Annotated in this window: 43 protein-coding genes (1 of these 43 running past the window's edge); 24 read left to right on the top strand and 19 right to left on the bottom strand. The window is 66.8% G+C overall.

The annotated features are described in order from the left end of the window. From DFR29_RS09975 to DFR29_RS09960, 4 genes are all read left to right on the top strand, one after another. Positions 1–221 carry the 3' portion of a hypothetical protein gene (locus tag DFR29_RS09975; RefSeq protein ID WP_133818445.1) on the top strand. Its footprint begins 166 nt before the window's first position, so the window shows 221 of its 387 coding nt (coding positions 167–387); its start codon lies off the left edge, out of view; the stop codon is at positions 219–221. A gap of 255 nt (positions 222–476) precedes the next feature. Then, entirely contained in the window at positions 477–1,745 is a 1,269-nt protein-coding gene (locus DFR29_RS09970) for a TolC family protein (RefSeq protein ID WP_208113557.1), read from the top strand. Further along, positions 1,742–2,725, top strand: coding sequence for an efflux RND transporter periplasmic adaptor subunit (locus tag DFR29_RS09965; RefSeq protein WP_208113556.1), 984 nt, complete (start codon positions 1,742–1,744; stop codon positions 2,723–2,725). Before DFR29_RS09970 ends, DFR29_RS09965 begins: the two co-directional genes overlap by 4 nt. 39 nt (positions 2,726–2,764) lie before the next feature. After that, a complete protein-coding gene (locus tag DFR29_RS09960) occupies positions 2,765–5,890 on the top strand; it encodes an efflux RND transporter permease subunit (protein ID WP_133818444.1) in 3,126 nt (1,041 codons plus the stop codon). Positions 5,891–6,035: 145 nt separating this feature from the next. On the opposite strand, the gene DFR29_RS09955 is transcribed toward DFR29_RS09960, so the two are convergent. The 7 genes from DFR29_RS09955 to DFR29_RS09930 form a co-directional block, all read right to left on the bottom strand. Next, positions 6,036–7,655: a hypothetical protein gene (locus DFR29_RS09955; protein WP_133818443.1), complete on the bottom strand. Its 1,620-nt coding sequence runs from the start codon at positions 7,653–7,655 to the stop codon at positions 6,036–6,038. A 76-nt stretch (positions 7,656–7,731) separates the two neighbouring features. After that, positions 7,732–8,034, bottom strand: coding sequence for a hypothetical protein (locus DFR29_RS09950; protein ID WP_133818442.1), 303 nt, complete (start codon positions 8,032–8,034; stop codon positions 7,732–7,734). A 579-nt stretch (positions 8,035–8,613) separates the two neighbouring features. Further along, a complete protein-coding gene (locus tag DFR29_RS09945; protein ID WP_133818441.1) occupies positions 8,614–8,919 on the bottom strand; it encodes a hypothetical protein in 306 nt (101 codons plus the stop codon). A 183-nt stretch (positions 8,920–9,102) separates the two neighbouring features. Beyond that, positions 9,103–10,674: a hypothetical protein gene (locus tag DFR29_RS09940; RefSeq protein ID WP_133818440.1), complete on the bottom strand. Its 1,572-nt coding sequence runs from the start codon at positions 10,672–10,674 to the stop codon at positions 9,103–9,105. Positions 10,675–10,817: 143 nt separating this feature from the next. Beyond that, positions 10,818–12,650, bottom strand: coding sequence for a sensor histidine kinase (locus tag DFR29_RS09935; protein ID WP_166653992.1), 1,833 nt, complete (start codon positions 12,648–12,650; stop codon positions 10,818–10,820). A 41-nt stretch (positions 12,651–12,691) separates the two neighbouring features. Continuing rightward, positions 12,692–14,470, bottom strand: coding sequence for a sensor histidine kinase (locus tag DFR29_RS29100; RefSeq protein WP_166653991.1), 1,779 nt, complete (start codon positions 14,468–14,470; stop codon positions 12,692–12,694). 41 nt (positions 14,471–14,511) lie between these two features. Then, positions 14,512–15,159, bottom strand: coding sequence for a response regulator transcription factor (locus DFR29_RS09930; protein ID WP_166653990.1), 648 nt, complete (start codon positions 15,157–15,159; stop codon positions 14,512–14,514). Between the two features lie 738 nt (positions 15,160–15,897). Here DFR29_RS09930 and DFR29_RS09925 point away from each other — a divergent pair. Further along, entirely contained in the window at positions 15,898–16,326 is a 429-nt protein-coding gene (locus DFR29_RS09925) for a hypothetical protein (protein ID WP_133818437.1), read from the top strand. 210 nt (positions 16,327–16,536) lie between these two features. Here the strand turns inward: DFR29_RS09925 and DFR29_RS09920 are convergent, their stop codons facing one another. Beyond that, positions 16,537–16,944 carry a GFA family protein gene (locus DFR29_RS09920; protein WP_133818436.1) on the bottom strand — a complete coding sequence of 136 codons (408 nt, stop codon included), beginning with the start codon at positions 16,942–16,944 and terminating at the stop codon, positions 16,537–16,539. 225 nt (positions 16,945–17,169) lie between these two features. On the opposite strand from DFR29_RS09920, the gene DFR29_RS09915 reads away from it, so the two are divergent. The 3 genes from DFR29_RS09915 (at position 17,170) to DFR29_RS09905 (ending at position 19,393) form a co-directional block, all read left to right on the top strand. Then, entirely contained in the window at positions 17,170–17,751 is a 582-nt protein-coding gene (locus DFR29_RS09915; RefSeq protein WP_133818435.1) for a hypothetical protein, read from the top strand. A gap of 54 nt (positions 17,752–17,805) precedes the next feature. Further along, positions 17,806–18,741 carry a M23 family metallopeptidase gene (locus tag DFR29_RS09910; protein WP_133818434.1) on the top strand — a complete coding sequence of 312 codons (936 nt, stop codon included), beginning with the start codon at positions 17,806–17,808 and terminating at the stop codon, positions 18,739–18,741. A 421-nt stretch (positions 18,742–19,162) separates the two neighbouring features. Beyond that, positions 19,163–19,393, top strand: a complete 231-nt coding sequence (locus tag DFR29_RS09905; RefSeq protein ID WP_133818433.1) for a hypothetical protein — start codon at positions 19,163–19,165, stop codon at positions 19,391–19,393. Positions 19,394–19,490: 97 nt separating this feature from the next. Here the strand turns inward: DFR29_RS09905 and DFR29_RS09900 are convergent, their stop codons facing one another. Together DFR29_RS09900 and DFR29_RS09895 are read right to left on the bottom strand one after the other, a co-directional pair. After that, on the bottom strand, positions 19,491–19,856 hold the full coding sequence (locus DFR29_RS09900) for a helix-turn-helix domain-containing protein (RefSeq protein WP_133818432.1): 366 nt from the start codon (positions 19,854–19,856) through the stop codon (positions 19,491–19,493). 352 nt (positions 19,857–20,208) lie between these two features. After that, the gene (locus tag DFR29_RS09895) at positions 20,209–21,720 is read right to left on the bottom strand and encodes a hypothetical protein (RefSeq protein ID WP_133818431.1); all 1,512 of its coding nucleotides are present in this window, start codon (positions 21,718–21,720) and stop codon (positions 20,209–20,211) included. Between the two features lie 394 nt (positions 21,721–22,114). On the opposite strand from DFR29_RS09895, the gene DFR29_RS09890 reads away from it, so the two are divergent. From DFR29_RS09890 to pgaD, 5 genes are all read left to right on the top strand, one after another. After that, a complete protein-coding gene (locus DFR29_RS09890) occupies positions 22,115–24,829 on the top strand; it encodes a protein kinase domain-containing protein (RefSeq protein ID WP_133818430.1) in 2,715 nt (904 codons plus the stop codon). Positions 24,830–25,884: 1,055 nt separating this feature from the next. Then, on the top strand, positions 25,885–28,281 hold the full coding sequence (gene pgaA, locus DFR29_RS09885; RefSeq protein ID WP_133818429.1) for a poly-beta-1,6 N-acetyl-D-glucosamine export porin PgaA: 2,397 nt from the start codon (positions 25,885–25,887) through the stop codon (positions 28,279–28,281). After that, positions 28,281–30,137 carry a poly-beta-1,6-N-acetyl-D-glucosamine N-deacetylase PgaB gene (gene pgaB, locus DFR29_RS09880; protein WP_133818598.1) on the top strand — a complete coding sequence of 619 codons (1,857 nt, stop codon included), beginning with the start codon at positions 28,281–28,283 and terminating at the stop codon, positions 30,135–30,137. The genes pgaA and pgaB overlap by 1 nt, the downstream gene beginning before the upstream one ends. Before the next feature lie 4 nt (positions 30,138–30,141). Further along, the gene (pgaC, locus tag DFR29_RS09875; protein ID WP_133818428.1) at positions 30,142–31,395 is read left to right on the top strand and encodes a poly-beta-1,6-N-acetyl-D-glucosamine synthase; all 1,254 of its coding nucleotides are present in this window, start codon (positions 30,142–30,144) and stop codon (positions 31,393–31,395) included. Continuing rightward, positions 31,392–31,946, top strand: coding sequence for a poly-beta-1,6-N-acetyl-D-glucosamine biosynthesis protein PgaD (gene pgaD / locus DFR29_RS09870; protein WP_133818427.1), 555 nt, complete (start codon positions 31,392–31,394; stop codon positions 31,944–31,946). The genes pgaC and pgaD overlap by 4 nt, the downstream gene beginning before the upstream one ends. A gap of 73 nt (positions 31,947–32,019) precedes the next feature. Here the strand turns inward: pgaD and DFR29_RS09865 are convergent, their stop codons facing one another. The 4 genes from DFR29_RS09865 to DFR29_RS09850 form a co-directional block, all read right to left on the bottom strand. Then, complete coding sequence (locus DFR29_RS09865) at positions 32,020–33,339, bottom strand: hypothetical protein (RefSeq protein WP_133818426.1); 1,320 nt, start codon at positions 33,337–33,339, stop codon at positions 32,020–32,022. A 27-nt stretch (positions 33,340–33,366) separates the two neighbouring features. After that, the gene (locus DFR29_RS09860; RefSeq protein WP_133818425.1) at positions 33,367–34,497 is read right to left on the bottom strand and encodes a caspase family protein; all 1,131 of its coding nucleotides are present in this window, start codon (positions 34,495–34,497) and stop codon (positions 33,367–33,369) included. A 3-nt stretch (positions 34,498–34,500) separates the two neighbouring features. Beyond that, positions 34,501–36,507: a S8 family serine peptidase gene (locus DFR29_RS09855; protein WP_133818424.1), complete on the bottom strand. Its 2,007-nt coding sequence runs from the start codon at positions 36,505–36,507 to the stop codon at positions 34,501–34,503. A gap of 345 nt (positions 36,508–36,852) precedes the next feature. Further along, the gene (locus DFR29_RS09850) at positions 36,853–38,652 is read right to left on the bottom strand and encodes an acyl-CoA dehydrogenase (protein ID WP_133818423.1); all 1,800 of its coding nucleotides are present in this window, start codon (positions 38,650–38,652) and stop codon (positions 36,853–36,855) included. A gap of 85 nt (positions 38,653–38,737) precedes the next feature. On the opposite strand from DFR29_RS09850, the gene DFR29_RS09845 reads away from it, so the two are divergent. The 4 genes from DFR29_RS09845 (at position 38,738) to DFR29_RS09830 (ending at position 44,602) form a co-directional block, all read left to right on the top strand. Next, positions 38,738–39,427, top strand: a complete 690-nt coding sequence (locus tag DFR29_RS09845; RefSeq protein WP_166653988.1) for a QsdR family transcriptional regulator — start codon at positions 38,738–38,740, stop codon at positions 39,425–39,427. Positions 39,428–39,541: 114 nt separating this feature from the next. Beyond that, positions 39,542–40,666: a trypsin-like serine peptidase gene (locus tag DFR29_RS09840; protein ID WP_133818422.1), complete on the top strand. Its 1,125-nt coding sequence runs from the start codon at positions 39,542–39,544 to the stop codon at positions 40,664–40,666. Between the two features lie 11 nt (positions 40,667–40,677). Continuing rightward, positions 40,678–42,009, top strand: a complete 1,332-nt coding sequence (locus DFR29_RS09835; protein ID WP_133818421.1) for a hypothetical protein — start codon at positions 40,678–40,680, stop codon at positions 42,007–42,009. Then, the gene (locus tag DFR29_RS09830) at positions 42,002–44,602 is read left to right on the top strand and encodes a DNA/RNA non-specific endonuclease (RefSeq protein WP_133818420.1); all 2,601 of its coding nucleotides are present in this window, start codon (positions 42,002–42,004) and stop codon (positions 44,600–44,602) included. The genes DFR29_RS09835 and DFR29_RS09830 overlap by 8 nt, the downstream gene beginning before the upstream one ends. A gap of 18 nt (positions 44,603–44,620) precedes the next feature. On the opposite strand, the gene DFR29_RS09825 is transcribed toward DFR29_RS09830, so the two are convergent. Next, a complete protein-coding gene (locus tag DFR29_RS09825; protein WP_133818419.1) occupies positions 44,621–45,313 on the bottom strand; it encodes a pilus assembly protein PilP in 693 nt (230 codons plus the stop codon). 190 nt (positions 45,314–45,503) lie between these two features. On the opposite strand from DFR29_RS09825, the gene DFR29_RS09820 reads away from it, so the two are divergent. Next, on the top strand, positions 45,504–46,982 hold the full coding sequence (locus DFR29_RS09820) for a hypothetical protein (protein WP_133818418.1): 1,479 nt from the start codon (positions 45,504–45,506) through the stop codon (positions 46,980–46,982). 42 nt (positions 46,983–47,024) lie between these two features. Here DFR29_RS09820 and DFR29_RS09815 read toward each other — a convergent pair whose 3' ends face one another. Continuing rightward, positions 47,025–48,149 (bottom strand): sulfotransferase, encoded by a 1,125-nt coding sequence (locus DFR29_RS09815; RefSeq protein WP_133818417.1) that lies wholly within the window; start codon positions 48,147–48,149, stop codon positions 47,025–47,027. A gap of 109 nt (positions 48,150–48,258) precedes the next feature. Between DFR29_RS09815 and DFR29_RS09810 the strand changes: the two genes are divergently transcribed. The 4 genes from DFR29_RS09810 to DFR29_RS09795 are packed head-to-tail and all read left to right on the top strand — an operon-like array spanning position 48,259 to position 53,277. Next, positions 48,259–48,489 (top strand): hypothetical protein, encoded by a 231-nt coding sequence (locus DFR29_RS09810; RefSeq protein WP_133818416.1) that lies wholly within the window; start codon positions 48,259–48,261, stop codon positions 48,487–48,489. Continuing rightward, a complete protein-coding gene (locus DFR29_RS09805; protein ID WP_133818415.1) occupies positions 48,486–50,405 on the top strand; it encodes an alkaline phosphatase family protein in 1,920 nt (639 codons plus the stop codon). The genes DFR29_RS09810 and DFR29_RS09805 overlap by 4 nt, the downstream gene beginning before the upstream one ends. Continuing rightward, positions 50,402–51,175, top strand: a complete 774-nt coding sequence (locus tag DFR29_RS09800) for a hypothetical protein (RefSeq protein WP_133818414.1) — start codon at positions 50,402–50,404, stop codon at positions 51,173–51,175. The genes DFR29_RS09805 and DFR29_RS09800 overlap by 4 nt, the downstream gene beginning before the upstream one ends. Beyond that, entirely contained in the window at positions 51,172–53,277 is a 2,106-nt protein-coding gene (locus tag DFR29_RS09795) for a sulfatase-like hydrolase/transferase (protein ID WP_133818413.1), read from the top strand. The genes DFR29_RS09800 and DFR29_RS09795 overlap by 4 nt, the downstream gene beginning before the upstream one ends. A 395-nt stretch (positions 53,278–53,672) precedes the next feature. Here DFR29_RS09795 and DFR29_RS09790 read toward each other — a convergent pair whose 3' ends face one another. Further along, positions 53,673–54,392 (bottom strand): tetratricopeptide repeat protein, encoded by a 720-nt coding sequence (locus tag DFR29_RS09790; protein WP_133818412.1) that lies wholly within the window; start codon positions 54,390–54,392, stop codon positions 53,673–53,675. A 488-nt stretch (positions 54,393–54,880) separates the two neighbouring features. On the opposite strand from DFR29_RS09790, the gene DFR29_RS09785 reads away from it, so the two are divergent. After that, a complete protein-coding gene (locus DFR29_RS09785) occupies positions 54,881–55,558 on the top strand; it encodes a hypothetical protein (RefSeq protein ID WP_133818411.1) in 678 nt (225 codons plus the stop codon). A gap of 196 nt (positions 55,559–55,754) precedes the next feature. Here the strand turns inward: DFR29_RS09785 and DFR29_RS09780 are convergent, their stop codons facing one another. Then, positions 55,755–56,246, bottom strand: a complete 492-nt coding sequence (locus tag DFR29_RS09780; RefSeq protein ID WP_133818410.1) for a hypothetical protein — start codon at positions 56,244–56,246, stop codon at positions 55,755–55,757. Between the two features lie 239 nt (positions 56,247–56,485). Between DFR29_RS09780 and DFR29_RS09775 the strand changes: the two genes are divergently transcribed. Further along, positions 56,486–57,163, top strand: a complete 678-nt coding sequence (locus tag DFR29_RS09775; RefSeq protein WP_133818409.1) for a hypothetical protein — start codon at positions 56,486–56,488, stop codon at positions 57,161–57,163. 196 nt (positions 57,164–57,359) lie between these two features. On the opposite strand, the gene DFR29_RS29095 is transcribed toward DFR29_RS09775, so the two are convergent. Beyond that, on the bottom strand, positions 57,360–57,671 hold a 312-nt coding region (locus DFR29_RS29095; RefSeq protein WP_166653987.1), incomplete at its 5' end, for a hypothetical protein.

The raw sequence follows: 57,671 nt of genomic DNA, 5'->3' as shown, positions 1-57,671 counted from the left end.
ACAATGCCGCCGATGCCGTGAACGCCACTGCCTCTGCCACCGACGATTGCTGGCATAGCGCTGCCGGTGGCTGCCATTGTTCCTGTGTCCATGTCACGCCGCTGCTGTGCCGCAGCCCTGGCGTGAACGCGCCGGCCGCCGTGCCGGTGCAGTTTGCCGCCGCAGCCTATGTTGTCTGCCTGGCACCGCGCGACGACGCGCTGCGTCCTCCCATTGCCTGATTGACGCCTTGCCGGGCTCGTGCCCGGCGTAGGCAGCTGCGCGTGCCCAAGGCAAGGCTCGGCTTGTACCGCTGCCGGTTTGCAGCGGCACGCATGTCTGCCATCGGTTCTCCTGCATCTGCGGCCGGCCCGGACGATTCGTCTGCATCCGCCATGGCCTGCGCTGCGCCCGTATCTGCCGCAATGGCAGGCCGCGCGGTGCAAGACCGCCGCTGCTGATCATTCTGTAAAAAAATACTTTGTAACGGAGTAGCCATGTTGATGGGTTCCATAGGGTGCCGGCTTGCCGCCGCCGTGCTGCTGTCGCTGGGGGCAGGATCCGTTGCGGCGCAGCCGTCCGGCCTGAGCCTGCGCGATGCACTGCAGCGTACCTTGCAGTCCAATCCCGACCTTGCTGCCTACCAGTACGTGCTGAATGCCCAGGACGGCCGTGTAGTGCAGGCTGGGCTGAAGCCGAATCCGACGCTGTCAGGGGCGCTGGAGAATGTGCTCGGCAGCGGCGAAGTGCGCGGTTTCAAAGGCGCCGAGCTGAGCCTGTCGCTGGGCCAGCTGATCGAACTCGGCGGCCTGCGCGACCGGCGCGTCGCCGCGGCGCGTGGCGAACGCGAACTGCTGGAAGCCGACGGCCATGTGCGCCGTCTCGACGTGGTGGCAGAAACGGCGCGCCGTTTCGTCACGCTGGCCAGCCAGCAGGAATTGCACAAGCTCACCCATCAGGCGGTGGAGCTGGCGGAGAAAACCGCCACCGCCGTGGACCGGCGCGTCAAGGCGGCCAAGTCGCCGGTGGCCGAACAGGACCGTGCCCTGGTTGCACTGGAGCGGGCGCGCAACGACGACGCGCATGCCGAGCACGAGATCAGGACAGCGCGCTACAAGCTGGCTGCTTCCTGGGGCGCGAGCGAACCGGATTTCGACAGCGTGGCGGCAGAGCTGTACGTATTGCCGCCGATTGCCGACTACACCACGCTGCTGAGCGAGCTGGAAAGCACGCCGGATCTGGCGCGCTATTTGAGCGAAGCGCGCTGGCGCGATGCGGAAATCGGCCTGGCCATCGCCAATCGCCGGCCGGGTATCGAAGTCGGCCTGGGATTGCGCCGCCTGCAGGCATCCGGCGATACGGCGCTGATGTTCTCCGTCGGCCTGCCGCTGCCGGTCTACAACCGCAACCAGGGCGCGATTGCCGAAGCGCAGGCACGCCGCGCCGGAGCGGAGGCGGAGCGTGCCGCCGCCCTGGTCAAGGCGCGTACCGGTCTGTTCGGCTACTACCAGGAACTGCTCGACAGCCGTCGCGAAGTGGAAGCCGTGACGGCACGTGCGCTGCCCAGCGCCGAATCGGCGCTGCGCAATACCGAATATGCCTACGAGCGTGGCCGCTACGGCTATCTCGAATTTGTCGACGCTCAGCGCGAACTGCTGGCGGTGAAGCGCGACCTGATCGCCGCGGCCAGCCAGTACCACCTCACCCTGATCGAAATCGAACGCCTGACCGGCAGCGCGCTGAGCAGCGCAAGGAGCCGCCCATGACACCGCTGAAACAAATACTGCTGCTGTCCGCGGCATTGGTGCTGGCTGCCTGCGGCAATGCCGCCGCGCCGCCACCGGCGCAGAAGGAGCACGCGCACGGCGCTGCCGGCGCCCACGGCAAGGACGAGGCCACGGCTGAAAACGCAGGCGACGGCGATCACGCGGAAGCGATCGTGCTCAGCGCCGAGGCGCGCCAGGCCGCCGGCCTCGTGATCGCCGCCGCCGGCCCGGCCACGCTGGTCGAAAGCCTGCCGCTGTATGGCGTGGTCAAGCCGAACGCGGAGCGCATGCGCAGCGTCGGCGCGCGCTTTCCCGGCGTGGTGCGCAGCGTCGCGGTCAAGGTCGGCGATGCGGTGCGTCAGGGCCAGGCCCTGGCCAGTGTGGAAAGCAACGAAAGCCTGCAGGTGTATACAACGACGAGTCCGCTCGCCGGCGTGGTGACCGAACGCCTGACCAATCCCGGAGAACAAGCGGAAAATGCGCCATTGTTCACGATTGCCGACCTGTCCACGGTGTGGATAGAACTGTCGCTGTTCCCGCGCGACCGCGGCCGCGTGCAGCTGGGCCAGGACGTGCGTGTCAGCGCGACCGAAGGCGAGCTGTCGGGGCAGGGCAAGCTCGTGTTCGTCTCGCCGCTGGGCAGCGGCGCCACCCAGACCGTGACGGCGCGCGTGCTGCTGGACAATGCCCAGGGACAATGGGCGCCCGGCCTGTACGTACGCGCTGAAGTCGTGGTCGGTCGCAGCGAAGTAGCCCTGGCTGTGCCGGTCGCCGCGCTGCAGGAACTCGACGAAGGCGGCCTGTCGGTATTTGTCGACAGCAGCAGCGGGCTGCAGCCGAGGCCGGTCAAAACCGGCCGCAACGACGGCCGTTTCGTCGAGATTCTCGGCGGCATTGCCGCGGGCGAAAACGTGGTCGGCGAGGGCAGCTTCGTGCTCAAGGCCGAGCAGGGCAAGGGGGGCGCCGAACATGATCACTAAGCTGCCGCCGCGCCCTTCGCACCCGCTGCAGGCCAGCCCATGATCGAGGCCATCCTGCGCTTCTCCATCGCCCGCCGCGGCCTGGTCATGGTACTGATGCTGGGGCTGATCGGCCTGGGCATCTATCACTACGGCCGCCTGCCCATCGATGCCGTGCCCGATATCACCAATGTACAAGTACAAATCAATACCCAGGCCGCCGGCTATACCCCGCTGGAGGTCGAGCAGCGCATTACCGTACCGATAGAAACCGCGATCACCGGCCTGCCCAGGCTCAGCTACCGGCGCTCGCTGTCGCGCTACGGCCTGTCCCAGGTGACTGTCGTGTTCGACGACGGTACCGACATCTACTTTGCGCGCAACCTGATCAACGAGCGCCTGCAGCAGGCGCGCAGCCGGCTGCCGGAAGGCATAGAGCCGGCGCTGGGGCCCATCGCCACCGGCCTGGGCGAAATCTTTCTCTATACCGTCGACGCCGAACCGGGCGCGCGCCAGCCCGACGGCCGCGCCTGGGATCCGATTGCCCTGCGCAGCCTGCAGGACTGGGTGATACGCCCGCAGCTGCTGCAGGTGCCCGGCGTGACAGAGATCAACAGCATCGGCGGCTGGGCCAAGCAGTATCACGTCATGCCCGATCCGGCGCGCATGCTCGCCTACGGCCTGAGCTTCGAGCAGATTGCCGTGGCGCTGGAACGCAACAACGCCAACCGCGGCGCCGGCTATATCGAACGCAACAAGGAACAGCTGCTGGTGCGCGTACCTGGACAGGTGCGCGATGCACAAGACCTGGCGCGCATCGTCGTGGCCACGCGCGACGGTCTGCCTATCACCATCGGGAATATCGCCGATGTCGGCATCGGCAAGGAATTGCGCACCGGCGCGGCCACGCACAACGGCGAAGAAACCGTACTCGGTACCGCGATCATGCTGCTGGGGGCCAACAGCCGCACGGTTTCCGCTGCGGTCGCCGCGCAGCTGGAACGCGTCAACGACAGCCTGCCTGCCGGCGTGCGCGCAGTACCGGTCTACGACCGCACCCTGCTGGTGGACAAGGCCATCGCCACGGTGCAGAAAAACCTGCTCGAAGGCGCGCTGCTGGTGGTGGTGATCCTGTTCCTGCTGCTGGGCAACCTGCGCGCGGCGCTGCTGACCGCGCTGGTGATTCCCATCGCCATGCTGATGACCATCTCCGGCATGGTCGAAACCGGTGTCTCGGCCAATCTGATGAGCCTGGGCGCGCTGGATTTCGGCCTTATCGTCGACGGCGCTGTAATCATTGTGGAAAATTGCCTGCGGCGCCTGTCTGCGGCCGGCGACGGGCGCATGACGCTGCCGCAGCGTTTGCAGCTGGTCTACGAGGCCACCGCCGAGGTGATCCGGCCCAGCCTGTTCGGCATCGGCATCATCACTGCGGTGTATCTGCCGATCTTTGCCCTGCAGGGCGTGGAAGGCAAGATGTTCCATCCCATGGCGCAGACCGTGGTGATGGCGCTGGTTGCTGCATTGTTCCTTTCGCTGACGCTGATACCGGCCGGCGTCGCCCTGCTGTTCCGCGGTCCGGTCAAGGAACACGAAAACCTGTTCCTGCGCGGCGTGCGGCGCGTATACGCACCGCTGCTGCAGCTGGCCCTGCGTGCGCGCCTGCTGTTTGCTGCCGGTGCTGCGCTGCTGGTGCTGCTGTGCGGCGTGCTGGCCGCGCGCATGGGCACCGAGTTCGTGCCCAACCTGGACGAAGGCGACCTCGCCGTGCAGGTGCTGCGCATCCCGGCCACCGGCCTGACCCAGTCGATCGAGTTCCAGAAACAGGTCGAGCGGCGTCTGCTGCAATTTGCCGAAGTACAGACCACGTTCGCGCGCACCGGCACGGCCGAAGTGGCCACCGATGCGATGCCGCAGAACATTTCCGACGGCTATGTGATGCTCAAGCCCAAGGCGCAATGGCCCGACCCGGCCAAGAGCAAGGCGGCGCTGTCGGCGGAAATCCAGCAGGCGCTGGAACAACTGCCGGGCAATGCCTACGAAATGAGCCAGCCTATCCAGCTGCGCTTCAACGAGCTGATTTCCGGCGTGCGTTCCGACTTTGCGGTGAAGATCTACGGCGACGATCTGGATCAGCTGCTGGCGACTGGCAATGCCATCGCCGCGACGCTGGGGCGTGTGCCCGGCAGTGCCGATCTGCGTGTGGAACAGGTAACCGGCCTGCCGGTGCTGTCGGTGGAACCCAAGCGCGATGCCTTGGCCCGCGCCGGCATTGCGCTGGCCGATGTGCAGGATGCCGTGGCCACGGCGATCGGCGGCCGCGAAGTCGGCCAGGTATTCGAAGGCGACGCGCGCTACGCCATCCAGCTGCGCCTGCCCGAGGCCAGCCGCGAAGACCTGCGTGTGCTGGAACGCCTGCCGATTCCCTTGCCGCAGTCGGGCTATATCCCGCTGGCGGAAGTGGCCAACCTGGTCATCGCGCCCGGACCCAACCAGCTCAGCCGCGAAAACGGCAAGCGCCGTGTCGTGGTTACCGCCAACGTGCGCGGACGCGATCTCGGCGGCTTCGTAGCGCAGGCACAGCAGGCCATTCGCAGCGAAGTGAAACTGCCGACCGGTGTCTGGCTGGGCTATGGCGGCACCTTCGAGCAGCTGCAGTCGGCCAGCCAGCGTCTGCTTATCGTCGTGCCGCTGACCCTGGCGCTGATTCTCGGCCTGCTGGTACTGGCCTTCGGCTCGCTGCGCGATGCCTTGGTCATCTTCAGCGGCGTGCCGCTGGCCCTGACCGGCGGCGTGCTGGCGCTGTGGCTGCGCGGCATTCCCCTGTCGATCTCGGCCGGAGTCGGCTTTATCGCCTTGTCGGGCGTGGCCGTGCTGAACGGACTGGTGCTGGTCAGCTTTATCCGCAGCCTGCTGCAGTCCGGCCGAAGTCTGGACGAAGCTATCTGCGAAGGCGCGCTGACGCGTCTGCGCCCGGTGCTGATGACGGCCCTTGTGGCCAGCCTGGGCTTCGTACCGATGGCGCTGAATACCGGCACCGGCGCGGAAGTGCAGCGGCCGCTGGCCACGGTCGTCATCGGCGGCATCGTCTCGTCGACCTTGCTTACCTTGCTGGTATTGCCCGGGCTGTTCCGCATGGCGCAGCGGCGCGAGCTGCGTGCCGGGGCAGTGGCGACGCCAACGTAGGGCGCGATGAGCAACGCGAATTGCGCCGCCAGGTCTTTGATTTGCGCCGCGCGATGTACGGGTTATCGCGGTGCAAGCACCCTGCGGTGCAATTCGCTGTGCTCATCGCACCCTACGCAGGCGCTGCAACGCACGCGACAAACGATCAATCGAGCGTGACTTCGGGGTTTGCGCCGGGCTGCAGTGACAGCAGCGCCAATGCAGCGGCCAAGGCCAGATAGGCGGCCATGAATTGCAGATTGATCGTGCTCGCCAGTCCCTGCAGCTGCCACGGCAGATGCAGGCCGCCGCGCGGGTCGACCGAATGGATGACGCCGAATGCCGTCAGCGTGGCTGCTACCAGCAGCACAACGCAGGCGCGCCGCAGGCGGCCGTCGATCATGGCAACCACGCTCGTGATCCACAGCATCGAGGTAATGATGAAACCATTGCCCAGGGTCTTGATCACGGCCACTTCGGGCAGGCCGTGGCCGTCCAGGGCGCCGGCCAGTTCGGCGAGTTTTTCCGGCGCTATCCAGGCCGGATTGCCCAGCTTGATCGCCAGCATATAGGCCACCGACGGCAGGAAACCCAGCACCATTGCCGCCGCATGCTGTCGCGGCGTCGCCTCGAAAGCCTGCGTGGTGATGTCGATGGCGACGTAGACGATGATCGGCGCCAGCACCGCCAGCGGCAGCCATTGCACCAGGCCCGAGACCAGGCCGAGCATGCCGCCCAGGCCGATGAACAGGCCAGTCAGCAAGGTATAGCCCTGGCGCGCGCCCATGTGCTTGTAGGCGGGCTGGCCGATATACGGCGTGGTCTGCGCCACGCCGCCGCAGATACCGGCAGCCAGTGTGGAAAACGCCTCGGTCAGTAAAATGTCACGAGTGGAATAATCATCGCCGGCGGCGCGCGCGCTTTCGCTCACATTGATGCCGCCGACCACCATCAACAGTCCGAACGGCAGCAGCAAGGGCAGATAGGGCAGGGTGGCGGGCAGGCCGTCGACAAAGCCCAGGCTGGGCCAGGGAAAGGCCAGGTGCCATTGCACTGCAGCCGGCGGCACGAAGCCCGGTGCCCCCAGGCCGGCGAAGCCCAGCGCGTAGTACAGGGCCGTACCGAAGGCGAATACCAGCGGCACGCCCGGCAGCCGGAAAGGCAGGCGGCCTTTCGCCACCAGCACGTACAGCAGCAGCCCCAGCGTGACGAAGCCGACCACCGGCACGCGCAGCGCCTCGATCAGCGGGAAGAAACCCATCAGCACCAGCGCGACGCCGGCGATGGAGCCGAGCAGCGCCGCGCGCGGCAACACCCGCGTCACCCAGGCGCCGGCAAACGAGAGCAGGAATTTCAACACGCCCATGACGACCAGCGAGGCCATGCCGAGTTTCCAGGTGGCGATGGCTCCCGCGTGCGGGTCCAGTCCAGCGGCCTTGTAGCCGACAAAGGCCGGCCCCAGCACCAGCAAGGCCATGCCGATGCTGGTCGGTGCATCCAGTCCCAGCGGCATCGCCGTGACGTCGGCACGGCCGCTGCGGGCGGCAAGACGGCGTGCCAGCGCGGTATAGATGAGGTTTCCGATCAGCACGCCCAGCGCCGTGCCGGGAAACATGCGCTGGAATACCACGTCGGCGGGAAATCCGAAGATGCCGATCAAGGCCGCGGCGATAAAGGCGAGGATGGACAGGTTGTCCACGACCAGGCCGAAGAAGCCGTTCCAGTCGCCCGGCACGAACCAGCGGTTGGCGGCGGTGGCGGTGGCGGTCGCGGTAGGTGTAGTCATGGGCGTGGGCAGACCTGCGGCGGCGGTACAGGATACTAACCGTCGCGGGCAGGAGAAGACTCGGCTGGCGATGCGCCTATTCCGCCGGTTCACGCCGGAACTGCATGATCCAGTTGGTCTGGCAGTTCTTTCCCGCATCGACCGAATAGGCCTGCTCCCAACGCGCCGAGACCGGCGTGATCGGCGACCAGACAAAGCGCGTACGCACCGCTTTTCCGCCGATCTCGCCGTCGGAGTAGAAGCTGCCCAGGCCGTGTTCGAAACGGCCCTTGACCGGCGGATGCTGGGCAGGAACGCAGGCGCTGCCTGCACCGGTGTCTTGCCGGCCTCGCGTGTGGCCTCGACCCTGTAAACGGGTAAAGATATTTTTACTGGTCAATTGGCCAGCTCGGCAAACCCGGCGGCGCCGTCCGCGCGACCGCCACCGGCTGCCGGGTGACGTTGTGGCGATCTGCGCAATTCTGCATAGGCCGCAGGCTTCACAGCGTCACCGCGGCAGCCCGACAGACACATAGTGGATTTCTCGCGGCATGGATGAGTCCGCTATGCCAGCCAGTAACGAGGCCAAGTTCACGGCCATGTACGATGGCGTTTAAAAAATGACTTTTCAGAATGACGTGCCGTAGCGCGCGGCAGTCAAACGTATCGAGTCTGTTTTAGTTGCTTGCATTCATCGTCAAGATTGATCTTGTCGCGGTATTTCAGAACAAAATTCTCTAGCTGGCCAGCGGGCGGTTGCTTTTTTTGTTCGACAAATGGAGTTCCGCTTATTTTTTCAATTTCTAACTTAAGCTAACTATGATTTTCTTCATGGGTTGGTATCCTGGCTTAAATTGACCAGATGAAATCTTGGCTAGGCGGCATCGTGGCGATGCCGCTTCGGCATAGCGATGCGGCGCAGAGCGCAAGAACTTTCACGGCGGGGCAGCGCCCGGTGCGCATCTGCGGTGCTCGTACGCTACCAGATGCTGTAGACCGCGATGAACGCGGCGATGGTCATGACGGTCATTGCGCCGAGAAAAAGCACTTCGATGGCATTGCCGATGCGCGATGCCCAGGCTGCATTGCGGATGCGCAGCATCCAGACGATCAGGTAGATGCAGGTGACGAAGGCGGCCGCGCAGCCAGCGAGGAAGTCGTCGACGACCGTGTGCTGGCCATGTTTCAGCGCGGCCATCAGCGCGACGATGGTGATGCACAGGCCGGCCAGGGTTGCGCAGATCGACAACAGGCTGAGCAGTTCCTGCCGGTCCATGTCTTTCATTGGCGTTTTCCCGCGAGATGGCGACAGCCGCTATTGAATAGCGATTTGGCCGTCGCGGGAACCACGGCCGGCCAACGGCAGCCGCGAATCGTCGCAGCGGCGGAGGCGGTGCTGCCTCTGCCTGGGCCTGCAGTCGTATCGCCGGGCGAGGCGGCGCCGCTGCCGCTGCCGTGCCGGCGGCCGTCAGCGCGCCGGATGCGGATAGGGATAGGGCTGGTATGCCGATGGTGCGGTGAGGAAATAGTCACGCCCTTGCACGATATAGGTTTCGCAGGAGCTGTCGATCCAGACCGCGTTGTCGTTGTTGTAGATCGGAATCGGCGTGAACGGGTTGTCCCAGATATATGCCGCGCGAACCTGCCCGGGCAGGGGATAGCTGCCGCTGCAGGGCTGGTTGAGCAGCCGTACCACGTAGGGGATGTTGGCCACGATATTGCCGAACACAACGCCGTCGCCGCCGCGCAGCACGATGCCGTCGCTAGTCATCTGCGCCGGACTGGTGCGCAGGTAGTTGGCGTAGATTTCCCAGCTCTGCGAGCCGTAGCGCTCGGCGTTCTCGCGGCCGTGCGCGTCGATCATGCCGTAGTCGCGCGTGCGCTGGGTCGACACTACAGTGTTGTGGCGGAATACGTAGCGCGAACCGTAGTTCGACGCGATGCCATGGCGGTTGTCGTAGAAATAACTGTCTTCGACAAACACGGCGTTGCCGCTGCCCAGGCTCAGTGGCGGCGGATGCGGGCCGCCGTTCGGGTTGGCGCCGCCGTCGACGTCGATGCCGTAGCCGAAGCAGCCGCCGGCGCAGCGGAAGTTGGCGAGGAAATCGCTGCGATAGATCACGCCGCGCTGGCCGTCGCCGCGGATGGCCATGCCGGCGCGGGAGAAATTCGCCGCGGTCACGTCGTGAATGCGGAAGTCGACGCAGCCGCCGTCCAGCCACAGGCCGCTGTCGATATCGCCTTCGATGCCGTTGCCGAGCAGCGACAGGTCGGAAATTTCCACTTTACTGTTATTGCCGCAGCTCAGCTTTAGCAGGGCGTTCCAGTAGTCTGGCATGGCTGCGCTGCGGCGCAGCAGGGTGAGGTTCTGCCCGGCACCGCGGATGCGGATGCTGCGGGCGTGAGTCAGTTGCGTGCTGCCCCAGTCGCAGTCGCCGGCCGGAATCTGCAAGGTCGCACCGGCGGGCGCATTCAGCAGCCTGGCCTGTACCGCCTCGGGCATGCACGAAGCGGCGACCAGCAGCGGCTGGAAATCGTCGGAAAAAATGCGCGAATCGCCCGGCGTGACGATGGCGGCACCACTGGTTTCGTAGGCATAGCGCAGGATGCGCGCGGGAAAGCCCTTTGGTGCTGTGGTCTGCAGCAGCACATGGCCGTAGCGCAGGCCGCCGCTGCGCTCGTCGACGAAGCGCAGGCCCAGCCGATGCTGCCCGCCGCTGCGCAGCGGCGTGGCGGCCAGCGTGCCGCTGGCGGCATACGCGTTGGCGGCGCCGACGAGGATGGCCTGGTCCAGTGTTGCAACCGCGCCGTTGCGCACGGCTAGGCTGGCCGCGCTGCCGATCGCGAAGGCCAGGCTGCCGTCGGCGGCGGCGATTGGGTGGAAGTCGCTGCCGCTGGCCAGGCTGTTGCCGTCGACCAGGTTGAGATAGGTGCCGGCGGCGGTTGCGGCAATCGGCAGATCGACCGGGCCGCTGTCCACTACCACGGCCTGGACGGAGCCGGACAGCAGCGCCAGCGCAGCCATCGCGGCGCCGGGCATTCGGTGAAATCGTGGCATTGTACGGTTCTCTCAAGATGGAACAGCGCAGGCGCCGTCGGCGCGCCCGGCAGTCTGCCGCGGCCGCGGCGTCCTGGGCATCCGCAGATTTGTGGAGGCGGTGCCGGGGCAGGGCGCCGGGCCGACTACAGTCGCCGCAGGGACAGCGCGATACAGGTGCCGTCGAACTGTGGCCTTGAGCGGCAATCCACGCTGCCGCCCATGCGTGCCAGCCGCGCGCGCACATTGTCCAGGCCGCGCCCGCGCGGCTGGCCGTCGCGCATGCCGCAGCCGTCGTCGGCGACACGGATCTGCAGCCATTCGCCGTCGCTGCGCGCGTCTATCCAGACATGCGCCGCAGCGGAGTGCTGGATCACATTGCTGAGCAGCTCTTCCATGCAGCGGAACAGTTCCATCAGGCGGCGCCGGTCTTCGATGCGCCGGCCTTGCGTCACGGCCACCTCCCATTGCGCGGCGATACCGGCAGCGAACAGGGCCGGTTGCAGGCGCTGCTGCAATATCGCGAACGCCGCGGCCAGGGAAGCAAGCTCCAGTTCCATCGCATCGATCATCAGGCGCAGGTCGAGCAGGGCGCGCTGGATATCGACCTGCAGGCGCGAGTGCGGCAATTCGCGCCGCAGCTGCTGTACTACCTCGGCCATGCGCGCGCCGAAACCGGCATCGATGTCCAGCAGCACGCGTTCGCGCTCGCGTCCGGCGACGCGGCTGGACAATGTCTGCCAGACCGCATCGGCCTGCTCGGCACAGTGCAGCAGGGTCTGGTCGAGGTCGCGGCCGAGCGACTGGCGCGCATGCATAAGCAGCGTTGCGCCGAGAATCGCGCGCCGCGTCAGCAGAAAACCCAGCGTGACGGCCAGCAGGGCCGTGCCCAGCGGATACAGCCAGATCAGGCGCCAGCCCGCGTCGAGCCGGTAGGTGACGGCTTCCAGCGCACCGCAGGCTACGGCGAACAGCATGGCCCAGCGCAGGCAATGCTTCTCCAGCGCCGGTACGTGTGGCGCGCTGGCGCGGCTATGTGCCAGCACCAGGCCGGCCGTACCGGCCACGCTCAGCCACAGCAGCAGGTTGGCAAGCGGAAACTCCAGGGTCCAGTTCGACCACAGCGCAGTCAATTGCAGCAGCGAGGCCGCCAGCAGCCAGGCCACGCTCCAGTGGCGCAGGCGGATATTCCACAAGGCGGCGATCAGCCGGTACATGGCATAGATCAGCAGGATGATGCTGACGTCGCTGACCACGCGCCAGTTGGCCGGCCCGCCCGGCATGTCGCCGACGACGAGATAGACACTGCGGCAGCTCATGAGCGCGATGCAGAGCAGATAGCAGCGGTACAGCGGTGCATTGGCGTGGATGCGGCGCAGTGCGAACACCACGCCGGCCATCACCAGGAACAGGCACAGGCAGGCCTTGGGCAGGCCGACGCGGCGCCACCACTCGGCTTTGTACAAAGATAAAAGTACATCGTAGTCGCCGATGCACAGCATGCCGACGCGGGTTTCGCTCAGCGATCGCGCCACGGGCACGCGCAGGCTGAGCAGGTTGTCGCCGGCCGAAAGAATGTCCGGCGGCAGCGCATACAGGTGCGGTGCCAGGTCGCGGCGCGGCGCAGCGTCCAGGTCGACGTTCGGTGTCAGGTGGCGTGCGTTGACCTGCAGATCGAAATACGGCGTCGCCTCGCCGATATACAGCGCCGGACGCTGCAGCGCCTGCAAGCGCCAGGCGAAGCGATGCTGCAGCAGCAGGGTTTCGCCCGGGCCGCGCGCCGTGCGCGCCAGTGGCAGCGCGACCAGGCTGGCCCGGGCAACGTCGTGGATCTGAGCGATGCAGCCCTGCTGCAGCGGCAGCGGCTGGCGGTACAGCACGACCAGCAAGGCCAGGGCCAAAGCGAGACTGGCCCAGAATGCCAGCGCCGCGCTGCGCGGGTGATCGCCCAGCCAGCGGCGCAGCAGGTGCGGATTCACGCGCACGGCTTGCTGCATCGGCATCTGGCGGCTGTGCGCGCTCAAAACAGCGGCAGTCGCAATTCGCAGTGCAGCCCGCTGCCCGCGTCTGCGGCAGCAAAGTGCAATTCGCCGTCTATGCAATCGACGTGGTGGCGTGCGCGGCGCAAGCCATGGCCGCGCAACTGCGCGGGGTCGGCCACGCCGCGGCCGTTGTCCTGCAGGCGCAGCACAATGCGCCGGTTCGCTACCGCCGCGTGCAGCGTGAGCGTGTCGGCGCCGGAATGTTCGGCACAGTTGCCGAGCAGTTCTGCCAGGCAGCGGAACAGGTGCATCAGCTTGCGCCGGTCGTCGATGCGCACGCTGTCGACCGCGTCCAGCTGCCATTCGCCGGCGATGCCGGCGGCATCGAGCGTGGCGGCCGTGCGATGGCGCAGGCAGGCCAGGGCGAGACCGAGCGAGCGCGAGGTCTCGTCCAGCGCGTCGATCATCAGGCGCATGTCCAGCAGTGCGCGCTGCAGGTTGCGCTGCACGCTGGAGTGGGGTAGCTCGCGCCGCGCGCGCAGCAGGATGGCGACCAGGCGCGAACCGAAGCCGTCATGGATATCGCGGATCAGCCGGCCGCGTTCCTGGTGGGCCAATTGCGCCGAGACCTCGTCCCAGGCGGCTGCGGTCTGCGCCGAAGTGGCGGCCGCGCCCTGGTCGATGTTCTGCGCCAGCACGTTGGCCGCATGCGTCATCAGGTCGGCGCCGAGTACCAGCCTGTGCAGCAGCAGCTTGCCCAGGCCCATCGCCAGCACGGCGGTCGCCGGCGGTGCCGTCCACATCCAGCGCTGCTCGAACGGCAGGAATACGTTGGCGATTTCCAGCAGCGAACCCGCATAGGCGACGACGCCAGTCCACAGCACGAAGCTGCGTTCTGTCTGCTGCAGAATGCGCACGCCGCGCGTGATCGCCGCGACGGCGAGCATGCCGCCGCCGGTGGACAGCAGAAGAAACAGCAGATAGATGCTCTGCAGCTGGGGCAGCTCGGGCCAGCGCAGCAGCGCGGCGCAGCACAGCAGCGCGCCGCTGGTGCCGATGCCCAGCAGCAGCGACAGCCAGGGCAGGCTGAAGCGCCAGTACGCACGCATGAAGCAGTACAAGGCATACGGCTGCAGGGCGATGGCGATATTGTCCAGAGCAATCCAGGCCAGCGGCGTTCCCGGCCGCGCCGAGGTGGCCACGTACACCGCGCGCGCCAGCATCAGCAGCAGGCAGACGAAGTACCAGGCATAGGCCGGATGGCGCGCGCTGAGCAGCCAGGCCGCCAGTGCCAGCGCGGCGAACACGCAAAACAGCAGCACACAGGCACTGGGGATGCCGACCATGCGCCACCAGTTGCCGCGAGACGCTGCTGCCAGCAGTGCTGCATCGCCGATGCAGACCTGGCTCAGGCGCAGCTCGCCCAGCTCCGCGGCGCGCGGCAGCTCCAGCAGCGCGACATTGCTTCCGACCGCCAGTGCGTCGGCCGGAATGCGATGCAGGTGCGGTCCGATGTCGCGCACGTTGCGCTGCTGCAGGTCGATCTCCGGCGTCAGGTTGGCGTTGTTGATCCACAGGCGATAGAACGGCACGGCTTCGCCGAGGGAAATGGCCAGCGTTTCGCGATTTTCTGCGCTGGCCTGGAAAGTGAAGCGATAGCGTTCGATGTGCAGCGCGCCGCCGGCTGGGCCATCGCGCGGCTGTACTGCGTCGGCCAGACGTTCCAGTGCCACCGGGCAGGCTGTGGTGTCGGCAATGCGATAGCGATAACCCAGCAGCAGCGCCGCGACGGCAATGCACAGGCTGCTCCAGAACACGGCACGCCGCACGGTGGCAGCGAGTGTGGCAGCGCCGGCCACTAGACCAGGCGGCGCAGGCGGGCCTGGTACAGCGCTTCCTGCAAACTGGATACCTGCAGTTTTTCGTAGATATGCCGTACATGCGTGTACACGGTGCTGGGCAGGGTGCCGGTCAGTTCCGCAATGCGCCGGTAGGTATGCCCCTTGGCGGCCAATGTCAGCACATCGTTCTCGCGTGCGGTCAGGCTTACGTCCTGGCCAGCGGCACCGGCGCTGGCTTGCTGGCGCAGCAACAGCAGCAGCCGGTGCGCGATGGTGGGGCTGATGCTCGAACCTCCCTGTACGGCGAGTTGCAGCGCGCGCGCGATGTCGGCGCTCGTATCGTGCTTGCAGACGTAGCCGCAGGCACCGGCGACGATGGCCTGCACGATGGTCGCCTCGTCGCTGAGCGAGGAAACCACCAGCACGGCGGGCGGCTCGCGCAGGGTGCGTGCCTGGCGGATCAGATCCAGGCTGAGCCCGTCCGGCAAGGCCAGGTCGGCGAGGAACAGATCGAAACTCGCTTCGGCCAGGCAGCGCCGGCCGGCAGCCAGGTCGTGTGCGTCGACAATCTGCGCATTGCCGTCGCCCAGTGCTGCCACGGCCTGGTGCAGCAGCTCGCGGCAGGCCGCATCGTCTTCCAGCAGCAGTACGCGCAAACCCAGCATTGCCCTGTCCTCACTGGCGGGAGCCCCTGCAACGGACACCGTCCTCGCCTGGGGTTCGAACGTCGCTGGCCTGTGGCGACGGCCGGCGGCCGCACGGCCATCGTACCGGCGTCGCTTATGCGCGTGTGCGGCTGCGCGCGCAAGTGGCACGCGGCAGGGATATGAGCAGGCGCACATATATGCAAATTTCATAATGAGGAAAGATGATGGCGGGTGCGGCGCAATGTCGCGCCGTGTCGCGGCGCGGGTGCCGGCTAGAACCGGCAGGTGGCAAATATCGTGGCGGAATTCGCCGGCATTTTTCGCTGCGGATTTTTCGCCGGCGTCCACAAATTTGTGGAGGCGCACCCGCTGGCCTTGGACTAGCCTGAAACGCGTTGCCGATGGCCAGGTGGGGCCGGCTGCCAGACACAGGGAAGTGCCGGCAACGGCTGACCGCTGCCGCCCTGCCTGAGTGCGGTCTGCCTCGCTTGTCCCGACTGACGTTCCGCGCTGTTGCTTGCGGCAGTGCCGCAGACGCCAGATTCAGCGCGACGGATACGGATAGGCGTAGGGCAGATAGCCGGATGCCGCACTTTGGAAATAGTCGCTTCCCTTGTATCGAAGCGCCGCCCGGTAGCTTGTGGCAGCTTTGCCGCTGCCATCCCCGCGCTCCCCAAATCTGAGGACGCCGCGCGTGGCGCAGACAGGCAGCATGGCGGCAGCGATCCCTTGCGATACCAACCCTGGAGTACCTGTATGAAGTCTGTTTCGCTGTTTGCTCTGTCCGCCCTGGCTCTGGCGGTTGCCGCCGCATTCGCCCTGCCTGCCGCCGCGCGCGCAAGCGCCGGTGTCGCTGCCGGCAGTAGCGCCGTCGCGGCTGCGCCTGTGGCGCAACGCCGCCAGCCCTTGCTGTATGCGCTGGTCGTGTCGTTCAACAGCCTGGGCGCAGGCGTCAGCCAGCCGCACTATTCGAGTTTCCGCACCCAGCTGGGCGAACTCGAAGCCGAGTGGGGGCCGATCGAGCGGCATATCGTCTATTGGGGCCGCGAAGGCGAGTTCGACGTCTGCCTGCCGCTGTGGGAAGTGCCGCAGCCGCACCGGCACAATTTCATCCAGGACGTGCGCGACAATCTGGAACCGAGCGGGCGTGCCTACATCAGCGAGCAGGCCACGTGCGGGCACTGATGGCGGTTGCCAGCGGCGCCAGCCGGTAGGGAAAGTGCAATCCGACGCCCCGGTCCTGCCGGGGCGTTTTCATGCCTCGGCAGTACCCAGGCTGTGCAGGATGCGGCGCCGCAACGGCTCCAGCGCAGCGTCGCGCAACGGGCGCGGACGCGCCGCATCGACCTCGACGATGGCTGGCTGTCGATCGCGCGACAGTGTCCGCGCAGGGGCTTACAGATGCCGTGTTTCGGCCGGCGTGGAAAACCAGTCGTTGTTGCGGCCGTCGAAGTAGCGCAGTGGCGCTGCGATCAGGCTGGCCGGATCGACATCGTCGAGGCAGGCGATGTTGATCGATACGTAGGCGCCGCCGATTTCTTCCACATAGCCGTCGCCGAAGGCATGCACACCGCAGTGGCGGCAGAAACGGTGATGCGCGACCTTGCCGCCGAACTGGTAGTCGGACAGGGCTTCCGCGCCACTGAGCAGACGAAAATCCGACGGCTGTATCGTCGTACCCCAGCGGCGCAACTTGCTGCAGATCGAGCAATTGCAACGGCCGGTGCCGGCGCTGAGATCGATATCCGCTTCGAAACGTACGGCACCGCAGTGACAGCTGCCGGTATAGGTCTGCTTGCTCATGTTGGCCTGCTCTGTGGGGTGGTGGATCAGTCTGGATCTTAATTCGGGCGAATTCGGTCCGCATTACACCGGAATGCGCGGCGTGCTTTTGCGCAATGCGCGGTAGTTTGTGTGTTTCCGGGCAGGCTGCACGAGCAGGCAGGGCAGGAATCCAGCACTGAACCCACGCAGACCTTGGCACCGGACTTGCGCTGCCGTTGCGCATCGTCGCGTCGGATTGCTGTCATGCACATGCCTGTTACACGGATGCTCGGGTTGATCGGCTTGCTGCTGGGGACGGCGCCGGCCGGTGCTGCCGGGGTGCAGCGGTGTATCGGTGCCCAGGGCGAGCCGATGTTCGCGCCGAGCTGCGCTGGCGCGCGCGAGGGCTTGGCATCGCCGGCGGCACCGCGGTCGCGTCCGGGAGCCGTGCTCCCTGTCGTTGCCGCGACGCCCGGTTGTGCACGCACACCGGCAGCATTGCAGGCACAAGTGCAGGCGGCACTGCGTGCCGGCAACGGCGTACGCCTGTCCGGCCTGGTGCTGTGGCGCGGCTATGCCGCACGCGGCGAACTGCGCGGCCTGATGCAGTTGCTCAAGGCCGGCTCCAGTGAGGTCAGCCTGCAGTCGGCGGCGCAGACCGACGACCATGCCGTCGTCGTCACCTCGCTCGGGGAACAGGCGGGTACGACACGCTCGGCCGAGCGCTGGTTCGGCGTAGCGCATGACCATGGCTGCTATTGGCTGGACCTGCGCGACGGCACGGCGTCGCGTGCCGCGGTGGCTGCAGCGGTGGAGTGGGGAGCCTTGCCGCCAGTGCAGCCGTGATTGCCCATCCGGAATATTTTTTATTGTAGATAAAACCATAAAGGGAGGCATCTCATGACCATTCACTCGAACCGCCGCGCCATGCTGGGCCTGGCCCTGGCTGCACTGGTTGCACCGTCGCTCGCCAGTGCCGCCGCACTGGTTACCGCGCCACAGGGCGGGGTCGCCCGCTGGGCCGGGCTGAAAGCCAAGGAGTGCGGCATCTACGGCAAGCGCTACGCGGCAATTGCCGGCGTGTGCTACTACCCGGTCGATATCCGTGCGCGGCCGGGACATTATGAGATCGCCCTGTGGAGCGACGACGGCAAGCAGCAGCTGGGTACGCTGCTGGTGGAAGATGCGAAGTTTGCCGATGTGGACATGGAGCTGCCACCGTCGCTGCAGCGCTACCTGGACGTGTCGGCCGAAGACAGCGCCCGCGCGGTGCGGGAAAGCGCCGCGGTGAAGAAGATCCTGCCAGGCACGCTGGATGCGCCGCGCTTCAGCTTGCCCTTGCGCAATCCCACGGCCTCGCTGCCACGCAGCGAAGACGATTTCGGCAGCCTGCGCACCTTCAATCACAAGCACAAGAGCCTGCACAGCGGCCGCGACTACCCGGTTGGCGACGGCAACAAGGTCTCTGCTGTTGCCGACGGCCGCGTCGTGCTGGCGGCAGATCATTTCTTTACCGGCAACGCTGTCTATATCGATCACGGCGGTGGCCTGGTCAGCATGAATTTTCATCTCAAAGCGATCCGCGTGAAGGACGGCGACGAGGTCAAGCGCGGCCAGGCCATCGGCACGATCGGCAGCAGCGGCCGCGCCACCGGACCGCACCTGCATCTCGGCCTGCGCTGGCTGGGCAAGCGCATCGATCCGGCGCTGCTGTTGCAGGCGCCGGCCAAGCTGCCCAGCGTGAGCGACAGCAAGGCTGCGGCGGAACAGAAGATCCGTGCGGCCGAGCAGAAAGAGCCGGACGAAACCGATGCACCGCTGGAAGACGAAGGCTGAGCCTGCGCCCGCCACGTCCCTGCCGGGCGCGGGTGGATGGCGTTCGCCGCGCCAGCGACGCCGATGCATCACATGACGGAAGCGCTGCCGCCGCCCCCGCGGCCGCAGCGCCTGGCCGCAACGGGTTGAAGAAGTAGCCCTTCAGCCGGCGCAACACTGCCCGGATGCTGCGCGCGCGGCCTACGCCCGGCAGCTGCTGGTGCGGCAGGCATTGTCGACAGGACTGAATTCGCGGTGGCAGGGCCGCGGCATGGTGTGCACCTGAGCGGGTTTGCGCATCCACCAGGTCGATGCCGGCCACGGCGACGGCGGGCAGGCAGAGCCCGCCGTCGCCGGCAGGGAGAACCGTGTATGGTGCTACGGTGCCGAGGCTGCCGAGATGGCATGCATTGTGTGCGAATGCGCAAATTCGGGAGGCGCCATGACAAGTTCCACGCAGCATTTGGTAATTGCGCTCAACCGGGAAAATGAGACGGCGGCACCGGAAGATCTGGAGCGGGAATTGCGCGCCATCGACGGCGTGGCGGTACTCGGCGCATCGGGCGGGCGAGTGCAGGTGACCGCGACAGCGGCGGCGCTCAGCGAGATTCGCGAGCGCTGGGGTAGCGAGGTCAAGGTCGAGCTGAGCGAAGCCGGCGAGATTCCCGAGTAGCGATCCTGCGGCAGCGCTGTCCTGCGCAGGGTGCGATACGCAGCGCGAATCGCACCCTGCGGATAGTGCGCGGCGGCGGAACCGCCGCGCGGGTCGATCAGGCAGCCCAGGCACCGATCAGGTTGAGCAGGGCACAGCGGCGCTCCGTATCGAGCCGGCGCAAGGCCTTGATCAGATCGACTTCGTCCAGGCTGAGTTCGCACGGCGAGGCTGCCGGCGACGCAAGTGCGTCGGTATAACTGGTCAGCATGGCACCGCGTCCGGTCATCAGCCAGTCGGCCGAGACGCCGGTGACCACGGCCACGGCCGCCATGCGGCTGGAGGTGGGACGGGTGCCGTTGAGCCGTTCCCACTGGGCCACGGCCGAGCGCTGTACGCCGACGTGCTCGGCGAGTTGTTGTTGGGTCATTCCAGCGTGGCGACGTGCACGCAGTACGCGGATATGGTCAGGGAATGCAGTCATCGGTTGAGTGGCGCGGTGCTGAGCCGCGCGCTCCTTCGTTGGGGCCGGGCAATGCGCTTCGCATGCTCGCAGGCTTCGCGCACGAAGCTTACCGAAATGGCGAGACCACGATGATCAAGCTTGCGTAAAAAAGAGGGCACTGCGCCCAGGCGGTGGGAACCGTCGTTGAGCCGGGCCCTCCTGGCCGTTGCAGCAGCCGTTGACGTTGTTGGGCAAGGGGCATCCTGCTCCTTGCCCAATGCAACGGCGCACCCCACTGTGCGCACCTCCTCCAGCCAGCGTCTGCCTGCACAGACAATGGCCGGTCGCTCCTTCCGTGGACCGATTCAGCAGGCCGATGCTCGGCAGCCTGCTAGTTGAAGCCGTAGCTGAAGATGCGGTCGGACGGCCGCGAGGTCAGGATGGCTTCGCCGTAGTTGGTCAGGGTGGCCACGACCATGATGGTGCCGTCGGCGCCGATCCAGCCGTCGCTGCCGCGGCTGTACTGCGCGCCGCCGTTGTTCAGGTCGAAGCTGGCTATGGTGGCCTGTACCGTGCCCTGGGTAGTGGCCAGGGGGACGGTCTGGCCCGGCTCCAGAATGCGGCGCGGCGTGGGATTGCCGTTTTCCAGCAGCCACAGGGCATAGGTGTTGCCGGGATCGCTGCGCGCCTCGAGCACGATGTCGCCGTTGCTCAGGATGGCACTGGCACCGAAGCTGGCCCAGGTACGGCCGGGTTCCGGCGCGTACTGGCCGGTGAGGCCTATCAGCGCGACCAGCTCTGGCCGCTGCCCCACGCGCACGCGCCAGAGGCCGCGCGCCGTGCTGTCGGGGGTGTTGACGCTGGCGGTGAACGAGGCGTACTGGCCGCCGGTGCTCAATGAACCGCTGCCGGAAGACTCGACGTCGAACGTACCCCAGGTCGAGCCGGCCCAGTTCGGGCCGAACAGACCGGCGGTATCGTTGTAGGCCAGCGGCTGGTTGCTGCTGCCGTTATGCAGGAACAGGCCGAATCCGCTCGACGATGGGCTGGTGCGGAAATACGAGAAGAACATCACCGCGCCGTTGACGCCGGGGAACGGCGGGTAGACGTCGGTGAAGTACGCGCTGCCCATGCCTGGTCCGCGTGCGCCGGTTTCGTCGTCGACGGCGATGGCACGCGGTGCGCCGTTGCAGATTTCCCAGATGCCGTCGCGCGAACCGGTGGCGCTGAAATCGCCGTAGACGCGGCCCTGCGGCGTTATCGCCAGGTTGCCGAAGGACCAGCCGCTCTGGAACGAATCGCCGGCAGTCAGGCCGGGCGACAGGGCCGGTTCGGTGGCGCCGTTGCGCAGGCAGGGAATGTTGCCCGTGCCGGGCACGTGGCGGACGATCAGGCCGCTGCTGGCACCCGTAGGGCTGGTCGTCGTCGAGGTGATCAGTACATTGCCGCCGACCATCATGCGTGCATTGGCGAAGGTGGATGAGTTGGGGAATACCCAGCCGGCGCCGAGGCCGGGGCCGTAGACGCCGTCGCTCAGGGTGCGCGCGGCTTCGGTGTTGCGCGAACCGTCCCAGCGCCACAGGCCGTAGCTGGCATTGGCGGTCGCATTGGGGTCGCTGGCGCGTGCGGCGAAGACGCGCTGGCCGTCGGTGGCGACCGCGCCCCATTCACTATAGACGTCGAGAAACACGTGATTGCTTTCGGCGCCGCTGCGGCCTGGCCCCAGCGTGCCCGTGACGGCGGTCTGGGTATAGCGATTGAATATGCCGTTCTTGCTCGCCCAGTAACCTGCCGATGCGGCCGGGCTGCTGACGCGAAAACCGACCTGGCCTGCACCGGCATCGCCGAGAAAAATATCCGTGATGCTGCGATTGGTCGCGCTCGGCAGATTCGAGGCAACCACGCGTCCGTCCTCACCCGCGACGACTTGCCACACCGCAGCCTGTCCATAGGCCTGCGAGGTAAAAAGTGCGCTTGCGCATGCGGCAAATATTAGCTTCCTGTTAAACATGTCCATCTCCGATGAAAGTATTTTGCGTACCCAGGCGGGTTGACTGAGCAAAGTCGAATGGCAGGGTGTCTGGGTACGCCGTGCCATGCTAATTTCCACGAAGGGCTTCGTCGGCACGGATCGATAACGGTGCGGTAACGGATGAGTAACGCCGCGTTTTGCGGCCGCAATTCGACAGCTGCAGCCTTGACGTGGCTTGCTCCACCGCTTCATTGCGAAGCGGGTATCGCTGCAGTGTCGAGTCGGTATTGCCTCGACCGTTGCCGCACCCTGTAGCGCGGAAATCATGAAAAACGAACAGGAAACCCGGGAGCGAACCTCCTACAGCTATCGTTTTGGCACGGCCGAATTCGATGAGGCACGTTTTGAATTACGTGTTGCCGGCCTGCCGGTGGACGTGGAGCGGCGGGCACTGGAAGTGCTGGCCTATCTGCTGCGCCATGCGGGCGAAGTGGTGACCAAGGAAGAATTGCTGCGCGAGGTCTGGGCAGGCCGCATTACCGTCGACAAGGTATTGCCGAATGCCATTACCAAATTGCGCCGCGGTCTGGGCGAGGCGAATGCGGAACGCGTGCAGACCCAGGCCCGTGCGGGCTATCGCCTCGACGGCGTGGTCAGCCGCACGGCGGTCGGCCGGCAATTGTCCAGCCGGCTGGAGCTGGGCGCCGGCCAGCCCGTGCCGGGCCGCGAGAATTTCCTGCTGCAGCGCCAGCTGGGCAGCAATCGTGGCAGCGAAGTGTGGCTGGCCGAGCATGCCAAGACGCGCGAGCAGCGCGTGTACAAGTTCGGTGTCGACGGCGACCGCCTGCGCGCCCTCAAGCGCGAAGCGACGCTGGCGCGCGTGCTGCAGGAAAGCCTGGAAGACCGTACCCATTTCGTCGACATCATCGACTGGAATTTCGAGCACGCGCCGTATTTCCTCGAATGCGAATTCGGCGGCCAGAGCCTGCTGGAATGGGCCGAGACCGAGCTGCCGGCGACATCGCAGGACCAGCGCCTGGAACTGTTCCTGCAGATCGCCGATGCGGTCGCCGCGGCGCATGCGGTCGGCGTGCTGCACAAGGATCTCAAGCCCGCCAACGTGCTGATTGCGCCGCTGCAGCCGGGCTGGCTGGTGCGCCTGACCGATTTCGGCAGCGGCCGCCTGCTCGACCCGGACCGGCTGGAAGCGCTGGGCATCACCCAGCTCGGCATGACCGTGACGCAGAGCATTGCGCTGGATTCTTCCTCCGGCACGCCGCTGTACGTGGCGCCGGAAGTGTTTGCCGGACACACGCCGACCGTGCAGAGCGACGTGTTCGCGCTGGGCATCATGCTGTACCAGATGCTGGCAGGGCATCTGACCCGGCCGATGGTATCGGGCTGGGAGCAGGACATCGCCGACGACATGCTGCGCGAAGACATCCGCCTGGCTACCGACGGCAATCCGGAGCGGCGCCTGGCCAGCGTGGCCGAGTTGGCCGCGCGCCTGCGCGACCGGCATGCCCGCCGCGTGCGCCGCGAGCAGGCCGACAGGGCGGAGCAGCAGGCCCGCACGGTGCGCGATACGCTGGCGCGCAATCGCGCACGGCGGCCTTACCTGATCGCACTGGTCGGCGCGCTGGCGGCCAGCGTGCTGGTGGTACTGGGCCTGTACCGCACCGCCGTGCAGGCGCGCAATGCGGCCCAGCAGGAACTGCAGCGGGCGACGGCAATCAACCGCTTTCTCAACGAAGACCTGATCGGCCGTTCCAATCCGCTGGTCGTGGCCAAGGGCCAGAGCGCCTCGCTGAAGGACGTATTGCTCGGTGCGCGCGAACGGGTGTCCAAGCGTTTCGCCGCGCAGCCACTGACCGAGGCGTCGATACGTACCAGCCTGACCATGCTGTTCAACATGCTGGAACTGCTGCCCGAGGCCGAGGACGAAGCACGCCGCGCACTGGCCCTGTACGAAGGCGCGGAAGGGGCCGGCAGCGCCAATGCATTGCGTGCCCGCGCGCTGCTGGCGCGGCTGTTGACGCGCACGGGGAAATTCGACGAATCGCTGAAGGAATTGCAGAACCTGGAGCGGCTGACGCAGGGTTCGGACGATCCGCTGGCGCGCTATCTGGTCGCCTCGGTCAAAAGCATCTACTACATGAACCAGGGCGAATACGTCACTGCCTTGCCCGAATACCAGATTGCGATACCGCTGCTGCGCCAGCTCGAACCGGACAATTTCACCCTGCGCGATTCGCTGCGCATGGACCTGGTCTATGCGCTGACCCAGAACGGCAAATTGCAGCAAGCCCGTGACGAGGGCCAGAGCCTTATCGCCGAAGCGCAGGCGCGTGGCGACGACAACGGCCTCGTCGTCGCGTTTGCCCAGGTCGCCGTCGGGCGCACCTATACCGCCGAAGGCGATCCGGGCAAGGCCGAGGAACTGCTGCTGTCGGCGCAGAAAACCATCGTCGCGCTGCTTGGCGCCGAGCACACCCGCAATGCGATGGTGCTCAGCGACCTGTTCGACGTGGCCATGCGCCGCGGCGACTGGACCAAGGCGCGCGACTACGGCCAGCGCGTCTACGACATCATGAGCCGCAAGCTGGGCCTGGAACACAATGCCAGCCTGATCACGCTGGCCAACTGGGGCCAGGCGCTGTACGAAAGCGGCGCGGCAGACGAGGCGCAGGCTCGTCTGCGTCCGGCCTACGACAAGCTGGCCGCAACGCTGGGCAAGCAGAATCCACAGAGCCAGACGGCTGCGTTCTGGCTGGCGGCGAACGAACTGGAGCGGGGGCAGGCCGGGCCAGCCGCGGCGTTGATCGACGCGCTGGACGTCAAGGCGCTGGAAGCCGGCGGCGCGGACGGCAAATGGCAGCAGCGCCTGGATGCACTGCGCGGCCTGCTCGCCGCCCGGCGCGGCGACACGGCAGCAGCATCGATGCTGCTGCCGTTGCTGAACGTGCTGCAGGAGGATTCCAGCGGCAACAGCCGTCTTTACGCCAGTGCGAAAGCGGTAGTGGAGCGCAGCAGGCCGTAGGGCGCTCAGCAATCGGGCGGAACTGCTGGGCATTTGGCCATCCGCGTCAAGGGGCGGGCGTTCTACGCGCCCACAACCTGGCTGGGCATCTGGCTGGATGCGCCTGGGCGTTGTCCGTGTCTTGTACAGTATTTGTCATCACGGAAAAAAATGAACAAGTATTGAATGTTCTGTTTTTGGCGCGGTGCGGTTGGTTGCCGCAAGCCTGTGCAGCCCTTGCGTTGCCAGGGCTGGGCCTCTCCCGCGTCGAACGGGCTATGCGATCCGGCGCAAACTGCCGCTCGTCGCCCCAGCGCGCGACGCAGCCTTCTTCAAAATCATCGGTGAACAAATCGTCGGCCCAGGGGCCGTCGATGCGCCACTGTGCGGCAGTCGTGCCCTGGGCGCGTCCAGCCGCGCTGCGACGGCGTCGACGATCAGGTTGCTGCGGGCATCGCAGCAAAGTTCGCGGCCCGGGTCGGCAACGGGCGCGCCGGCTACCTGGATGAACGAGCAGCGGTCGCGCGGGTGTACTGATACGGGCGAGATTGCGCCAGTCGCTGCTGCCCACGCGAAGCCGTGAAAAAGTAAAAATTAAATACGTTGACGGGTGTCGGCATGCCGGGCCGTGTTACTCAGAGCAATGCAAACTTTTCGCTATGGTGCGCCAAGAGCAGTCGTCCATTCGATACAGTGTGTTGACTCGGCCGTGACTCAAGCAGCGCAGGAGCGATAAACGCCGTTTGAAAGCCGGGAAGTTTTTTCAAAGGCGGGCGTGTCTCACGTGTTCAGCTACGTGAAAAAAGCCGGAAGGTAGCGATTTCTGCGTGTTGTCGCCGCGCTGCAGCAGCTTCCCGATCATCCGCGAAACTGGTTGCACTGCTTGCCATCAGTCGATGCTGATGCTGTACAAAACGCCAAAGAACTACAAAAGACCAGGAAATTTCTACAACCCATTTTTTAATTTCTGCATTTAAGCCTATTGCACGCTTGCCCCTGTAATCAGTGGGGGAATAGGCTGCATCGGCTCCGGCCGATCTGTGTATGACGATCGGGCGTTACAGGGGAAATCTTGCATGACCGAACGGGCCAGAACGGGCTCGCGCTTGAGTATTGCCGCGGGTTTTGCCATGGGCTTGATGGCCTTTTCCACTCAGGCGCAGACGGCCGCGGCTACTGGCGTTGACGATGCCGCTGCGTTGGGCGAGTTGCGGCTACGCCTGCAGCAGCAGCCGCATGACGGGCAACTGCTGGTTGCTGCCGCCGTGCTGGCCAACCGCGTCGGCGACGATGCATTTGCTGTTGAATTGGTGCGCAGAAATTCAACCGTGCGCTGGCCGGCCGATGCGCTGGAGGCAGCGGCACGTTCGGCGCGCAATCGTGCTGAGTTCGGCCAGGCCGCGGCGTGGTTCGATGCCGCCCTGGCGCAACAGCCTTCGCGCCTGTCCGCAGCAGCGGGCGCTGCCATGAGCCTGGCCGAAGCCGGCGAAGCGGCTGCAGCGAATGCCCGTGCCGATGCGCTGCTGGCGCGTGGCCATGATGCCGCCGACCTGCTGCTCGCTGCTGCCTATGTGCGCTTGCGCACCGCGCGTCCGGTCGAGGCGCTGGATCTGTATCAACAGGTGCTGCAGCGGCAGCCGCAATCGCGCGAGGCCAGCGACGGCGTGCGCACGGCGCTGGCCGACCTGGGCGCGGCGCAGGCGGCGCTGCAGTGGGGTGGGGGCGGCGAAGCCGAACGGCAGCGCCTGCAGACCGATACGGTAGCCCAGGCGATCCGCTGGGCCGACTTCGCCGCGGAAGACCGCAGCGATCGCCTGGCCGAAGCACGTGCCGCCCTGGTTGCCGCCGACGCGAACCTCGCGCAGCTGCCTGCCAGCGCGCAGGAGCAGCGCCAGCGCGCACGACTGGACCGCGTGCTCGCATTGCGCCAGCTGGAACGCATGGACGAGGCAGTGGAAGCCGCCGAGGCCTTGCGCGACGAAGGCGTGGCCTTGCCGGCCTATGTGCAGGTTGCGCTGGCCGATGCCTTGCTCTATCTGCGCCGGCCGCGTGCTGCCCGGGCCTTGTATGAGGCGGTATTGGCGCAGCAGCCGCAGCAGGCCGAGATCGAGTTCTCGCTGATGTACGCCCAGCTCGAAGCGGAAGATTTCGCCGCCGCGCGCAAGACCCTCGATGCAGCTATTGCGCACAATGCGGCCTGGACCCGCGCACCGGGCCTGGCGCCGCGCCTGCCGAATCCGGCGCGGGCGCGCGCCGACATCAATCTGGCCCTGCTGATTTCCTTCGGCGACGACCTCGCCCAGGCGCAGACGCGGCTGGAGGCGCTGCTGGCCGAAGCACCGGCACGGCTGGAACTGCATCGCGAACTGGCTGCGGTCTATCTGCGCCGTGGCTGGCCGCGGCGGGCGCTGGTGCAATACCGCATTGCGCAGAGCCTGGACGAACCGACTGTCGCCTTGCGCCTGGACCTGATCGGCGTGGACCGCCGCCTCGGCCGCTACGATGCCGTCGAACCCGCCCTGCGCGCGCTGGAAGCAGAGGCGCCAAGCAATATCCACGTGCAGCGCGAACGCGCCGAATGGAATGCGTTCCGCGGCTGGCAGCTCGACCTGGGCGAACGCCGCGGCGAAGGCGCCAGCAGCGTCTTCGGCAATCGCGAACGCCTGCGCGAAGCGAGCCTGAGTTCGCCGCTGATCGGCGACTTCTGGCGCGTCTATGTGCAAAAACGCTGGCAGCGGGCAGATATTCCCGAAGGCCGCGTCGCCTACGATCGCAGCGGCCTGGGGTTGCGCTATAGCCGCGGCGATATCGACGCGCGCCTGGCCTGGTTCGATCCCGGCGACGGCTTTGCCACGCGCACGGCCGTCGAGGCGGCACTGAACTGGCGGCCTTCCGACCCGTGGTGGCTGTCGGTGCAGTCCAGCACGGCTGCCACCGACACGCCGCTGCGCGCACGCTACTACGGCATCACCGGGCGCAGCCTGGGGGTATCCGGCGGCTGGCAGCACAGCGACCTGGGCGAGCTGTCGCTAAGCCTGTCGCAGTTGCGCCTGAGCGACGGCAACCGCCGCGACGCGGCCGCGCTGGCCGGGCGCGAGCGGGTGCTGACGCGGCCGCATTTCACGCTGGACCTGCGCGCAGAAGCCGGCGTATCGCGCAACTCGCTGGCCGGCGGGCCGTATTTCAATCCGCGCCGCGATGCCATTGGCCTGGTCGGCGCAACCGGCGACTGGATGACCTGGCGCCACTACGACAAGCGCCTGCGGCAGCGCTTCGGCCTGTGGTTCGGCAGCTACTGGCAGCAGGACTACGGCAGCAGCGGCGTGCTGCGCGCGAGCTACGAGCACGAATGGCAGCTCGGCCCGGGCTGGGCATTCAACTACGGCATCGGCTGGTTTCGCCAGGCCTATGACGGCAGGCGCGAAACACGGCGCGAACTGTTCGCCGCGCTGCATTGGGGAGGTCTGCCGTGATGCGTCTGCTGTATTGCGCGCTGGCGCTGCTGGCGGCGTGTTGCGCCGCGCCGGCCCAGGCGCTGGTAGTGTTGTCCTACCACGACGTGCGCGACCGCGTCGATGGCGAGCTCGATGCGGACCGCGCCGTCATCAGCACGCGTCATCTGGTCGATCATTTCGAATGGCTGCGTGCCCACGGCTACGTGCCGGTCAGCCTCGACCAGGTACTGGCTGCGCGCGACGGCGGTGCGGCCTTGCCGGCGCGGGCGGTGCTGCTGACTTTCGATGACGGCCTGCGCAGCGCGGTCACCCATGTCTTGCCGCTACTGCGGGCCTATCGCTATCCGGCGGTCGTGGCTGTCGTAGGACGCTGGCTGGATCTGGCCCCCGGCGAGCAGATCGACTATGCCGGCCACGCTGCGGGCCGGGCCGATTTTCTCAGCGCGCAGGATCTGCGCGTGCTGGCCGATTCGGGGCTGGTCGAGATTGCCTCGCACAGCTACGACCTGCATCGCGCGCTGCGAGGGAATCCGCAGGGCGGCCAGTCGCCCGCCGCGACGACACGGCAATGGAGCGAGGCGGCCGGCTACGAAAGCGAGGCGCAATGGCGCGAACGCGTGCGCGCTGACCTGGCCCGCAGTGCGGCGCAGATTGCCGCGCTCACGGGCCGCGCGCCGCGCGCCATCGTGTGGCCCTACGGCGCGCACAGCCAGGTGGCCGATGCGTTGGCGGCGGAGCTGGGCATGCGCGCGGCCTTCAGCCTGCACGGACTGGAACAAAGCCTGGCCGGCGACGATGCGCTGGCGCGCCTGCTGATCGAGGCCAACCCCGATGCCGGCGGGCTGGCGGCAGAGCTGCGCAAGGACACGAGCCAGCCGCGCCCCCTGCGCGCTGTGCAGATCGACCTGGACGCGGTCTACGACGCCGATGCGGTGCAGCAGTCGCGCAATCTCGATGCCTTGCTCGAACGCGTGCGCCGCCTCGGCGTCAACCAGGTCTGGCTGCAGGCCTATGCCGATCCCGACGGCGACGGCGCTGCCGATGCGCTGTATTTCCCGAACCGGCATCTGCCCCTGCGCGCCGACCTGTACTCGCGCGTGGCCTGGCAGCTGCGTACGCGTGCCGGCGTGGAAGTGCTGGCCTGGATGCCGGTGCTCGGCTTCGTGCTGCCGGATGCGCAACAGCAGCAGCGCCTGGCCATTGCCGGCAAGGTACATGCAGGCCGGCGCGATCCGCCGCGCCTGGACCCGTTCCTGGCCGAGACCCAACGCATCGTCGGCGACCTGTACGAAGACCTGGCCGCGAACGGCTATACCGCCGGCCTGCTGTTCGGCGACGACGCGGTACTGCGCGACGACGACGGTCTCGCTGCCGCCGCACCGGCAGCGGGCCGCGCGCGCACTGATGCGCTGATCGCGTTCACCGACACGCTCACCCGGCGTGCCGCGCGCTGGCGGCCCAACCTGAAGACTGCGCGCAATCTGTTTGCCGCGCCGGTGCTGGATGCGCAGGCCGAACGGCATACCGCGCACGATCTGGCGCGGTTCCTGGCCAGCTACGACCAGGTCGCGATCATGGCCATGCCCGAGCTGGAACAGGCCGCCGATGCCGATGCCTGGCTGCGCCAGCTTGCGGCAGCGGTGGCGCGCGTGCCCGGTGCCTTGCTGCACAGCGTGTTCGAGCTGCAGGCGCGCGACTGGCGCGACGGCCGTCCGCTGGGCGCAGCGCTGCTGGCGCAGCGCATGCGCCTGCTGCAGCAGGCCGGTGCACGCCACCTGGCCTATTACCCCGACGATTTCCTGCGCGACGAACCCGCGCTGGAAACCATCCGACGCGCGATCTCGGCGTCGGAACACCCTTACCGGCGGCCTTGAGGCGATGGACTACAGTGTGATCGGCGTACTGCTCGGCTTTGCCTTCTTCTATCCACTGCTCATGTCGTTCGTGTGGATCAGTGGAGGAATCATTTATTTCCTGCGCTGGGAGCGCAGCCAGCCGCGGCGCGACCAGCCGCCGGAGCTGGCCGAGTACCCGCTGGTGAGCCTGATCGTGCCCTGCCACAACGAAGGCGAGAACGTGCGCGAGACGATCCGCTTCCTGGCCGCGCAGGACTATCCGAACATCGAGATCATCGCGGTCAACGACGGTTCGCGCGACGACACCGGCGCGCAGCTCGACGCGCTGCTGGGCCTCTACCCGAACCTGCGCGTGATCCATTTTGCGGCCAACCAGGGCAAGTCGATGGGCCTGCGCATGGCGGCGCTGGCGTCGAATGCCGAATACCTGCTGTGCATCGACGGCGATGCGCTGCTGGACAAGTACGCGACGCGCTGGATGATGCATCACCTGCTGACCCGGCCGCGGGTCGGCGCGGTGACCGGCAACCCGCGCATCCGCAACCGCTCGACCCTGCTGGGCAAGCTGCAGGTGGGCGAATTCTCTTCCATCATCGGCCTGATCAAGCGCGCCCAGCGCGCCTACGGCCGCGTGTTCTGCGTGTCCGGCGTGATCGGCTGCTTCCGCAAGACGGCATTGCACCGCGCCGGCTACTGGAGCACCGACATGATCACCGAAGACATCGACCTCACCTGGCGGCTGCAGCTGGACCACTGGTCGGTGATGTACGAGCCCAACGCGATGTGCTGGATTCTGATGCCGGAAACGCTCAAGGGCCTGTGGCGCCAGCGCCTGCGCTGGGCCCAGGGCGGCGTCGAGGTGATTCTGCGCTATGCCTGGCCGCTGCTGCGCAGCTGGCGTACGCGGCGCATGTGGCCGGTCTTCGGCGAGTACGTGCTGAGCCTGTTGTGGGCCTACGTGATGGCCGGACTGATGCTGCTGTGGCTGCTCGGCCAGCTCGTCGCGCTGCCGCCGCAGTGGACCATTCCCAGCCTGCTGCCGCAGTGGCACGGCGTGATTCTCGGCGCCACCTGCCTGTGCCAGTTCGCCCTGAGCATGGCCATAGACCGGCGCTACGAGAACGGAGTAGGGCGCAATTTCTACTGGATGGTCTGGTATCCGATCGCCTACTGGCTGCTGAGCATGTTGACCTCGGTGTTCGCCCTGCCCAAGGCATTGGCGAAAAAGCGCGGCACGCGCGCGGTGTGGGTCAGTCCCGACCGGGGCATCCGATGAGCACCGATTCGCTGATCATCTCGCTGCCCCATCGGCAGAGCGCCGCCCAGCGCAGTCTCTACGCCAGCCTGACCGCGCTGGCCTGGTTCGGCTGGATCTTCCTCTGGCTGCCGCTGATCACGGCGCTGGCCTGGGCGATGGGTCTGGATCTGGCCTATGCCCGTGTCGTGCTGGACGATGCGGCGCACGGTGCCAGCGATCTGCTGTTCCTGCTGCGGGCAGGGCTGATCTGCGCCACCGTATTCCTGGGCTGGGCGCTGTACAACCGCTGGCGCTACGGCCGCCAGGAGCGCCGCCGCGGCGTGACGACCGTGTCGCACGAGACCATTGCGCACTACTTTGGCGCCGACAGCATCGTCAGCCAGCGCCTGCGCAACCAGCGCCGCAGCGTGCTGCATGTCGATGCCAGCGGACGGCCGGTGCGTGCCGTGATCGATCCGCCACTGCGCCACAGCATTGCCGCACCGGCCGCGGCCGACGATGGCGAACACGGCTACGACCTGCGGCCGGCGACCAGCGAGCATCCGGAGGCGCTGACGCCGGTGAAATAGCGGCGGCCGGCAGCAATGCTGCAGTCAGGCGGACTGTTGCCCAGCGCTTGCGGCCGGCCTGTGCACGGCATGCTCAGGCTTCCGCTGGCGGAGGCCTCACGCCGACGCCAGGGGTTTCCACGGCCACATCGGACTCGCTCGCTGGCGCGGCCGGCCAGAACGCCGGCCGGCCTGGCGCCAGGGGAAGGTCCGGCGTCGATCCGGAAAAACGTGTGAAAGCCTCGTCGGCGGCACTGGCCCACAGATACGATTGCCATTTCCGGCCGGTGTCCGCGACGAGCGCGTGGTTCTGCTCGAACAGCTTCAGGCCGTCGACCAGCAGCCGCAGCGAATACGCATACAGCGGTACGCCGCGACGGTCGGCTTCCAGCAGCCAGTCCAGTGCATCGCGCTCGCCTGCCTGGCGTTCGGCGCCGAACAGCAGATGCCAGGCGCGCACGATGGCCGTGTCGGGTATTTGTGGAAAAAAACTGGCGAGGCGAAATGTCCACGCGTGCAGCCCGTGCGGCAGGCGCGCCTTGAGCAGGACCAGCGCAGCCGCGCAGGCAAGCAGGGGATTATTGTCTTTTCTCTCGATCAGGTTTTCTGCGTCTTTCGCCAGCTGGTCGCCGATGGCCAGTGCGCCGGCGTCGACGCCGTAGCTGAGAAAACCCGACAGCTTGGCGAACTGGGGATCATTCACCGTACTGCGTACGCGCAGCTGCGGTTCTTCTGCCGCATCGCCGGGGACGGTATCGACCACGACAGTCACCGTGGCCTTTTCGCCCGACGCGGTTTTCCAGTCGCCGGGAACCCTGCAAAACGTGCTGGCGGCTGCTCCTGGCCTGGGCAGTTGCAGCAGTACCGACTGTTGCGCCTCGACGCGATAGACGCAGATGTCGGGATCGTTGCTCTGCAGCCGGATCGTTGCCGTGGCTTTGCTCCACCGTCCCTCGCTGTGCGTCCAGCATTGCATGTCCTGGGCGGCGGGCATCTTCGGGCCGGCTCGCAGGCTGCGGGAGCGGGCGGCGGTCTCCAGGCCCGACAACGGCGGCGGCGCGCTCTTGCGCGTGAAGTCGCCACGCAGCACGAAGCTCGGCCAGCTCAGGCTTTCCGCGCGGGAAGGCTGGCCAGCCAGAACAACGTGGCTGGTCTCTCCCGCTGCCAGTTCGCCGTCGCTGGAGATCGTTTCGCCCGAGGGCAGCTGCACGTCGACCGAGTACACGCCGGCGGGAATGTCGATGCTGGCCGGCGCGCTGACATCGGGCCCTATGGGCACCAGGAACTGCTGTTTCCAGCCGCCGGTGGCGTGTTGTACGCGTATGGTCGCCGGCAGCTCGGTCTGGATCTGGTCGATGCTCTTTTTGACAGACAGCAGCAGGGTGCCATGCGGGCCCGGTGCGGAGGATTTCATCGCTCGCTTCTCCTGCCGTAGCGGCTTTCAGGGAAATTTCAACAAAGCCCGTTTTGACGGCGGGTACAAAAGAAACGTCTTTGTTTGCGGGGCATTGTTGGGAACGCTCGCGCTGGCGTGGTAGGTGCTGGGCTCCTGCCGCGAGATCCAGAGTCCCGCGCGGGCGTCGCGCCGGCCGACTTCGCCGCGCTCGCCATGTTCGAGGCGGAACTGGGCCTGTCCGGTCAGGTGTTCCGGATCGCAGCCGACGACGACGGGAATACTCAGCGGCAGATGCGGATAGTTCAGGTCGAAGTGCGCGCCGTTGCCGCCGAAATGGCAATGCAGCTCGGGAATATGCGGTTTCTGGTGGCGCTCGACGGCGATCGCGCTGTCGATGGCTGCAGCGATGCTGCCGGTGTTGACGCGCCAGCTCTGCGCGTCGAGATCGCCGTCGGGTTCGACGGCCGCCATGCCGTCCAGTGCTTCGATCAGGGCCTTGGTGAAGACGGTGACATCGGCGGCAACGCCGGTGGCGGCTTCGGTGCGGCCGGCGGCAAAGAACATCGGCTGGTGCGCGGCCGTCAGGTCGGTGCTGCGCGCCGTGCCCAGCGGCTGGCCGGGTTCCTCCATGATGTTCTGCCATTCCAGGTCGGTGGTGCGGCAGCAGTCGAGGAAAAAACATTGGTACTTCGCCTTGCACGCGAGCATGGCGTTGGCGGTTCCCTCTACGTGTATGGCATTGCGGCTGGTGCGCTGGAAACGCGGGTCGGCAAAATCCGCCGCGAGCAGGGTCGAGCCTCGGCTGTTGCACAGGCCGTGGCCGCAGAAATAGAACAGGGCAAGATTGTCGGGATGACGGTTCGCGCGCTCGAACCATTGCGTATAGGCTGCTTCGATCCGGGCCAGTTCGGGCTCTTCGCTCGCATGCACGACATTGGCGTGGTCGGTGAAGGTGCCGCCTGAAATCAGATGCTCGATGCTGGCCAGCGGCCGGCCTGGATCGCTATAGCGCTGCAGCAGCCAGTTGGCAAAGCGCTGCGCCGATACGGGCGCGGTCGACAGCTGTCCGAGTCCCCAGGCATCGCCCGGCTTGAGATGGTGATAGTTGCCGACCCCGATGATGAAGGCATGCGTCGCCGGGCCTTGGTGTCCGGGCAGCAGGTTCAGGGTGGCCATGGTTTATCCCAGGGTCTGCAGCAGCGACGGTATGTCCAGCCAGCCGTGACCGCCGGCGCGGTTCCAGCAGCCGTTGTAACCGCCCAGGCACTGGCTCATGGCTGCGCGGATCTGTGCCGCGTTCAGCTGGGGCAGCCCTTGCCGAACGCGCCGGGACAGCAGCAGTGCGACAGCGCCCGTGACGTGCGGGGCGGCCATGCTGGTGCCGCTGTCGCGGCGTAGCGCCCGCGTCGTGCCCGAGGCTGCGGCCACGATATCGCTGCCCGGTGCCACGAGTTCCGGTTTGCGCCGCTGGTCGCGGCTGGGGCCGTTGGAGCTGAACGACTGGATCGTGGGGGTGCCCGCTGCTTGCGGCGAATCGCAGGCACCGACGCAGATCACCGTGCGCGCCGTGCCCGGAATGCTCAAGGTGCCGTCGCTCGCCAGCGCCGTGGTGAATTGCAGCGGCTGGTAATCGTTGCGCTCGATCCAGCCGTCGATGGTGCCGTCGATCACGTGCAGGCCAGTGACGCGCAATTGCCATTCGCCGGCAGCGCTCAGTGCGGTCGGGGTGTTGTCGCGCACCAGCACGGTCAGCTGCGAATCGCCGTTGTCGCGATGGAAACGCTCCAGTACCAGGTAGGCCGTCGCCGTGTGGCCGGGCACCGCGCCCTGGTCGTGCAGATGGCTTGTGTCGACCTGGGCGATGGTCTGCCAGACGCTGCCGGGCGTACTGCGGTACTGCAAGCCGAACTGGAGATCGTCGGCCGAGGAGAACCAGAATTCCAGATAGTCCTGGTGGCGCAGGACGGTGGACGATTGCCAGCCGATGGCGACCGTGCCGCCAGTGACGGCCGTCGCCTGTGCATGCCCGTCCAGCAATTGCGCGTTGCCGGCGGACTTGACCACCACCAGCCCGGGTACGCGGCCGCCGCCGCTGAATTCGTCGAAGGCCAGTTCCAGCAGTGAAGTGCCGTCATGCGCGCCGGCGTTCATGCCCAGGCTGACGTTGACCGCGACCGGCATATTCATCGCCTGTGCGGTTTGCCTGATGAACGCCAGCGCATCGACATGCGATACCGAGTAACCCAGGCTGACAGGGTCGTTCGCCGTGGCCCGGATCTTGGGAATGACGACGATGATCCCCGCTTCGGGCGCCACGCCACCGGGAAAAGACAGGCCGTCGAGATTGACGTCGCTGGACCCGGCCGAAACGAAAGCAGAGCCGGCCGCGATCGAGGCCACATGAGTGCCATGCCCATCGGGCTGGGACTGCAGGTCTGGCGGCACGTTGCCGCTTGCCAGGTAGGCGTCGATATCGGATTGGGTGTGCAGCCGGCCATAGTTCTGCGTATAGCGCGGCGCATTGCCGGTATTGGCTGCGGTGGCCTGTGCCGGGGTTGCTCCGGCGCTGCTGTGCTGGTCCCACACGGCGACGATGCGCGTCCGCCGGGGCAGGCTGCCCGGCACGCAGAACGCGTCGTGCAGCACGTCGATGTCGCCGTCCACGATCGCGACCAGCGCGTTGGCGCCTTGCTCCTGCCAGTGGGGGCCATGCGCTGCCACGGCCCCGACGAAGGGCATCGAAGCGATGCATTCGGCCGCCGCGGTGCTGCGGCTGGCTTCCACGGCGCTGATGGCAGGGTCTCGCCGCAGCGCGGCGATGGCGCTCTGGCTGGCGCGGCCGGAGAGTACGTTGCCCAGGCGGGAGCCACGCTGGAAGCCCTCGGGATCGCCGCGCCAGTCCGGATCGCGCAGTTGCAGCAGTACGGCGATTTCGTCCGCGCGGGCCAGGGGTGAGGCGGATTCCACCTGTGGATTATCCTGCAGGGTGCTCCACGCCGCCGGCTGTGCGCGGATGCACGCGAGGTCGCCAGTCCGGGCCACGATCCGCGCGCCCGGCGGCAGGATAGCTTGCACATTTTCGCTGTGTGGCCGCAGCTGGACCAGATAGTCGGCCGGGGCGCCGCCGAGCGTCTGCAGACGATCGGAAAAATGCAATCCGATCAGCGGGTCGATCTTGCTGGTCATGGGGCGTCCTCGGGCGTTCTGTCGACAGGCTGTCCGGCGCGGCGAGCGGCGTGGCTATCCTACAGTGCCGGCAGCGGGCGCTGTCTCTCAGCAGGCAGACACGTTTCGAATCCGGCGCACGCGGATACCGGCACAGGGGCAGGTCCGAGGTCTGGTCCGGCGTGGCGAACGCGGTGCCGCACGCAGGCCCGGCGCAGCGCTTGCACCGTTGGGAACGGCGCTAGAACCGGTGCGCAAGCCTGCCGGAGCGGGCTGGCGCCAGGCCTCCTGAGCCTGCGCACGCCTGGTCGAAAATGCTTTGCCGGCTCGCCGCGGCCTGCGATCTGCCGCGCGGCGGGGCGTTGCTCAGAACCAGCTGTCGCGCATGTCGTAGGCACTGGCTTCGGCGCTGGCCACGAGTTTTGCGGCAAGTTCCACTTGTGGCAGTTCCGCGGCGAAGAAATGGCGGCAGGCCTGTACCTTGCCCTGGTAGAACGCGCTGTCGGCGTTGCCGGCGGCCAGCGCGCGCTGCGCGGTAACAGCCATGCGCAGCCAGCCCCAGGCGACGACGACGTGGCCGAGCAGGTGCAGGTAGTGGCCGGCATTGGCCAGCGCCAGGCGCACCTCGCCCTGGCCCAGGCGTGCCGCCACGGCCTGGGTGGTGTCGCGCACCAGCACCAGCGCCTGGCCGAGTTGCCGGCTCAGCGGGGCGAGTTCGGCGATGGCGGCGGCTTCGGCGCAACTGGCCGCGATGCGCGCGGCCAGAATCTTCAATGCCGCGCCGTCGTGCATCAGCGCCTTGCGGCCCAGCAGGTCCAGTGCCTGGATGCCGTTGGTGCCTTCGTGGATAGGGTTGATGCGGTTGTCGCGATAACACTGTTCGACGGGGTAGTCGCGGGTATAGCCGTAGCCGCCGAAGATCTGGATGGCCAGGTCGTTGGCGCGCAGGGCGTAGTCGGACAGCCAGGCCTTGACGATGGGCGTCAGCAGTTCCAGCAGTGCGGCACTGTCGCGGCGCACGCTGTCGTCCGGATCATGCTGGCGGTCGACCAGCAGGGCGGCGTCGTAGGCCAGCATCTGGCCACCTTCCACATAGCACTTCTGCTGCAGCAGCATGCGCCGCACGTCGGCGTGCTCGATCAGCGCCAGGGCCGGCGTGGACGGGTCTTTCTGGTCCGGATGGCGGCCCTGGCGGCGCTCGCGCGCGTAGTCCAGCGAATACTGGTAGCCGATCGCCGCCTGCTGGATTGCGCTGAGGCCGACGCCGATCCGTTCCTCGTTCATCATGTGGAACATCTGCGCCAGGCCCTGGTGTGCCGTGCCGACCAGATAGCCGGCGCAGTCGCCGCTTTCGCCGAACTTGAGGAAGGTGTTGACGCTGCCGCGCTGGCCCATCTTGTGATTGAGGCCGGCCAGCGTGACGTCGTTGCGTGCGCCGCGGCTGCCGTCGGCGTTGACACGCCAGCGCGGCACGATGAACAGGCTGATGCCGCGTACGCCGGCTGGTGCACCCTCGATGCGGGCCAGCACCAGATGCACGATGTTCTCGCCCAGTTCGTGGTCGCCGGCGGAAATCCACATTTTTGCACCGCTGATGGCATAGCTGCCGTCGTCGCGCGGACTGGCTGTGGTCTTCAGGTCGGCCAGCGAAGAGCCGGCCTGCGGTTCGGACAGGCACATGGTGCCGAAATAGCGGCCTTCGAGAATGGGCTGCATGTACAGCCGTTTCTGCTCCTCGCTGGCATAGACCTCAAGCAGGTTGGCAGCGGCGCGGGCCAGGGTAGGGTAGGCGATGGTGGCGGCATTGGCGCTGCAGAACATGCCGTCGGCGGCGGCGGCCACGACGAAGGGCAGCTGCATGCCGCCGCGCCCGGCGTCGGCCAGAACCGCGCTGAATCCGGCTTCGCAGAACGCCGCGACGGCTTCGCCGATCTCGGCGATCAGCACCACCTTGCCGTCGACCATGTGCGGCTCGTTCAGGTCGGACTTGCGGTTGTGCGGCAGGAATTTGTCCAGCGCAATCTGCTGCGCCAGGCTCAGCGCGGCGCCGAAGGTTTCGCGACTGTGCTCGGCGAAGCGCGCATAGCGGCAAAGGTCGTCCACGCCCAGCACCTCGTCGAGGACAAAGTCGAGGTGGCGGCGGTCGATAAGCTGGCGGGATTCCATGGCGCGTGTCCGGTCGGCGAAATGAGTCATTGATACTTCAATGACTCATTTGGCGTCAACTGGGCCAACTGTCTATCATCGGACCATGCCCGCTGCCCGTCCTCCGCCCGCCCTGACCGCCCGACGCAAGAAACCGGCCACGCGCCTGCAGCAGGCGCTGGACCAGGGCGCCAGCCCGCGCGTCACGCCGCTGGACCTGTTCGAGCTGGCGCAACGGCGCTGGCTGCAGGGCGAGCGGGTCGATGTGGGCGCACTGGCGGCCGAGCTGGGCATAGGCCGCGCCACCGCGTTCCGCTGGGTCGGCAGCCGCGACGGCCTGCTCGGCGAAATCCTCTGGGCCCAGTGCGATGCGCAGATGCGCCGCGCCGCGGCCGCGCACCAGGGCTACGGCCACGGCCCGGCACGGGTCGGCGCCATCTGTGCCCACGGCGTGCGTGCCATCCTGCGCTCCGCACCGTTGCGCCAGTTCCTGCGTGAAGACCAGGAGCAGGCGTTGCGCCTGCTCACCTCCAAGCAGGGGCCGGTACAGGCCCGCGCCATCGCCCGGGTGCGTGAGCTGCTCGATGCGGAAGTCGCCCACGGCGCGCTGACCCTGGCCTTGCCGGCGAATACCCTGGCCTACCTGATCGTGCGGGTGTGCGAATCGTTTCTCTACGCCGACATCATCAGCGACCAGCGCGTCGACCTGGGCGATGCGGCGCTGGCAGTGGAGCTGCTGCTGTCCGGCCGCGTCGCCGCCACGGCGGGCCGGGTCGCGCGCAAACGCCGCGGCTGAGCGCGCGCGCTGCCGCCCTGGGAGGTCGGCCACTACCGCGGCACCTTCTGTACGATTCGCCGCGGAACAAATAGTGCAGAATGAGCACAACGCGGCCGGGCGCGGGGGCGAAGCATGAGCAGGCTGGATGGCCAGGGCGTACAGGCGCTGAGCAAGGTGCTCAGCGAAACCTTGAGCCGGCACGATCTCGAAAGCTACGTCTATTCCAGTACCGGCGAACAGCTGTACGTCAGTTACGTGGCCGAGAACAAACCGCTGCGGCCGGCCATCGCCGACCTGCTGGTCGCGCTGGAACAGCAGGGGTCGACCGAACTGTTCCTGGCCAAGGTGTATGCGGAACGGCCGCTGCGCGAGGACGTGCGCGGCACCATCGCCGCGCTGATGCCGGAAGCGCCGCAGCTGGCGCAGAAGTCGAAACTCGTCGTGGCCTATCAGGTTGCCGGCCAGGTACAGGCCGAGGCACCGGCCTATGCGCAGGCATCGGGCCTGCAGCGCCTCGTGCGCAAAGGCCTGCCGGCGGTGGATATCGGCGTCTGGCTGGCCAAGGCAGACACGGTAAAACGCCAGGTGTGCAAGATTCAGTACCGCGGCGCGGCGGCAGGCACGGGGTTCCTGGTCGGCCCTGCGGCGGTGCTGACCAACTGGCATGTGGTACAGGCGGCGGTCGAGGCCGGCGACGTGGCGAGTTTGGCCTGCACCTTCGGCTATATCGCCCGCGACGACGGCACGCGCGAAGCCGGCATCGACGTCGCCGTGCGCGAGGTCGCCGATCACAGCCCCTATGCGCCGGCGGAACTCACCGCCACGCCGGACCAGCCCGAGCCGACCGACGACGAACTGGACTACGCCCTGCTGCTGCTCGATGTCGCGGTCGGTGCGCAGGAACACGCGGGCAAGCCGGCCCGGGGCTGGCTGGCCGTGCGCGACGCGGTGGCGGAACTGGCGCCTGATGCAACATTGTTCATTGTGCAGCACCCCGACGGCGCGCCGATGAAGCTGGCGCTGGATACCAGTGCCTATATCGGCCGCTTCGGCGGCGGGCGGCGGCTGCGCTACCGCACCAATACCGAGCCCGGTTCGTCCGGCTCGCCCTGCCTGGACCTGGACTGGCAGCTCGTCGCGCTGCACCACTACGGCGATCCCGCCTGGCAGAAACCGCTGTTCAACCAGGGCGTGCCGATTGAGCGCATTGCGCGCCGGCTCGCCGCGCGCGGCCATGCCGCGCTGCTCGGCCGCTAGGGGCTGCGGCCGTGGCGCTGATTCCCGCCGACAAGCTCGAAAGCCTGACCAAGGCGCTGGGCAACGACTTCACCTTCAACGACCTGGGCCTGGTGATGCAGCTGTGCTTCGGCGAACCGCGCATCAACGGCGTGAGTTCCGACCGGCGCGAGCCCTGGACCATCGCCCGCGACTGCCTGGAGGAAACCGAGCGTCACGGCATGACCCGCATCTTCCTTGGCCATGTGCTGGCCTCGGCGCGCAGCGGCGAGGTGCTGCGCGGGCTGATCGTGCGGCTGGTGCCCGAACTGGCCGCCGCGCCGCAGAGCGTGGCGACCAATGTCGGCGTGGTCGTGGCGCAGCTGCAGCGCACCCACGGTGCCCTGGCCGACGCCGGCATACGCGAGACGGTGCGCCAGTCGCGGGCCGTGATCGAAGACATTGCGGTCAGCGTGGCTGCGCTGGAAGTGTATAAAAACCTGCACGACAGCCTGCATAACCTGCAGCTGCGCAACTTTTCCACCTTGTTCACCGCAGCCAAGCATGTCAAGGACGGCGCCGACGACGGCGGCGTGCTGCGCCAGTTCGTCGACGACGTACGCAAGACCGGCGTCGATTCGCGCCCGGTGGCACAACGGCTGGCCCGCGACGACGAACTGCGCGCGGCGACCGAACTGAAATGGATAGACCGCCTGGAGGCCGCGGCGCGCGACCTGCGCGGCGCCATCGACAAGGAGGATTCCGACCGCGCCCGGGTGGCGCTGAACATGGTCCGCCGGGTGGTGGAGCAGGAACCCAGCCGGCTCAACTCGCAGATCTTCCTGATTGCGCGCGACCTGCAGCTGGCCCAGCTGGAAGATGCGCTCAAGCGCGTGGAAAGCGTCCAGGGCGGCAGCGGCATCGGCGGCGCCAGCAGCTCGCTGCAGGCGCTGAAATGGGCGCTGCTCGCCCGTGTGGTCGAACATACGCGCTGGCAGGAAGCCGACGACGGCCTCTGGGCGGTCGACCGCAGCTTCGAATACGGCAACGACCGCGCCATCGACGATTTCACCCTCGACTGGCCGAACACCCGCAGCCTGATCCGCACCCTGACCGACGCCGAGCCCAAGGCCGAGCTGTCGCTGGGGCTGGCCAGCGCGGCCGAGAACATCGACCAGGAACTGTTCGCCGTGGCTGCGCGCACCGACGCGGCGGCCGGCCAGGCGGTGGCAGGCCGGCGCCTGTTCGGTCTTTACGACGGCTACCGGCGCGATGCGCGCTTTCGCTTTTATCTCGTCGACCGTGCGTTGAAGGACGAATGCCGCGAGCTGGTCGCGCTGGGAACGCCACTGCAGTCGATACTGACGGAGCTGCAAAATGCCTGACAACCAGCCCTACGGCGGCTTTGCTTCGTTTGCCGAAATGCGCCAGCTGCATAGCCAGCTGCGGCGCGACACCACCGGTAGCGACGCCGACAAGATCGCGCGTATCGACGCCTTCGTCGCGGCCGTCGCTGCCAGCGGCCGCAGCATGGCCGATGCGACAGAGCGCGAGAACGCCCAGGGCATACTCGACTACTGGGCCGCCGAACTGATTGCCCTGTCGGAAGTGGATGCGGCGAGCTGGACACCGCCGCGCCTGGCCGCGCTGGCCGAGGTGGCCGAGGCCGACAGCGGATTCGTCGTGCAGCAAGCGGCTGTGCCGATGACGGACGGCATTCTGGAGGCCGCGGCCAGCGGCACGCACACCGGCAGTTTTGCCCGGATCGGTCCGGGCGTCGCGACCGGAACTGGCACTGGCACTGTAACCAGCACCGCAACCGGCTCAGGCACCGGCACCGGAAACGGCCAATCCTTCGTGCAGATCCGCCTCGCCGCGACGGCGCGGCAATGGACGACCTCGGGCAACGACGGCTATCTGCTCAGTGGCGATGCGCTCGACGAAGCCGAGCGTTTCGTCAACGTCGACCCGGACATCCGCCGGCTGGTCGATGCCAGCCGCGAGCTGGTGGCACGGCGTTACCAACAGAAAAAAGCCTTCTTCGGCGTACTCGCCCTCGTGCTGCTCGGCGGTTTCGTGCTGTTGCTGGTGCTGTGGCGGGAAGTGATGCAGCGGCAGAATCAGGCCGTATTCCAGGGCCTGCTGGCGGTGCAGAGCAAATTCGAAGCCGATGTCGCCCAGTACCTGATCAACAGCCGCAGCGTCGATCAGGTGGCGCTGATCGGCCAATATGCGGCAACCAACGAGGTGCGCAACAAGGCGCTGGAGTCGGCTACGGTGGCGCAGTCGCGCCTGGGCGAGCTGGAGCGCACGCAGCGCTTGCTGGATGGCGCCTTGCAGACGATCCGGCGCAATGCCGCGGTGCTCAATCGTGCCGACGTGCCAGCGGAAGTATGGGCCGCGGCACAGGCCAGCGGCAGCGTCGCGGCACCGGCGGCCGCGCTGGAACGCAATGGCTACAACCCGGATTTTATCGGCCTGGCTGTGCCGTTCCCGCGCGTGGCGGCTGTATCCCGCGCCGACTACACGCGAGTGCAGGACTATTTCAATTTCAGCCTGGTGATGCAGCCGCTGCGCCGCATGGCGCGGGTTTCTGCCAGCAACGTGGACCGGCAGCAATTGCGCGTATTGCCCCAGGGCGAAGGCGAATTCCGCGCCGACGATCTGGCCGATGCGGCGGCGCAGAACGATGCCGAAGCATTCCGCGGCAGCAACCTGCAGCCGGTGCCGCTGGTTTCGCGCCAGGAAGTCGCGTGGGGCGCGCTGAGCGACGACCCTGCCGAGGCCACGCGCGAACTGAATGCCATTGTATACACGTACTCGAATGCGGTGCCGCAGTGGCCCGTGTTCCGCAGCCGGGTCTGGTCCAGGCTGGAGCGCTGGGTGCTGACCGAACATAACAAGACCGCGAGCCGGGTCAGTATCTTTTCCGGGCCGGTATTCCGCGACGACGATCCGACCGTCGGCGCGCTCAAGCTGCCGCGCAGCTATTGGAAGATCGCCGTGTCGCAGCCGCTGGACAGCGGCAATCGCCTGGTCGTCGATGCCTTCCTGGTTCCCCAGGCGCCCGAGGCCGTGGACGCGGCGGCGGAATTCGATCCGGAGCGCTACCGCAGGCCGGTCGAGGACATCGAGCGCCTGACTGGGCTGGATTTCGGTGCGTTACTGCATGCGCCGGCGATCACGGCGTCTGCGCCCGAGCTGGCGCCGACAACCGCCGCGGCGAATTTCGGCGCCGCGGCCAGCGCCAGCGTGGAGCTGCTCAATGCGGCGGACGCGAATCTGCGCAAGGTGACCGCCGAAGGTTTCGTCAACCTGCTGCGCAATGACAACCTGCCCGACGAACAGAAATTGAGCCTGGTGCGTTCCATCGCCGATTTGCTGGACAAATGGGCGGCAGACAGCCGTGGCGCGAATGGCCTGTTCAACGCCTGGGTGGTACTGGACCAGGTCGCTCCGACGGACTGGAACCGGCCCGAGTGGCGCGATACGCGCGATACCGTGCGGCGCTTCGCGCTGAAGCAGCTCGGGCCCGGCACCCAGCCCGCGCTGGGCGAGGCCACCCGGGCCAAGGTCGAGGCGAGTCTGGCGCGGCTGAATTGGAATCTGCCGCCGGCCTACCAGGTCGACCTGCAGTTCAAGGGCATCACGCGCGACCGTGCGAGATCGGTCAGCAGCACCTTGCGCGGCCTGGGCTGGAATGTGCGCGGCGAGGAGGCCGTGGCCGAGGCGCCGCCTGGCAACGAGGTACGTTACGGCGACCCGGCCGATGAAGCCGCGGCGCGACTGTTGGCGGCTGACCTGCGCCTGCCCGGCGAAACAAGAAAAGTGGCCACGGCGCCCGAGGTGCGTTTGCGTGGTTTGAAGCTTGAGCTGCGCAAGCAATACAAGGACGCCCCGGTCGCCGCCGAACCGGCCCGCGTCGTGCGCGTACCAGCCATTGGCCGCGGCAAACTGGAAATCTGGATAGGTAGATAACGCAGGGTGCGGTGCTGCTCAGCGCTGGCGTTCGAGGCGCGTCTGCCGTTGTGTATAGCCGCCGTCGTCGCCGCGCAGCAGCTCGGTGATGACGATGGCGGCGCTGTCGATCGCACTGATGCGGCCCCAGTTGAGGCTGGCGTAGTCGCCGACGAACAGGCGGCGCTTGCGCGCGTCGCTGCCTACGACCTCGGCGAAGCGCTGGCCGCCGTCGGTCTTGCCGATGCGCAGCAGCGTGAGCTGGCTCACGTCGCCGAGCAGGCGCACGCTGGCGGCGATGCGGCAGGCATCGTCCCAGTGCGCGGCATCGCCGACGCGGATGCTCAGGCTGGCCGCCAGTCGCTGTTGCGGCCCCAGGTGCGACCAGCCGGCGCCGATGCGTCCGCCGCCGCGGTCGCCGACTTCGGTCAGCACCGAGGCAGGGCTGCCGCCGAGCAGGCGGCTGACTGCACCGGATTCGTCGAATTTCAGCTGGCTGGCCAGGCCGTAGTCGATCAGCACATCCACGCCGTCGGCGAGGAAACGGTGCGTGGTCGAATGATCGCTGGAAATATCCTTGGCATAGGCGTCGGGCGGCAGGTACAGCGACATGGCCGGCGTATCCATGCGGCGCCAGTCGGCGGGCGGGCCTGCGGAAAAATTGCATTCCTGCGCGCCAGCAGGTGCTGCCAGCGCCAGCGATACGACCAGTCCCCGCAGTAACGCCGACATCGATGCCTGCTCCCCGTTGCGCCGTTTGCCGTGGCGCCAGCGGCGGCAAAGTTGCCTCGGATCGCAGCCTCGCGCAAGCGCCGCAGGGCAGGGCAGGCAGGCTGGCCGCGCAGGCGCGCCCCCCTGTTTGCGGGGATGTATACCAGCCGCGCAACCGGGATGCTTGCCGGCATTCCCGGGGGAATCACCAATGCGCCATTGTCGCTTTCGTTCGTACCTGCGCGGCCTTGCCGCCGTGTTGCTGCTGGGTCAGGCCGCGTCGGTGTCTGCCGCGGGCCTGCGGCTGTATGTGTGGCCGACGCCACCGATCTATTCCGGCACCAGCTATTCCTTCGGCGTGTCCTTCGAGAAGCAGGACCGCAACGACGGCATTGTGCACACGGCACCCTTCACCTTCCGCACCACCTTGCCGGCCGGCGTGGACTACATCGGCAGCCAGGGCAGTTCCTGGCAGTGCAGCGCCGGCGGCGCGAACCTGCGCGACATCACCTGCACCTACAACACCGACCTGCATTTCCTGATGCCGCAATCGTCCTCCTTGGGCATCAATGCCATGGTTGCGCCCAGTGTTGTGCCAGGGCCGGTCAACCTCGTCGGCACAGTCCAGAATGCCCAGCTGCCGCTGTCGCCGAACCCCATTTGCACGGCCAGCCCCAGCGACAGCGGCTGTGTCAGCGCGGCCACCAGCTATGTGGCGTCGCGCGTGACGATCACCGGCTGGGGTATGAGCGGCGGCACGGTCACCGCCGGCCCGGTGGCCGTGTGGTCGGGCGCGCCGTTCGAAGCCGGCACGCAGAACATCGTGGTGCTCGATACCAGCAACAGCGGCTACAGCGTGGTGAACACGCCGGTCACGGTGGACTTCTGGCTGCCGACGGGTTTCGGCTTTGGCGGGCTGCATACCGGCCTTCCCAGCTGGACCTGCGCCGCCCAGGCGACTGCCGGTCATGTGCGCTGCACCACGCCGTACATGTACGACACGCAGACCGGCTTCATTTCCCTGCGCGTGAACGTGGCCAATGACGTGGCCGTGCCCGGGCCGCTGTTCGTGCATGCGGCGATCAGCAACAACGTACAGGCTGCGCCGGCCGACTGCATCGCCAATCCGCTGCAGCAGGGCTGTGCGCGCCTGCAGGTGCCGACGCGCATCCCGCGCGTGGCCGTACTGGTGAGCGACGGCATCAGCCATTCGCCGCAAATCTATACCCTGGGACAGGAGCAGGGGCCGCTGGTCGTCGGCTATCGCAATATCGGCGAGGCGTCATCGAGCAGCAGCTACGTTTATATCCGGCTGCCGCCGCAGATCGAATTCCTCGGCCTGTACAGTTCCCTGCCCAATGCCACCTGCACGGCGCAGGGCAGCCTGGCCAGCGGGCAGATCGTCACCTGCAACAGCAGCGGACTCGGTGCCGCGCCGTTCCATCTCGGCAGCCTGAGCCTGCGCGTATTCGCCCACGCCGGTGCGGCGTCGCCGGGTCCGCTCAACGTACTCGTTGCGGTAGAGCAGGCGCCGCTGGCGAATGCGGCAGCCCTGCTGCAGAACTGCGCGGTCAATCCGGCGCAGAGTTTCTGCGCCGTGCATGCCATTACCACGTTCTTCCCCTGTGCCCTGCAGTTTGGCGCCGAAGGCATTTTCTGCGACGGTCTGCAGCCGTTCGTGCGGCCGTGATGGCGGGGCAGCGCGCGGCACTGGTGTGTTTTGTGTACAGGTTTACCTAGTGCCAATGTGGTTTTGCAGCGCCGCCCAGGTGGTTGCGGTGATGGCCTCGATGCGCGCTCGCCCGGCCGCATCGAGGCCGTCGTCGTAATACGCCGGCAGGCTCAGGCGCGGCGCCCAGCATTCGGTCAAGGCCGCGGCCTGGGCCGCATCGAGACCGATATGCGCGGCGATACGGGCAATGCCGGCGGCGGGGTCTGCGCACAGCGCTTCGTAACCGACGATCAGGCAGGCCGGCTGCAAGGCCGCATCGTCGTCGAGCTGGCGCAGCAGGGCGGCGTAGATCTGGTTCCATTGCAGGGCATAGCCCAGCGCCGTATCGCCGCTGTCCCAGGCGGCGCGGATAGCCTGGGCCGCGGCGCCGTCGCCGCAGTGCTGCACGCGCTTGAACGGGCCGAACTCGTAATGGCCCAGGCGCGCGAGGTGCCGGCCTATGCGCGGGTCGGCGGCGGACCAGCGGCAGAACCAGCGGTCCTGCTTGAGCAGCGAGGCGACCTGGGCGACCGGTTCGCGCACCGGCACCAGGAACCGTGCATCGGCAAACAGGGCCTGCAGGCAGGCCAGGCGCGCGATGTTGTAGTTGCCCTTGCACAGGTAGCGCCGGCCCTGGCGCACGGCCAGGAGCTTGCGCAACTGGTCGCGGTAGAAAGCGGCGAAGGGTCCGCCGGCGGCGGCGCGGCCCAGGTGCTGGTCGAGGGCCTCGTCGTGGCGGCCCGGGAAAAACGCCTGCCAGAAGGTTTCCTCGAACGCCTCGGGGCTGTGCGGCCCTACCTGCAGGCGGTCGCGGTGGGCGCGTTCGGCCAGCGCGGGAGGGGGCAGCGGCAGGCGCTGGCGCAGCGCATTCCACCAGTACGGCAGCCAGTGCAGCGGGTAGTCGCTGTAGCGCAGCGAGACGAAGCCGGGCAGGCCGGCCAGCATTTCCAGCAGCACGGTCGAGCCTGAGCGCGCCATGCCGGCGATATACACCGGCGCCTCGATCTGCGTCGTGGCAATGGCATCGGCGACGCTGGCGGTCTCCAGGCGCGACAGCGGCCGCATCAGGCCAGGCCAGCGCTGCAGCAGCGTGCCGAGACAGCGGTCCAGCCAGGGCGGTGGAGGCGGATAGTCGTCGATGGACATGCAGCGCCGTGGCCGGGAAGGAAGGGCAGTGTAAGGATACGTTCGCGTATTCAGCTATCCGACAGCCTTGCTAGACTCGGCCAGACTTCCCGCGTATGGCGAGCACTAGATGCGATTGTTCCTGGCGCTACTTTTTCTGTGTGTCGCAATGCCCGCCAGTGCCTATATCGGCCCGGGCGCCGGCGTGAGTTTCTTTGGTTCGCTGTGGGCCATCCTGGTCGGCATCGTGATCAGCCTGATCGCCGTGCTGGCCTGGCCGGTGCGCTGGTTCTGGCGGCGCCTGCGCCGCCGCCAGCAGCAGGCGGCTGCGGCGACGGCGTCCAGCAAAGACCCGGCATGATGCCGTCTGTGCGCCGCGCCAGCGGCGCGGTGCTGCTGGCGGCGCTGGCCGGGCTGGCCGCGTGCAGCGGCGATCCGCCGGCGCCGGCCGTGCAGCGCACCGTCGTGATCGGCTTCGACGGCTTCGATCCGGCACTGGCCGAGCGCTGGATGGACGAAGGCCAGCTGCCGCACTTCGCCGCCCTGCGCGAGCGCGGCCATTACCAGCGCCTGGCCACCAGCAATCCGCCGCAGTCGCCGGTGGCCTGGGCCAGCTTCGCCACCGGCACCGACCCCGGCCAGCACGGCATTTTCGATTTCCTGCGCCGCGGCGCCGGCAGCTATGCACCCGATTTCAGCATTGCCGAACAGCTGCCGCCGCAGCACAGCCTGGAGCTGTTCGGCTACCGCCTGGCGCTGGACGCGGGCGAACTGCGCACGCGCCGCCAGGGCAAGCCGCTGTGGCTGGCCGCCGAGGAAGCCGGCGAGCGCGCCACCGTGCTGCGCGTGCCGGTGACCTATCCGCCCGATCCCATCCAGCACATGCTGGCCGGCATGGGCGTGCCCGACCTGCTCGGCACCCAGGGCACCTATACCTTGCTGGCGACACGGCCCGTACCCAATGCCGACAACGGCGGCCGCGTGCTGCTGGCGCCGATCGGCGAAGACGGCTCGGTACAGACCGAACTGGAAGGCCCGCCCAGCCCGCTACACGTCGACGGCCGCCGCCTGCGCGTGCCGCTGCAGCTGCGGCCCCACGAAGGCGGCGCCGAGCTGACCCTGGACGGCCATACCGTCACCGTGCAGACCGGCCAGTGGTCGGGCTGGCTGCGCCTGCGCTTCAGCGCCGGACTGGCTGGTTCCATCGGCGGGATGACTCGCGCCTACCTGGTCGAGGCCTTCCCGCGGCCCTTGCTGTACCTCGCACCGCTGCAGGCCGACCCCAACGAACCGGCCCTGCCGTTGAGTTCCCCGCCGGCCTATGCGCAGCAGCTGGCCCAGCGCATCGGCGACTACCACACCCTGGGCATGCCGGAAGAAACCTGGGCACTGAACCAGGGCCACCTCGACGAAAAAGCCTGGCTGGCCATGGTCGCGACCACGCTGCGCGAAGGCGAGGCCATGCTCTACGACGCGCTGGGCCGGCGCGACAGCGAGCTGGTGATCGAAGTGTTCGTCCAGCCGGACCGGGTCAGCCATATGTTCTGGCGCGGCATCGACACGGCCCATCCGCTGCACGCCGCGGCCAGCGCGACCGCGCGCCAGGCGATTGCCGACATCTACCGCGAAGCCGACCGGGTACTGGGCGAAGTGGTGCGCCGGCTGGGGCCGCAGGACCGGTTGATCGTGCTGTCCGACCATGGCTTCGCCGGCTTCCGCCGCGAAGTGCACCTGAACCGCTGGCTGGTGGAGCAGGGCTACATGGCACTGCGCCCTGGCGCCGATGCGGAGCAGCCGCTGTTCGCCGCGGTCGACTGGTCGCGCACGCGTGCCTATGCGCTCGGCCTCAACGGCCTGTTTCTGAACCGGCGCGGGCGCGAGCCCGAGGGCATCGTCGACGCCGCCGACGCGGCGGCGCTCAAGGCCGAGCTGCGCCAGCGCCTGGGCGAACTGCGCGATCCCGCCGACGGCGTGGCCGCGGTACAGCAGGTCGACGACGCCGAGGCAATCTATTCCGCCGCCCAGCGCACCGAGGCGCCAGACCTGCTGGTCGGCTATGCGCCGGGCTATCGCGCTTCGTGGCAGACCTCGCTGGGCGCCGTGCCGGCGCAGGTGCTGCAGGACAACCGCCAGCTCTGGAGCGGCGACCACTGCATCGCGCCGCAAGCCGTGCCCGGCGTGCTGTTCACCTCGTTCGCGCTGCCGCAGCCGGTGGCCGGCATCGGCGACATCGCCGGCCTGATCGCCGCGCTGCGCGCCGCTAGGCCGGCGCCATGATCGGCGTGCTGGAGATGCCCGGCGTGGTGTTCGGCGTGATCGACGGCGTGATGCCCGATGCCGTGCCCGACGGCCTGCGCGTCGTGCTGTGGGGCCTGCTGGCCGGTGTCGCCGGCATGCTGGTCTACCGGCGCTGCTCGCCGCAGGCCAGGCTGCTGGCCCTGCGCCGCGAACTGGCGGCGGCGCAGTCGGCGCTGATGGACTACGACGGCCCGCCGTCGGGCCTGTGGCCGCTGCTGCGGCGCCAGCTCGGCCTGGCCCTGGGCCAGATGCGCCTGAGCCTGGGCCCGTCGCTGCTGGCCGGCCTGCCGGTGATTCTGATGTGGACCTGGCTGATGCAGCGTTTCGATACCGTGCCGCCCGTGCCCGACACGCCGCTGCGCGTCTGGATAGAGCCGGCCGGCGCGCTCGCCCCGGGCCTGCGCTGGATGCCCGGCCACCTGCCGCTGGATGCCGACGGCGTGGCCTGGCTGCCCTGGCCACAGGCCGGCGAAACCCTGCGCCTGCTCGACGATTCCGGCCGCGAGCTGGCGCGTATCGGCGCCACCTCGCCACGCCTGGGCCTGCGCCCGGGCCACTGGGACTGGCTGCTGGGCAAGGCCAGTGCCTTGCTGCCGGCCGACGGACCGCTCGACGCCCTGCACGTCGACCAGCAGCCGCGGCGTTTCCTGCCGTACCTGCCCAACTGGCTGGCGGGCTGGGAAGCCTTGTTCATTGCCGCGACCCTGGCCGCCTCGCTGCTGTGCAAGTGGCGCTGGCGCCTGCAATGACGACCGCGGCGCGCCGTTCGCTCGTTGTTGCCGGCCTGGCCGTTGTCCTGCTGGGCGCGGGCGCCTGGGCCTGGTTCACCCGCGCACCGGCGCCGGTACCGGTGCTGCTGATCACCATCGACACCTTGCGCGCTGACGCCTTGTCCGCGCTGGGCGGCGCTGCGCCGACGCCGGAAATCGACCGCCTCGCCGCGCAAGGCGTGCTGTTCGGCCAGGCCGTGACGGCTGTGCCGCTGACCGGTCCCAGCCATGCCTCCATCCTCGGCGGCCAGTTTCCCTATCGCCACGGCATCCGCGACAACGGCCAGGTACTCGCCCCGGGCCAGGCCGGCCTGGCCGGCTGGCTGCGCGCCGCGGGCTTCCGCACCGCGGCGTTCGTCAGTGGTTTTCCGCTGCACCGGCAATTCGGCTTCGACCAGGGCTTCGACCACTACGACGACCAGTTCGCCGCGGCGCCCGGCGGCAACCCGTTCGCATTGCAGGAACGCCGTGCCGAAGACACCGTGCGCGCCGCACAGCACTGGCTGCAGGCCACCACCGCGCCAAACTGGTTCGTCTGGGTACACCTGTACGACCCGCACACGCCCTACAGCGCGCCCGCCGCCTTCGCCCAGGACGGGCCGCACGGCGAATACCTGGCCGAAGTCGCCTATACCGACCACTGGGTGGGCGAACTGGTGCGCGCCGCACGGCAGCGCCATCCGGACACCATCGTCGTGATCACCTCCGACCATGGCGAAGGCCTGGGCGAGCATGGCGAATACGACCACGGCCTGCTGCTGTTCCAGTCCACCTTGCGCGTACCGCTGCTGATCGACGCCCCCGGCAGCCTGCCGCCGCAGCGCCTGGATACGCCGGTGCGCACGGTTGATATCGCGCCGACCGTGCTTTCCCTGGTCGGCGCGCCGCCAACCGCCAACCTCGACGGCATCGATCTCGCGCCCGCCCTGCGCCAGGGCCACGCGCCGCAACCGCCGCCGGCCTATAGCGAGTCGTACTTCGGCGCCGTCACCTACGGCTGGGCACCGCTGCACGCCCTGCGCGAAGGCGACTGGAAGCGCGTGCAGGGCGCGCGCGCCGAACTGTTCGACCTGCGCGATACGCCGCTGGAAGCCACGCCGCGCAGCGACGCGGCCGCAGCTGGCCCCGGCGCACGCCTGGAAAGCCTGCTGGCGCAAGTGCCCGAACCGGCGCCGCCCGCTGCGAACGACGCGATTTCCGCCGCCGCCATCGCGCGCCTGCGCAGCCTGGGCTATCTCAGTGCCGGCGCACCGCTGCAGCCCAGCCGTTGGCGCAACGACATCGACCCGCGCGACGGCCTGGCCGAACACACCGACGTGCTGAAAGCCCAGGAGGCCCTGGACGAACGCCGCTGGGCCGACGCCGAACAGCGCCTGCGCGCCATCCTGCAGCAGCACCCCGACAACCGCGTGGCGCGGCTGCGCCTGGGCTCGCTGCTGTTCGGCCTGCGCCGGGCGGCAGAAGGCATTGCCGAACTGCAGCGCGCCAGCGACCTCGACCCGGACAACCCGGAAACGCGCTACCAGCTGGCCGACGCCTTGCTGCGGTCCGGCCAGTACAGCGCGGCAGCCGATGCCTGGGCCGAAGTCACCCGGCGCCAGCCGCGACGTTCGGTGGCCTGGTCCAACCTGGGCTCGTCCCTGCTGCTGGGCGGCAAACCCGATGCAGCCATCGCCGCCTACGAACAGGCCGTGGAACTGGCGCCCGAGGCGGCCAACCTGCGCGAGAACCTGGCCCGGGCGCAGCTGCGCAACGGCCGCACCGCGGCGGCCATTGCCACATTGAAACAACTCGAACAGGTGCAGAAAGACACTTTTGTTCTAGCCGCTGTGCTGGCCGTGCAACTGGCCGACAGCGGCGACCGCGCTGCCGCGGAAGACTGGCTGGCGCGGGCCAAGCCCGGGCAGGAAGCGTATGCGGAAGCGCACCTGTCGCTGGCCCTGGCCTGGCTGGCGCAGGACAAGCCGCGCGCCGGCGAGCACCTGCGCCAGGCACTGGCCGCCAAGCCGGCCTTGCAGCAGGCGGTAGATGCGGATGCGGAATTGGCGGCGGTGTTGCACGCCACGGTGCCGGCGCACTGAATTTTCCGTACCGCGCCGCACGTGACCGGGTCGGAAGGACTTTCGACGGGGTCGTTGCGACCTTTTTGTCCAACGGAAGCGGTTTCCACTGCCCCGGAAGGACTTTCGACCGGGTGGTTGCGACTTTTTTGTTCAACCGAAGCGGTTTCCACTACCCCGGAAGGACTTTCGACTGGGTGGTTGCGACTTTTTTGTCCAACGGAAGCGGTTTCCACTGCCCCGGAAGGACTTTCGACCGGGTCGTTACGACTTTTTTGTTCAACCGAAGCGGTTTCTACTACCCCGGAAAGACGTTCGACCGGGTCGTTGCGACTTTTTGTCCAACGGAAGCGATTTCTGCTGCTCCGGAGCGGCATTCGGGCGAGTAGCTGTGGCGAGCCCGCCTAACCATGCGCTCAACCAGAGGGAAAACAGCTTGCTACCAGGTCACGGGCCTCATCACGTAGATGAGCGCCCTTCTCTAGAGACTTCAACAGGGTGGCATCGATTGCGGACTTCACGGAACAGTGCCCCTCCAGCCGCTTGTCTTCCTCTTCCATGAGATTTGCCTGACGGGCGGCTCGATACCATGCGCATGCTTGCTGCATGTCGTCCATCTTTACCATCAACGCAATCGCATGTTCCAACGCGGCTTCACTTCCCAACTGTGCGCCACGCTGAAACCAGCGTAGGGCATCCGTTCGATTTTTCAGGGTATCTCGATAAAAGTTACCTAGAAATCCCGCGAACTCCCCACTTGCCTCGGCAGCTCTTGTCATCCATGCCAGAGCCTCGTCGCATGAACCGGAATCGCCAGCCCTCCGAAACAAGATCGCGCCGAAAGTATACTGAGAGTCCGGATGGTCGCGAGTGGCCGCCATATTCAGCCACTGCATTGCCTCTCCCTCGTTCTTCTGATCTTCCAAATAATATTTCCACAAACGCACATCATGCTGCCCCACTCCGGCACGAGCCTTTTCTTCGTACTGCCTACGAACAGTCCCGTCAACCAAGCATGGATAGAGCATTTGGGGATCGCGACTGCCGACAGGACGGGGATCTTCACAGCGAGGCATCGGCACTGGACAAGCGGCGGTACTCGCCAGAATTAGCAACTCAAAAACAGCGGTCAGCATCAGAATTCCCTCCAACTACCCGAAGGTTCGCCAGCATTGGCCATCCAGTCACCATTTTGATCGATAACGGTTTCGCCTATTCCATCGGTCGAAAGCGTTGCTAGATCTTCCGTGGCGAGTACGGGATTGTCACCGCTAACGCCTCTTTCAACTGTTCCGCGAACGAGTTATCACCCTTACCCGAATTTCGGATATAGAGCCCTATTTCCAACAACTTGCAGAATGACGAATAAGTACTCATTCTTGGGTGCGGAGCAGGTACGTCGAGGTTCATCAAGCAGCTATACAAAGAGTTGCCTGCGTGTGGCTTCACAATTCCTTTTACTGGACCAACGGGATTGACCGCATTCGGGCTTGCCACGCAAGGAAAATCTTCGTGGATATACTTCCCGAGCTTCGATTTTGATAGAAATTCAACGGTCTTGACAGCCGCGTGTTGTGGTCCACAGTGGGTGGGAACTAAAAAAGTTGGTTCTCTGGGAGGAGGCATGAACAAATACCTTCTATTGGCAATATTCTCGCTCGCCGCATTCTCACCTCCAATATCTGGCGCCAGTGGAGTCGAAGCACTGTTTGAGAACAACGCTTGCAATGATGCACGCGTAGTCTACGCGGCTGATCCGCAGGCGACCTATGAGAAAGCTGGTCTGCTGCTGAACGAAGGTAAGAAGGAGCTTGGCGATCTCTACATGGCCTGCGCGATTTACCGCGGCGGCGGCGCCTATCTGTACAACGCTGGCCTCTCCTACCAATTGCGGGGTGACCCGCGAGCGCTGGACTACTTTCTCGCCGCCTCGGCATTGGGGATTGACAATGCAGAGCGTGAAGCAGGGAAGATTTTGCTGAAAGAGGCCAAGACCGAGCGGGAGCGAATGATCGCGCTGGCCTTCCTTTCGTCGTCGCTTAAAGGATGCCGTGGGGCGGCTAAGCTGGATTATCGGGACGAAGCCCTCCGCACTAAGTCGCCGATTGCCCTCATGGAAGCTTATGCCTGGACCAAGGTGAGCCTCTCGCGCAACCAGGGGCCGGATGTTCACCCCACTTTCCCGAGGTGGCTGAATGAGTACAGCCAACTGATGACCGATGGGATGCTTGAGCTTGCAGAGAAGCGGGCGTCTATCGTGATCGACAGGCAGCTGGATTGCTCGGATAGACGTAACCGCTAGGAATGAATCTCTGTGGCGCCAGCATCGATTCATGCGCCAACCCGGTTCAGGTCGATGTAGCGTCCGCACTGCAATTGGGCAACTCTCGTTGTCGACTGCGCACGTTGTATCGCGCTTGCCGGCTAGTGATCATCCGGCCAAGAAAAAGCCCGGCACGAGGCCGGGCTTTTGCATAAAGCGAATAACAGAGCAGCAATCAGTCGATACCAAAGCTCTGCAACTGCACCGGCGTCAGATTACAACCCGTGCCGGAGATGGCCAGGTTGAACGGACCCGACGGGCCCGGCGGTGTGGCGGCAGCGGAATAGCCGTCGACCACGACGAAGTACTGCGTGCCGGCAACGGCCGTCAGCGAGATCGTCTCGGTGCTGTTGGCCACGCCTGCGTCGCTGACGCAGCCGCAGTCGGCCAGGCTGCTGGAACACTGGGTCTGGAACAGTTCCAGCGCCAGGTCCTGGCCGCCGGTCGGCGTCATGGCCAGGGTCAGCGTGCAGTTGGCGTCGGTCTTGATCGAGAAGGCCTGGTCGGGGCCCATGCCGGTGCCGGTACAGATGGCACCGAACGACAGCGACTCGGACGGTTGTCGATCGCTACCGTCGACAGCATCCGCTCCGGAGCCGGCACGGTGAGGTGCCGCGCGAGCGTTGAGTACGACCCGACGCGTCTGCTGCTGGTCGCGGAGATCCAAGGGCCTTACGACGCCGCCGAAGAACCCAACGCCGACCAGCGCAAGCGCCTGGGCATGCGTACCGAACAGTTCCGATTACTCGTCCAACGGGACTAACAGCGTTCGGCGTAGCCACGCAGGGAAAGGCTGCATGGATTTATTTCCCGAGATTTAACTTTGATAAGAAGTCCAACGGGCTCGAGAGTCGAGTATTCTGGTCCACTGTCGGCGGGAACTAGCCGGTTAGTCAGGGGGGAAATATGAAAAAGTGCCTTTTGATTATAATATTTATTTTTATGGTCTTCTCGCCCCCGTTACTGGGTGCCAGTGAAGTCGAAGAATTGTTCAACAAAAATGCGTGCAACGACGCTCGTGTAGTGGATGCAGTTGATCCGCAGGCGGCGTATGAGAAAGCTGGTCTGCTGCTGAACGAAGGCAAGAAGGAACTTGGCGATCTCTACATGGCCTGCGCGATTTATCGCGGCGGCGGCGCCTATCTGTACAACGCTGGCCTCTCCTACCAATTGCGTGGTGACCCGCGAGCGCTGGACTACTTTCTCGCCGCCTCGGCATTGGGTATTGACGATGCAGAGCGTGAAGCAGGGAAGATTTTGCTGAAAGAGGCCAAGACCGAGCGGGAGCGACTGGTCGCGCTGGCCTTCCTCTCGTCGTCGCTAAAAGGATGCCGTGGGGCGGCTAAGCTGGATTATCGGGACGAAGCCCTCCGCACTAAGTCGCCGATTGCCCTCATGGAAGCTTATGCCTGGACCAAGGTGAGCCTCTCGCGCAACCAGGGGCCGGATGTTCACCCCACTTTCCCGAGGTGGCTGAATGAGTACAGCCAACTGATGACCGATGGGATGCTTGAGCTTGCAGAGAAGCGGGCGTCTATCGTGATCGACAGGCAGTTGGATTGCTCGGATAGACGTAACCGCTAGGAATGAATCTCTGTGGCGCCAGCATCGATTCATGCGCCAACCCGGTTCAGGTCGATGTAGCGTCCGCACTGCAATTGGGCAACTCTCGTTGTCGACTGCGCACGTTGTAACGCGCTTGCCGGCTAGTGATCATCCGGCCAAGAAAAAGCCCGGCACGAGGCCGGGCTTTTGCATAAAGCGAATAACAAAGCAGCAATCAGTCGATACCAAAGCTCTGCAACTGCACCGGCGTCAGATTGCAACCCGTGCCGGAGATGGCCAGGTTGAACGGACCCGACGGGCCCGGCGGTGTGGCGGCAGCGGAATAGCCGTCGACCACGACGAAGTACTGCGTGCCGGCAACGGCGGTCAGCGAGATCGTCTCCGTGCTGTTGGCCACGCCTGCGTCGCTGACGCAGCCGCAGTCGGCCAGGCTGCTGGAACACTGGGTCTGGAACAGTTCCAGCGCCAGGTCCTGGCCGCCGGTCGGCGTCATGGCCAGGGTCAGCGTGCAGTTGGCGTCGGTCCT

The organism is Tahibacter aquaticus (assembly GCF_004363655.1).
In the GTDB taxonomy this organism is placed as follows: Bacteria; Pseudomonadota; Gammaproteobacteria; order Xanthomonadales; family Rhodanobacteraceae; genus Tahibacter; species Tahibacter aquaticus.
The sequence above is the reverse complement of the archived record's forward strand: the minus strand, read 5'-3'. Positions and strand labels throughout refer to the sequence as shown.

Coding starts and splice junctions, on each gene's coding strand:
- DFR29_RS09800 (WP_133818414.1), top strand. CDS start 50,402: ATGATCGGCGTGCTGGAGATGCCCGGCGTGGTGTTCGGCGTGATCGAC.
- DFR29_RS09960 (WP_133818444.1), top strand. CDS start 2,765: ATGATCGAGGCCATCCTGCGCTTCTCCATCGCCCGCCGCGGCCTGGTC.
- DFR29_RS09905 (WP_133818433.1), top strand. CDS start 19,163: ATGACAAGTTCCACGCAGCATTTGGTAATTGCGCTCAACCGGGAAAAT.
- pgaB (WP_133818598.1), top strand. CDS start 28,281: ATGCGTCTGCTGTATTGCGCGCTGGCGCTGCTGGCGGCGTGTTGCGCC.
- DFR29_RS09810 (WP_133818416.1), top strand. CDS start 48,259: ATGCGATTGTTCCTGGCGCTACTTTTTCTGTGTGTCGCAATGCCCGCC.
- DFR29_RS09775 (WP_133818409.1), top strand. CDS start 56,486: ATGAAAAAGTGCCTTTTGATTATAATATTTATTTTTATGGTCTTCTCG.
- DFR29_RS09855 (WP_133818424.1), bottom strand. CDS start 36,507: ATGACCAGCAAGATCGACCCGCTGATCGGATTGCATTTTTCCGATCGT.
- DFR29_RS09965 (WP_208113556.1), top strand. CDS start 1,742: ATGACACCGCTGAAACAAATACTGCTGCTGTCCGCGGCATTGGTGCTG.
- DFR29_RS09910 (WP_133818434.1), top strand. CDS start 17,806: ATGACCATTCACTCGAACCGCCGCGCCATGCTGGGCCTGGCCCTGGCT.
- DFR29_RS09795 (WP_133818413.1), top strand. CDS start 51,172: ATGACGACCGCGGCGCGCCGTTCGCTCGTTGTTGCCGGCCTGGCCGTT.
- DFR29_RS09865 (WP_133818426.1), bottom strand. CDS start 33,339: ATGAAATCCTCCGCACCGGGCCCGCATGGCACCCTGCTGCTGTCTGTC.
- DFR29_RS09955 (WP_133818443.1), bottom strand. CDS start 7,655: ATGACTACACCTACCGCGACCGCCACCGCCACCGCCGCCAACCGCTGG.
- DFR29_RS09940 (WP_133818440.1), bottom strand. CDS start 10,674: ATGCCCGGCGCCGCGATGGCTGCGCTGGCGCTGCTGTCCGGCTCCGTC.
- DFR29_RS09830 (WP_133818420.1), top strand. CDS start 42,002: ATGCCTGACAACCAGCCCTACGGCGGCTTTGCTTCGTTTGCCGAAATG.
- DFR29_RS09890 (WP_133818430.1), top strand. CDS start 22,115: ATGAAAAACGAACAGGAAACCCGGGAGCGAACCTCCTACAGCTATCGT.
- DFR29_RS09845 (WP_166653988.1), top strand. CDS start 38,738: ATGCCCGCTGCCCGTCCTCCGCCCGCCCTGACCGCCCGACGCAAGAAA.
- DFR29_RS09790 (WP_133818412.1), bottom strand. CDS start 54,392: ATGCTGACCGCTGTTTTTGAGTTGCTAATTCTGGCGAGTACCGCCGCT.
- DFR29_RS09805 (WP_133818415.1), top strand. CDS start 48,486: ATGATGCCGTCTGTGCGCCGCGCCAGCGGCGCGGTGCTGCTGGCGGCG.
- DFR29_RS09970 (WP_208113557.1), top strand. CDS start 477: ATGTTGATGGGTTCCATAGGGTGCCGGCTTGCCGCCGCCGTGCTGCTG.
- DFR29_RS09925 (WP_133818437.1), top strand. CDS start 15,898: ATGAAGTCTGTTTCGCTGTTTGCTCTGTCCGCCCTGGCTCTGGCGGTT.
- DFR29_RS09785 (WP_133818411.1), top strand. CDS start 54,881: ATGAACAAATACCTTCTATTGGCAATATTCTCGCTCGCCGCATTCTCA.
- DFR29_RS09920 (WP_133818436.1), bottom strand. CDS start 16,944: ATGAGCAAGCAGACCTATACCGGCAGCTGTCACTGCGGTGCCGTACGT.
- DFR29_RS09825 (WP_133818419.1), bottom strand. CDS start 45,313: ATGTCGGCGTTACTGCGGGGACTGGTCGTATCGCTGGCGCTGGCAGCA.
- pgaD (WP_133818427.1), top strand. CDS start 31,392: ATGAGCACCGATTCGCTGATCATCTCGCTGCCCCATCGGCAGAGCGCC.
- DFR29_RS09860 (WP_133818425.1), bottom strand. CDS start 34,497: ATGGCCACCCTGAACCTGCTGCCCGGACACCAAGGCCCGGCGACGCAT.
- DFR29_RS09930 (WP_166653990.1), bottom strand. CDS start 15,159: ATGCTGGGTTTGCGCGTACTGCTGCTGGAAGACGATGCGGCCTGCCGC.
- pgaA (WP_133818429.1), top strand. CDS start 25,885: ATGACCGAACGGGCCAGAACGGGCTCGCGCTTGAGTATTGCCGCGGGT.
- DFR29_RS09815 (WP_133818417.1), bottom strand. CDS start 48,149: ATGTCCATCGACGACTATCCGCCTCCACCGCCCTGGCTGGACCGCTGT.
- DFR29_RS09820 (WP_133818418.1), top strand. CDS start 45,504: ATGCGCCATTGTCGCTTTCGTTCGTACCTGCGCGGCCTTGCCGCCGTG.
- DFR29_RS09915 (WP_133818435.1), top strand. CDS start 17,170: ATGCACATGCCTGTTACACGGATGCTCGGGTTGATCGGCTTGCTGCTG.
- DFR29_RS09945 (WP_133818441.1), bottom strand. CDS start 8,919: ATGAAAGACATGGACCGGCAGGAACTGCTCAGCCTGTTGTCGATCTGC.
- DFR29_RS09840 (WP_133818422.1), top strand. CDS start 39,542: ATGAGCAGGCTGGATGGCCAGGGCGTACAGGCGCTGAGCAAGGTGCTC.
- pgaC (WP_133818428.1), top strand. CDS start 30,142: ATGGACTACAGTGTGATCGGCGTACTGCTCGGCTTTGCCTTCTTCTAT.
- DFR29_RS09900 (WP_133818432.1), bottom strand. CDS start 19,856: ATGACTGCATTCCCTGACCATATCCGCGTACTGCGTGCACGTCGCCAC.
- DFR29_RS09850 (WP_133818423.1), bottom strand. CDS start 38,652: ATGGAATCCCGCCAGCTTATCGACCGCCGCCACCTCGACTTTGTCCTC.